Annotated in this window: 66 protein-coding genes and 1 pseudogene (1 of these 67 running past the window's edge); 21 read left to right on the top strand and 46 right to left on the bottom strand. The window is 62.4% G+C overall.

The genetic code is table 11. The features are described 5' to 3' along the window. Window positions 1-352 carry the 3' portion of a hypothetical protein gene (locus V6590_RS12450; RefSeq protein ID WP_335423542.1) on the top strand. The gene continues 290 nt to the left of window position 1, outside the view, so 352 of the gene's 642 nt are visible here — the last part of the coding sequence; its start codon lies beyond the left edge, outside the window; it ends in the stop codon at window positions 350-352. A gap of 67 nt (window positions 353-419) precedes the next feature. Here V6590_RS12450 and iolG read toward each other — a convergent pair whose 3' ends face one another. The 7 genes from iolG to V6590_RS12415 all read right to left on the bottom strand — a co-directional run bounded on the left by iolG (window position 420) and on the right by V6590_RS12415 (window position 8,986). Continuing rightward, window positions 420-1,421, bottom strand: coding sequence for an inositol 2-dehydrogenase (iolG, locus tag V6590_RS12445; protein ID WP_335423540.1), 1,002 nt, complete (start codon window positions 1,419-1,421; stop codon window positions 420-422). Between the two features lie 77 nt (window positions 1,422-1,498). Next, a complete protein-coding gene (locus V6590_RS12440) occupies window positions 1,499-2,263 on the bottom strand; it encodes an ATP-binding cassette domain-containing protein (RefSeq protein WP_434063256.1) in 765 nt (254 codons plus the stop codon). 2 nt (window positions 2,264-2,265) lie between these two features. Further along, window positions 2,266-3,339: an ABC transporter permease gene (locus V6590_RS12435; protein ID WP_335423538.1), complete on the bottom strand. Its 1,074-nt coding sequence runs from the start codon at window positions 3,337-3,339 to the stop codon at window positions 2,266-2,268. A gap of 120 nt (window positions 3,340-3,459) precedes the next feature. Beyond that, window positions 3,460-4,401 carry a substrate-binding domain-containing protein gene (locus V6590_RS12430; protein WP_335423536.1) on the bottom strand — a complete coding sequence of 314 codons (942 nt, stop codon included), beginning with the start codon at window positions 4,399-4,401 and terminating at the stop codon, window positions 3,460-3,462. Window positions 4,402-4,595: 194 nt separating this feature from the next. After that, window positions 4,596-5,399: a TIM barrel protein gene (locus tag V6590_RS12425; RefSeq protein ID WP_335423534.1), complete on the bottom strand. Its 804-nt coding sequence runs from the start codon at window positions 5,397-5,399 to the stop codon at window positions 4,596-4,598. Window positions 5,400-5,810: 411 nt separating this feature from the next. After that, complete coding sequence (locus V6590_RS12420) at window positions 5,811-8,318, bottom strand: ABC transporter permease (protein ID WP_335423531.1); 2,508 nt, start codon at window positions 8,316-8,318, stop codon at window positions 5,811-5,813. Further along, the gene (locus V6590_RS12415) at window positions 8,315-8,986 is read right to left on the bottom strand and encodes an ABC transporter ATP-binding protein (RefSeq protein ID WP_335423530.1); all 672 of its coding nucleotides are present in this window, start codon (window positions 8,984-8,986) and stop codon (window positions 8,315-8,317) included. The genes V6590_RS12420 and V6590_RS12415 overlap by 4 nt, the downstream gene beginning before the upstream one ends. On the opposite strand from V6590_RS12415, the gene V6590_RS12410 reads away from it, so the two are divergent. After that, window positions 8,985-9,671, top strand: coding sequence for an arylesterase (locus tag V6590_RS12410; RefSeq protein WP_335423528.1), 687 nt, complete (start codon window positions 8,985-8,987; stop codon window positions 9,669-9,671). The genes V6590_RS12415 and V6590_RS12410 overlap by 2 nt on opposite strands. Before the next feature lie 21 nt (window positions 9,672-9,692). On the opposite strand, the gene V6590_RS12405 is transcribed toward V6590_RS12410, so the two are convergent. Continuing rightward, a complete protein-coding gene (locus V6590_RS12405; RefSeq protein ID WP_335423525.1) occupies window positions 9,693-10,688 on the bottom strand; it encodes an NAD(P)H-quinone oxidoreductase in 996 nt (331 codons plus the stop codon). After that, a complete protein-coding gene (locus V6590_RS12400) occupies window positions 10,685-11,368 on the bottom strand; it encodes a COQ9 family protein (RefSeq protein WP_335423523.1) in 684 nt (227 codons plus the stop codon). The genes V6590_RS12405 and V6590_RS12400 overlap by 4 nt, the downstream gene beginning before the upstream one ends. 106 nt (window positions 11,369-11,474) lie before the next feature. Between V6590_RS12400 and rpsU the strand changes: the two genes are divergently transcribed. Beyond that, window positions 11,475-11,681: a 30S ribosomal protein S21 gene (gene rpsU, locus V6590_RS12395; RefSeq protein ID WP_023666753.1), complete on the top strand. Its 207-nt coding sequence runs from the start codon at window positions 11,475-11,477 to the stop codon at window positions 11,679-11,681. Window positions 11,682-11,770: 89 nt separating this feature from the next. Here rpsU and V6590_RS12390 read toward each other — a convergent pair whose 3' ends face one another. Together V6590_RS12390 and V6590_RS12385 are read right to left on the bottom strand one after the other, a co-directional pair. Then, the gene (locus tag V6590_RS12390) at window positions 11,771-12,877 is read right to left on the bottom strand and encodes a calcium-binding protein (RefSeq protein ID WP_335423516.1); all 1,107 of its coding nucleotides are present in this window, start codon (window positions 12,875-12,877) and stop codon (window positions 11,771-11,773) included. Between the two features lie 81 nt (window positions 12,878-12,958). Further along, window positions 12,959-13,417, bottom strand: a complete 459-nt coding sequence (locus V6590_RS12385; RefSeq protein WP_335423514.1) for an Lrp/AsnC family transcriptional regulator — start codon at window positions 13,415-13,417, stop codon at window positions 12,959-12,961. Between the two features lie 160 nt (window positions 13,418-13,577). Between V6590_RS12385 and ald the strand changes: the two genes are divergently transcribed. Further along, complete coding sequence (gene ald / locus V6590_RS12380) at window positions 13,578-14,696, top strand: alanine dehydrogenase (protein ID WP_335423512.1); 1,119 nt, start codon at window positions 13,578-13,580, stop codon at window positions 14,694-14,696. 63 nt (window positions 14,697-14,759) lie between these two features. Further along, entirely contained in the window at window positions 14,760-15,365 is a 606-nt protein-coding gene (locus V6590_RS12375; RefSeq protein ID WP_335423511.1) for a protein-methionine-sulfoxide reductase heme-binding subunit MsrQ, read from the top strand. Between the two features lie 61 nt (window positions 15,366-15,426). On the opposite strand, the gene mscL is transcribed toward V6590_RS12375, so the two are convergent. Next, window positions 15,427-15,795, bottom strand: a complete 369-nt coding sequence (gene mscL, locus V6590_RS12370; RefSeq protein ID WP_335423508.1) for a large-conductance mechanosensitive channel protein MscL — start codon at window positions 15,793-15,795, stop codon at window positions 15,427-15,429. Window positions 15,796-16,006: 211 nt separating this feature from the next. On the opposite strand from mscL, the gene ttcA reads away from it, so the two are divergent. The 14 genes and pseudogenes from ttcA to V6590_RS12300 all read left to right on the top strand — a co-directional run bounded on the left by ttcA (window position 16,007) and on the right by V6590_RS12300 (window position 31,208). Further along, window positions 16,007-16,918, top strand: coding sequence for a tRNA 2-thiocytidine(32) synthetase TtcA (gene ttcA / locus V6590_RS12365; RefSeq protein WP_335423505.1), 912 nt, complete (start codon window positions 16,007-16,009; stop codon window positions 16,916-16,918). Between the two features lie 78 nt (window positions 16,919-16,996). Continuing rightward, a complete protein-coding gene (locus V6590_RS12360) occupies window positions 16,997-18,541 on the top strand; it encodes a putative bifunctional diguanylate cyclase/phosphodiesterase (protein WP_335423502.1) in 1,545 nt (514 codons plus the stop codon). 144 nt (window positions 18,542-18,685) lie between these two features. Further along, window positions 18,686-20,504: pseudogene (yidC, locus tag V6590_RS12355) on the top strand (membrane protein insertase YidC). Then, window positions 20,488-21,234 carry an MOSC domain-containing protein gene (locus V6590_RS12350; RefSeq protein ID WP_335423500.1) on the top strand — a complete coding sequence of 249 codons (747 nt, stop codon included), beginning with the start codon at window positions 20,488-20,490 and terminating at the stop codon, window positions 21,232-21,234. The pseudogene yidC and the gene V6590_RS12350 overlap by 17 nt, the downstream one beginning before the upstream one ends. Beyond that, complete coding sequence (gene yihA, locus V6590_RS12345; protein ID WP_335423498.1) at window positions 21,231-21,884, top strand: ribosome biogenesis GTP-binding protein YihA/YsxC; 654 nt, start codon at window positions 21,231-21,233, stop codon at window positions 21,882-21,884. The genes V6590_RS12350 and yihA overlap by 4 nt, the downstream gene beginning before the upstream one ends. Then, window positions 21,881-22,240: a fluoride efflux transporter CrcB gene (gene crcB / locus V6590_RS12340; protein WP_335423496.1), complete on the top strand. Its 360-nt coding sequence runs from the start codon at window positions 21,881-21,883 to the stop codon at window positions 22,238-22,240. Before yihA ends, crcB begins: the two co-directional genes overlap by 4 nt. Further along, entirely contained in the window at window positions 22,237-23,274 is a 1,038-nt protein-coding gene (locus V6590_RS12335) for an RluA family pseudouridine synthase (protein ID WP_335423494.1), read from the top strand. Before crcB ends, V6590_RS12335 begins: the two co-directional genes overlap by 4 nt. Continuing rightward, window positions 23,274-23,981, top strand: coding sequence for an ATP12 family chaperone protein (locus V6590_RS12330; protein ID WP_335423492.1), 708 nt, complete (start codon window positions 23,274-23,276; stop codon window positions 23,979-23,981). The genes V6590_RS12335 and V6590_RS12330 overlap by 1 nt, the downstream gene beginning before the upstream one ends. Window positions 23,982-24,211: 230 nt before the next feature. Continuing rightward, the gene (locus V6590_RS12325) at window positions 24,212-25,228 is read left to right on the top strand and encodes an amino acid ABC transporter substrate-binding protein (protein ID WP_335423490.1); all 1,017 of its coding nucleotides are present in this window, start codon (window positions 24,212-24,214) and stop codon (window positions 25,226-25,228) included. A 125-nt stretch (window positions 25,229-25,353) separates the two neighbouring features. Next, a complete protein-coding gene (locus tag V6590_RS12320; protein WP_335423487.1) occupies window positions 25,354-26,631 on the top strand; it encodes an amino acid ABC transporter permease in 1,278 nt (425 codons plus the stop codon). Between the two features lies 1 nt (window position 26,632). Continuing rightward, complete coding sequence (locus tag V6590_RS12315; protein WP_335423485.1) at window positions 26,633-27,940, top strand: amino acid ABC transporter permease; 1,308 nt, start codon at window positions 26,633-26,635, stop codon at window positions 27,938-27,940. A 12-nt stretch (window positions 27,941-27,952) separates the two neighbouring features. Continuing rightward, complete coding sequence (locus V6590_RS12310; RefSeq protein ID WP_335423482.1) at window positions 27,953-28,732, top strand: amino acid ABC transporter ATP-binding protein; 780 nt, start codon at window positions 27,953-27,955, stop codon at window positions 28,730-28,732. A 157-nt stretch (window positions 28,733-28,889) separates the two neighbouring features. Next, window positions 28,890-30,089, top strand: coding sequence for a DUF898 family protein (locus V6590_RS12305; protein ID WP_335423480.1), 1,200 nt, complete (start codon window positions 28,890-28,892; stop codon window positions 30,087-30,089). A gap of 3 nt (window positions 30,090-30,092) precedes the next feature. Then, window positions 30,093-31,208 carry a M48 family metallopeptidase gene (locus V6590_RS12300; RefSeq protein ID WP_335423478.1) on the top strand — a complete coding sequence of 372 codons (1,116 nt, stop codon included), beginning with the start codon at window positions 30,093-30,095 and terminating at the stop codon, window positions 31,206-31,208. A gap of 3 nt (window positions 31,209-31,211) precedes the next feature. Here V6590_RS12300 and V6590_RS12295 read toward each other — a convergent pair whose 3' ends face one another. The 5 genes from V6590_RS12295 to argB all read right to left on the bottom strand — a co-directional run bounded on the left by V6590_RS12295 (window position 31,212) and on the right by argB (window position 34,155). Beyond that, the gene (locus V6590_RS12295; protein WP_335423476.1) at window positions 31,212-31,718 is read right to left on the bottom strand and encodes a SixA phosphatase family protein; all 507 of its coding nucleotides are present in this window, start codon (window positions 31,716-31,718) and stop codon (window positions 31,212-31,214) included. After that, window positions 31,715-32,365 (bottom strand): ferredoxin, encoded by a 651-nt coding sequence (locus V6590_RS12290; protein WP_335423474.1) that lies wholly within the window; start codon window positions 32,363-32,365, stop codon window positions 31,715-31,717. The genes V6590_RS12295 and V6590_RS12290 overlap by 4 nt, the downstream gene beginning before the upstream one ends. A gap of 42 nt (window positions 32,366-32,407) precedes the next feature. Further along, the gene (locus V6590_RS12285) at window positions 32,408-32,920 is read right to left on the bottom strand and encodes a sterol desaturase family protein (protein WP_335423473.1); all 513 of its coding nucleotides are present in this window, start codon (window positions 32,918-32,920) and stop codon (window positions 32,408-32,410) included. Continuing rightward, entirely contained in the window at window positions 32,881-33,192 is a 312-nt protein-coding gene (locus V6590_RS12280) for a hypothetical protein (RefSeq protein WP_335423471.1), read from the bottom strand. The genes V6590_RS12285 and V6590_RS12280 overlap by 40 nt, the downstream gene beginning before the upstream one ends. A gap of 63 nt (window positions 33,193-33,255) precedes the next feature. Then, the gene (gene argB, locus V6590_RS12275; RefSeq protein WP_335423469.1) at window positions 33,256-34,155 is read right to left on the bottom strand and encodes an acetylglutamate kinase; all 900 of its coding nucleotides are present in this window, start codon (window positions 34,153-34,155) and stop codon (window positions 33,256-33,258) included. 104 nt (window positions 34,156-34,259) lie between these two features. Between argB and V6590_RS12270 the strand changes: the two genes are divergently transcribed. Then, the gene (locus tag V6590_RS12270; RefSeq protein WP_335423467.1) at window positions 34,260-34,991 is read left to right on the top strand and encodes an SDR family NAD(P)-dependent oxidoreductase; all 732 of its coding nucleotides are present in this window, start codon (window positions 34,260-34,262) and stop codon (window positions 34,989-34,991) included. 225 nt (window positions 34,992-35,216) lie between these two features. Here V6590_RS12270 and V6590_RS12265 read toward each other — a convergent pair whose 3' ends face one another. The 20 genes from V6590_RS12265 to rpmC all read right to left on the bottom strand — a co-directional run bounded on the left by V6590_RS12265 (window position 35,217) and on the right by rpmC (window position 47,807). Next, a complete protein-coding gene (locus tag V6590_RS12265) occupies window positions 35,217-36,521 on the bottom strand; it encodes a replication-associated recombination protein A (protein ID WP_335423465.1) in 1,305 nt (434 codons plus the stop codon). A 38-nt stretch (window positions 36,522-36,559) separates the two neighbouring features. Next, window positions 36,560-37,948, bottom strand: coding sequence for a Do family serine endopeptidase (locus tag V6590_RS12260; RefSeq protein ID WP_335423463.1), 1,389 nt, complete (start codon window positions 37,946-37,948; stop codon window positions 36,560-36,562). A 128-nt stretch (window positions 37,949-38,076) separates the two neighbouring features. Beyond that, entirely contained in the window at window positions 38,077-38,496 is a 420-nt protein-coding gene (gene rplQ / locus V6590_RS12255) for a 50S ribosomal protein L17 (protein WP_335423461.1), read from the bottom strand. 126 nt (window positions 38,497-38,622) lie between these two features. Continuing rightward, window positions 38,623-39,639 (bottom strand): DNA-directed RNA polymerase subunit alpha, encoded by a 1,017-nt coding sequence (locus V6590_RS12250; RefSeq protein WP_335423459.1) that lies wholly within the window; start codon window positions 39,637-39,639, stop codon window positions 38,623-38,625. Window positions 39,640-39,754: 115 nt separating this feature from the next. Next, a complete protein-coding gene (gene rpsK / locus V6590_RS12245) occupies window positions 39,755-40,150 on the bottom strand; it encodes a 30S ribosomal protein S11 (RefSeq protein WP_335423458.1) in 396 nt (131 codons plus the stop codon). Between the two features lie 15 nt (window positions 40,151-40,165). Continuing rightward, complete coding sequence (gene rpsM / locus V6590_RS12240; RefSeq protein WP_335423456.1) at window positions 40,166-40,534, bottom strand: 30S ribosomal protein S13; 369 nt, start codon at window positions 40,532-40,534, stop codon at window positions 40,166-40,168. Window positions 40,535-40,735: 201 nt separating this feature from the next. Next, a complete protein-coding gene (locus V6590_RS12235; RefSeq protein ID WP_335423453.1) occupies window positions 40,736-41,320 on the bottom strand; it encodes an adenylate kinase in 585 nt (194 codons plus the stop codon). A 21-nt stretch (window positions 41,321-41,341) separates the two neighbouring features. Continuing rightward, complete coding sequence (secY, locus tag V6590_RS12230; RefSeq protein ID WP_335423451.1) at window positions 41,342-42,694, bottom strand: preprotein translocase subunit SecY; 1,353 nt, start codon at window positions 42,692-42,694, stop codon at window positions 41,342-41,344. A 101-nt stretch (window positions 42,695-42,795) separates the two neighbouring features. Then, window positions 42,796-43,272, bottom strand: a complete 477-nt coding sequence (gene rplO / locus V6590_RS12225) for a 50S ribosomal protein L15 (protein ID WP_335423449.1) — start codon at window positions 43,270-43,272, stop codon at window positions 42,796-42,798. A gap of 224 nt (window positions 43,273-43,496) precedes the next feature. Further along, a complete protein-coding gene (rpmD, locus tag V6590_RS12220; RefSeq protein ID WP_335423447.1) occupies window positions 43,497-43,688 on the bottom strand; it encodes a 50S ribosomal protein L30 in 192 nt (63 codons plus the stop codon). A 2-nt stretch (window positions 43,689-43,690) separates the two neighbouring features. Then, complete coding sequence (gene rpsE / locus V6590_RS12215) at window positions 43,691-44,272, bottom strand: 30S ribosomal protein S5 (protein WP_335423445.1); 582 nt, start codon at window positions 44,270-44,272, stop codon at window positions 43,691-43,693. 117 nt (window positions 44,273-44,389) lie between these two features. Next, the gene (gene rplR / locus V6590_RS12210) at window positions 44,390-44,749 is read right to left on the bottom strand and encodes a 50S ribosomal protein L18 (RefSeq protein ID WP_335423443.1); all 360 of its coding nucleotides are present in this window, start codon (window positions 44,747-44,749) and stop codon (window positions 44,390-44,392) included. A gap of 11 nt (window positions 44,750-44,760) precedes the next feature. Beyond that, on the bottom strand, window positions 44,761-45,294 hold the full coding sequence (gene rplF / locus V6590_RS12205) for a 50S ribosomal protein L6 (protein WP_335423441.1): 534 nt from the start codon (window positions 45,292-45,294) through the stop codon (window positions 44,761-44,763). A gap of 10 nt (window positions 45,295-45,304) precedes the next feature. Beyond that, entirely contained in the window at window positions 45,305-45,703 is a 399-nt protein-coding gene (rpsH, locus tag V6590_RS12200) for a 30S ribosomal protein S8 (protein WP_335423440.1), read from the bottom strand. A 12-nt stretch (window positions 45,704-45,715) separates the two neighbouring features. Then, window positions 45,716-46,021 (bottom strand): 30S ribosomal protein S14, encoded by a 306-nt coding sequence (gene rpsN, locus V6590_RS12195; protein WP_335423438.1) that lies wholly within the window; start codon window positions 46,019-46,021, stop codon window positions 45,716-45,718. A gap of 19 nt (window positions 46,022-46,040) precedes the next feature. After that, window positions 46,041-46,601, bottom strand: a complete 561-nt coding sequence (gene rplE / locus V6590_RS12190) for a 50S ribosomal protein L5 (RefSeq protein ID WP_335423436.1) — start codon at window positions 46,599-46,601, stop codon at window positions 46,041-46,043. Then, window positions 46,601-46,906 carry a 50S ribosomal protein L24 gene (gene rplX, locus V6590_RS12185; RefSeq protein ID WP_335423434.1) on the bottom strand — a complete coding sequence of 102 codons (306 nt, stop codon included), beginning with the start codon at window positions 46,904-46,906 and terminating at the stop codon, window positions 46,601-46,603. The genes rplE and rplX overlap by 1 nt, the downstream gene beginning before the upstream one ends. A 1-nt stretch (window position 46,907) precedes the next feature. Continuing rightward, entirely contained in the window at window positions 46,908-47,276 is a 369-nt protein-coding gene (rplN, locus tag V6590_RS12180) for a 50S ribosomal protein L14 (RefSeq protein ID WP_023666245.1), read from the bottom strand. 85 nt (window positions 47,277-47,361) lie between these two features. Beyond that, window positions 47,362-47,595: a 30S ribosomal protein S17 gene (gene rpsQ, locus V6590_RS12175; protein ID WP_137110191.1), complete on the bottom strand. Its 234-nt coding sequence runs from the start codon at window positions 47,593-47,595 to the stop codon at window positions 47,362-47,364. An 11-nt stretch (window positions 47,596-47,606) separates the two neighbouring features. Continuing rightward, window positions 47,607-47,807, bottom strand: coding sequence for a 50S ribosomal protein L29 (gene rpmC / locus V6590_RS12170; RefSeq protein WP_335423415.1), 201 nt, complete (start codon window positions 47,805-47,807; stop codon window positions 47,607-47,609). Between the two features lie 256 nt (window positions 47,808-48,063). Between rpmC and V6590_RS12165 the strand changes: the two genes are divergently transcribed. After that, window positions 48,064-48,516 carry a hypothetical protein gene (locus tag V6590_RS12165; protein WP_335423414.1) on the top strand — a complete coding sequence of 151 codons (453 nt, stop codon included), beginning with the start codon at window positions 48,064-48,066 and terminating at the stop codon, window positions 48,514-48,516. Window positions 48,517-48,581: 65 nt separating this feature from the next. Here the strand turns inward: V6590_RS12165 and rplP are convergent, their stop codons facing one another. The 9 genes from rplP to rpsJ all read right to left on the bottom strand — a co-directional run bounded on the left by rplP (window position 48,582) and on the right by rpsJ (window position 53,355). Continuing rightward, a complete protein-coding gene (gene rplP / locus V6590_RS12160) occupies window positions 48,582-48,995 on the bottom strand; it encodes a 50S ribosomal protein L16 (RefSeq protein ID WP_335423411.1) in 414 nt (137 codons plus the stop codon). 11 nt (window positions 48,996-49,006) lie between these two features. Further along, entirely contained in the window at window positions 49,007-49,717 is a 711-nt protein-coding gene (gene rpsC / locus V6590_RS12155) for a 30S ribosomal protein S3 (RefSeq protein ID WP_335423408.1), read from the bottom strand. After that, a complete protein-coding gene (gene rplV, locus V6590_RS12150) occupies window positions 49,717-50,097 on the bottom strand; it encodes a 50S ribosomal protein L22 (protein WP_335423406.1) in 381 nt (126 codons plus the stop codon). The genes rpsC and rplV overlap by 1 nt, the downstream gene beginning before the upstream one ends. 3 nt (window positions 50,098-50,100) lie before the next feature. Continuing rightward, window positions 50,101-50,379: a 30S ribosomal protein S19 gene (gene rpsS / locus V6590_RS12145; RefSeq protein WP_335423403.1), complete on the bottom strand. Its 279-nt coding sequence runs from the start codon at window positions 50,377-50,379 to the stop codon at window positions 50,101-50,103. Window positions 50,380-50,382: 3 nt separating this feature from the next. Beyond that, window positions 50,383-51,222 carry a 50S ribosomal protein L2 gene (gene rplB / locus V6590_RS12140; protein WP_335423401.1) on the bottom strand — a complete coding sequence of 280 codons (840 nt, stop codon included), beginning with the start codon at window positions 51,220-51,222 and terminating at the stop codon, window positions 50,383-50,385. A gap of 182 nt (window positions 51,223-51,404) precedes the next feature. Then, window positions 51,405-51,704, bottom strand: coding sequence for a 50S ribosomal protein L23 (locus V6590_RS12135; RefSeq protein ID WP_335423400.1), 300 nt, complete (start codon window positions 51,702-51,704; stop codon window positions 51,405-51,407). Beyond that, window positions 51,701-52,321 (bottom strand): 50S ribosomal protein L4, encoded by a 621-nt coding sequence (gene rplD / locus V6590_RS12130; RefSeq protein WP_335423398.1) that lies wholly within the window; start codon window positions 52,319-52,321, stop codon window positions 51,701-51,703. The genes V6590_RS12135 and rplD overlap by 4 nt, the downstream gene beginning before the upstream one ends. After that, complete coding sequence (rplC, locus tag V6590_RS12125) at window positions 52,318-53,034, bottom strand: 50S ribosomal protein L3 (protein WP_119133417.1); 717 nt, start codon at window positions 53,032-53,034, stop codon at window positions 52,318-52,320. The genes rplD and rplC overlap by 4 nt, the downstream gene beginning before the upstream one ends. 15 nt (window positions 53,035-53,049) lie before the next feature. Next, window positions 53,050-53,355: a 30S ribosomal protein S10 gene (gene rpsJ, locus V6590_RS12120; protein ID WP_054301625.1), complete on the bottom strand. Its 306-nt coding sequence runs from the start codon at window positions 53,353-53,355 to the stop codon at window positions 53,050-53,052. Window positions 53,356-53,672: the final 317 nt, after the last annotated feature.

Below are 53,672 nucleotides of genomic sequence, written 5' to 3'. Positions count from 1 at the left end.
GGAGGCGGATGAAACGCTGGGCATCCTGCTGGCGGGGCTGGACGGCACACTGTCGGTGCTGCCGCAGGCCAGCGTGACAGCCAGTGCCGCCGCACTCGCCCCCGGAGAGAGCCATCACTACAAGCTGGCGCTGGAAGGCGGGTCACCACGGGGGATCGGCGTGTTGGGGGATGGCGACAGCGCCCTGTTCCTGCGTATCAGCGGCGCGGATGATGATGCCCTGATGTGCCAGACAGCGGCACTTGATGGATTGCTGGCCTGCGAAATTGCCCTGCCCGAAAGCGGTTTCGTGCAGGTGCATCTGGAAAACCAGGGGCCGGGGATCAACAATTACATGCTGCTGACAGATTGACTGGGGCCCTGCCCGCCCCCAGCCCCGCTGAATGCCCCCCGCGCAGCAGCGGGGGGGCATTCAAGGATCACAGCAGTTCAGACACCAGAACGGTGCGCTTTTCCGCCACCGATTTCACTGCGGCATCCGCCAGGGCCAGCGCGATCAGCCCATCTTCACCCGAAGGTGATGCAGTACCCTTGCCTGCCAGCGCCGCGATGAAGGTGGCAATTTCGGCGGCATAGGCTTCGGTATAGCGGGTCATGAAGAAATCATGCAGCGGCGGGCGGGTATAGCCGGCAGCCGTGGCGACTTCGATCGACACGGGGCGCTGGTTTTCGGCACTGGCCGCCCCTTTCGATCCATGCACCTCGATCCGCTGATCATAGCCATAGGTGGCCCGGCGCGAATTGGAGATCATCGCCTGTTTGCCACTGGCAGTTTTCAGCAACACCTGCACGCTGTCGAAATCGCCCGCCGTGCCAATCGCCGGGTCCACCAGCACGGCGGCGGTTGCCGCGACTTCGGTGATGTCTTCGCCCAGCAGGAACCGCGCCATATCGAAATCATGGATCGTCATGTCGCGGAAAATGCCACCCGAACGGCCGATGTACTCTAGCGGAGGTGCACCCGGATCGCGCGAGGTGATCACCACCATTTCCACGTCACCGATGCTGCCCTTGTCGATTTCGGCGCGGACGGCACGGAAATGCGGATCGAAGCGGCGGTTGAACCCGACCATCAGCGTGCCCTTATGGGCGCGCACCACCTCAAGGCACTGCTTCACGCGCGCCAGCGACAGATCGATGGGCTTTTCGCAGAACACTGCCTTGCCCGCCTTCACGAAGCGTTCGATCAGATCGGCATGGGTATCGGTGGGTGTGCAGATCACCACGGCGTCGATGTCCTTCGCCGCCTCGATTTCGTCGATGGAGCGGACCTGACAGCCATATTGATCGGCAATCGCCTGCGCCGCTGCCGGGAAGGCATCGGCCACCGCCACCAGTTTGGCATTGGCATCGCCCGTCACGGCCTTTGCATGCACCTTGCCAATGCGGCCCGCACCCAGAAGGCCAAATTTCACAGTCATCTCGTCCTCTTGCGGTTTCGGCGGGGCGGACCCGCCGCGTGTCAGAAGTCTATGCGGCTTGACCGCCGGGCGGAAGGTCAGGCAGCGCTGGCTTCGCCACCCTTCACGCCGGTGATGTAGGACACGATGTCATTGCCATCGGTTTCGTCCTTGTTCAGGCTGGCGACGATCCGGCCGCGGCGGAACACCACAATCCGGTCCACCAGATCAAACACCTGCCGCAGGTTATGCGAAATCAGGATCATCGGGATGCCACGTTCCTTCAGGCCCCGGATGATGTTTTCGACCTGCGCGGTTTCCTGCACGCCAAGCGCTGCGGTGGGCTCATCCATGATCACCAGCTTGGAGGCAAAGGCCGCCGTGCGGGCGATGGACACGCATTGCCGCTGCCCGCCCGACATGTTGCGGATCGGGTTATCGACATTGGGGATTTTCACCGCCGTGGTTTTCAGCGCCTCCAGCGTGCGGTCGCGCATCGCCTTGCGGTCAAGGATCGAGAAAGGGCCAAGGCGGAGCTTGTACAACTCGCGCCCCAGAAACAGGTTCGAAGGCACATCCAGATCATCGGCCAACGCCAGCGTCTGGAACACGGTTTCGATCCCGGCCTGACGGGCCTCCAGCGGGCCAGAGAAATTCACCTCCTGCCCGTCAAAGAACACCTGACCTGCGGATTTCTGTTCCACCGCCGTGACCTGCCGCACGAAGGTGGATTTGCCCGCGCCATTATCGCCCACCACGGCGACATGCTCGCCCTTGCGGAGGATGAAATTCGCGTCTTCCAGCGCATGCACACCGCCATAGCGTTTGGTCAGGCCGCGCGTTTCCAGAATGATGTCGGTCATGATTACCCCCGTGCCCGGCCTTTTTGGCGCCATTGGTCCAGAACCACTGCCGCCACGATGATCACGCCCTTCACCATTTCCTGATAATAGGCGTCCAGCTTCAGGAAGGTGAACCCCGAGATGATGACGCCGAAGATCAGCGCCCCCAGAACCGTGCCGATGATGGACCCGCGCCCGCCTTGCAGGCTGACGCCGCCGATCACTGCCATGGCAATGGCGTCCAGTTCATACATCACCCCCATGCCGGCCTGCGCGGTCAGGTTCTTGGAGGACAGCACGATGGCCGCCAGCGCCGACAAAAGCCCGGCAATCAGGTAGATCAGCACCTTCATCTTTTCGACATTGATGCCCGACATGCGCATGGCCTGTTCGTTCGAACCAATGCCATAGCAATGCTTGCCATAGCGGGTATAAGTCAGGATCAGGTGGAACAGGATCGCCAGGCCAACAAAGATCAGCACCGGCATCATGCCCTTGCCAATGGCGGCATAGCTGTCGGTCGGGAAGGAAATCGGGTTGCCCTTGGACCACCATTTCGCAATGCCGCGTGCCGTGACCATCATGCCCAGCGTGGCGATGAAGGGGGGAATGCGGGTATAGGCCACCAGCGCCCCATTGACGATGCCAGCCACTGCGCCGCAAGTCATGCCCACCAGAACCGGCACGATGACCGGCAGATCCATCCAGCCCAGATCACCGAAGATCGCCTTGGGGTTGGGATTGCCATTCACCGTAGCCACCTGCGCAAAGCTCATGGCAATCATGGCCGTGGCACCCACGACCGACCCCGAGCTGAGGTCGATCCCGCCGGAAATGATAACCTGGGTTACCCCCAATGCGATGATCCCGGTGATCGACACCTGCAGGATGATGATCTGCAGCCGCTGCTGGTTGAACAGCGTATCCACATTGTCGCGCGTATTGAACAGGAAGCTGTCCCCCATGAACAGCCGCCCGACGCTTTCAAAGATCACGATGATCGCCACCAGCGCGATGAAGACATTCCATTCGGGCGCGCGTGCCTTTCGTGACGGATCATATTTCAGACCGCCCAGACCATGCGTTGACGATGCCATGGTACGCTCTCCCTCCCCCCAATGATTTCGGTAATCCCGGTCCCGACCCCACAACCGTGGCGATGTCGGGTGACATGAGGGGCGGCACATCCATGCCGCCCCCTGGCCTGTTAAGGCCGATCAGTTCTTGGTCAGATAGTCGGCGACATTGGCCGGGGTCACCAGTTCGAACGGCACGAAGACCTTCTGTTCCACCGCTTCGCCCTTGGCCAGTTTCACCGCCGCATCCAGCGCGCCACCACCTTGTGCTGCCGCATTCTGGAACACGGTGATGTCCAGCTCGCCCGCCTGCATCGAGGCCAGCGCGTCCTGGGTCGCATCCACGCCCGAGACGATGACCGAACCCATGTCGATGCCTGCGGCCTTGATCGCCTGAATTGCGCCCAGGGCCATTTCGTCATTATTGGCCAGAACGCCATCAAACGCCGCGCCGGTCGAAAGCCAGTTGGTCATCAGGCTTTGCGCCTGGTCGCGGCTCCAGTTGGCGGTCTGCTGGTCGATGATGTTGACCTTAACCGCGCATTTGCCCGCTTCCATCACGTCATAATAGTTCTGCGTGCGCTGGACAGCTGCCTGGTTCGACAGTTCGCCCTGCATGACATAGACGCTGACTTCGTCCTTGCCTGCGGCTTTCCACTGGTTGCACTGTTCGATGAAGCCCTGGCTGGAGGAATCCACCTCGTTTGACGCGACAAAGGCCTGATTGTCGGGCAGGCTGTCCACGTTGATCGGCTGGCGGTTCACATAAACCAGCGGAACGCCCGCAGCGGCGGCAGCATCCGACATGGCCTGGGTGGCGCTCGTGTCAACCGGGTTCACGATGATCGCATCCACACCGCTGGCGATGAAGTTGTTGATCTGGTCCAGTTGCTTGGCTACGTCATTCTGGGCGTCTTCGATCTGCACCGTCAGACCATCAGCATCGGCCTTGGCCTGCAGACCGTTGCGCAGCACGGTCAGGAAGTTGTCGTCAAACAGCGCCATCGACACGCCGATCCCGTCGGCCATCGCCGTGGTGCCGAGCAGCGATGCAAAGCCCGCCGCGATCAAGGTCTTTTTCATGGTTCACTCCTCCCAGTGAATTCCCGGCATGGGACCGCCGGGTCCAGTTGACTTCATTTTCCGCAGCATCCGAAGAATTGGGTGCGAGGTGGTGTGACCACCCGTTGCGGCAGGCTGAAGAAGTTCCTGCAGGTCGTCAACCGATTTTTGCAACCGGTTGCAAAAGAAGATGGGGGTATGCGGTGGCGCATGGATCACCCACAGGCCGCGCGGATATGGGCCATGCTGGCGGCAAGCGCGGCAAAAGGGGTGTCCAACGCATGCACGGATGGCGCGAAAGGTTCAAAGCTGATCGGCCCGACATAGCCTCCGGCCTGCAACGTGCGGATCTGCGCCACATTCCCCAGAACGTCATCGGCATCGACCAACACCCGATGCGGATCGCGCATATCGTCCAGATAGATCATATCCGTCACACCGGAAACATGAACGATTCCGGTAAGTTCCGGGTAGATCGGGCCAAAGCCTGCCAGCGCGTGATGAAAGGTATCATGCACCATGAAAAAGGTGCCATCGCCCCCCACGGCCTCGATTGCCTTGGCCAGCACATCCTTGTAACGCAGTGAACAGACTGCAAACCCCAGCGGCTCGACCATGGCCTTCAGGCCGTGGCCACGCAGCATTGGCAGAATTTCCCGCAGCGCATGGGTGGTGACCCGCAGACTTTCGTCGCGCTCAGTTGCAACGCCGTCATTGCGCGGGATCAGGCTGATCGCTTCGGCCCCGGCTGCGACCGCGATCTTCATCAGGGCCTCGGCCTCGGCCGCCTTTGCGTCCGACCAGTCGTTGAACATCTTCACCTCGGCCAGCGCCAGAAAGCGCAGGCCACGGGCGCGCAGCGCAGCCCCGACTGTGGCCGGATCATCACCACCAAACAGCACGCCCGGCAGATCGTTGCGACATTCCACGCCGACACAACCAAGCCCGGCCGCAAGATCGGCAAATGCCTGCCAGCCAAGCCGCGGAGCGGTCATGTGGTTCAGGGCAAAGGACAACATATGTGATTCCTCCCGCCGCCCCCAGGCAGCGTATGGAATTGATATTCCATTTATGGATCATTTCAACCGAAAAATTCCAATTTCAGTGCAATCATTCCATTTGTGGCTACAGCGACTCGGCCACATGGATATCCGGCGGCAGGGATTTCTGGCCCGGCACAGCTTGTCCACCGGGGTATCGATCGCCATGGTCGCCACACCCTTGGCCAGCGCCGCCCGGGGCAGCGTGCGGCCAGCCCTTGCGCTGTTTCATGCGCCGGAAGGCAGGTTTCACGCCACTTCAGGCCTTGCACGCACAAGGCTGTGCATCTGTGCGACGGGTTGGTGATGGGCCATCTGATCCAATGTCCCAAGCACATTGGTCAGTTCGACGAACGCATCGGCCATGCCCGGCGTCGCCCGAAAGACCGGTCAATCCTGCGCGCGCAGCACCCGCGCAGGGCGCACGGCCAAAGGCCGCAGCGCAAAGGCAAGCCCGGCCAGAAGCGTCGCCAGAACACCGCCGACAACGATGGCCAGCGCCGAGACGGGTTCGAAGACATAATCTCCTTCCATCACGAAGACCATGACGGCCCAACCCGCGATCCCTCCGGCAAGGATCGCCACTAGCCCCGCCGCCGCCCCCATCAGGCCCGCGCGCAAGGCAAAGCTGGTCAGTATCCGGGCGCGGGTTGCGCCCATGACCTTCAGGATCGCGGCCTCGTAGCTGCGGGCCTGTTCGCCCGCTGCCGCCGCACCGATCAGCACGACAAAGCCGGTTACCAGAACTGCAAGCGCCGCCCAGGCAGTTGCGGTGGCGATGGCATCCAGCGCCTCGGTCACCCGGGCGATGGCATCCCGTACGCGGACCGCCGTGATATTGGGCCATTCGCCGGCCAGATCGCGCAGGATGCGGGCTTCCTGATCTTCAGGCGCGTAGATGGTGGCGATATGGGTATGGGGTGCGCCCTGCAACGCGCCGGGGTTCAGCGTCATCACGAAGCCCATCCCGGCGGTGGAAAAATCCACCTCGCGCAAGCTGGTGATGGTGGCGGTGATGTCGCGCCCCAGCACGTTGATCGTGACGCTGTCGCCCAGTTTCAGCCCCATCTCCTCCGCCTCGGTCGCGGCAAAGCTGACCTGCGGCGGCCCGGCATAATCTGCGGGCCACCAATCCCCGGCCACCACCTTGGTATTGGCAGGCGGGGTGGCGGCATAGGTGATCCCGCGATCGCCGCGCACCACCCAATGTTCGCCCGCCACTTCGCGCGCCGGGCGGCCATTGATCTGCGTCAATACAGCACGCAACATCGGCGCGCTTTCCACCCGCGAAATCGCCGGGTCTGCTTTCACTTTTGCAAGAAACGGCGCGATCTGGTCGGGTTGGATATCCACAAAGAAATAGCTGGGCGCCAAGGTCGGCAGATCCCGGTCGATGGCTGAACGCAGGTTGGAATCAATCTGGCCAACCGCTGCCAGAACCGACAGGCCAAGCCCGAGCGAGAGGATAACCGACACCGCCTCGCCCCGCGGGGCGGCAATGGCACCAAGGGCGGCACGCAGTGCAACCCAACCGCGGGCCCGCCGCGCCGCGCCCCGCGCCAAGCGCCGCAATCCCAATGCGGCAAGCGTCAGGATCGCCAGCGCAGCCAGCACGCCCCCGGCAACACCAAGCGCAAGCGCCCACATGCCCGACAACCAGACTGCACCGCCGACCAGCGCAAACGCGGTGATCACGATGGCCAACATCACACCAGCACGCGGACGCCCGCCGCCCCCTGCCCCGCGATACAGCGCGGCGGCCTTTACCCCTTCGACCCGCGCCAGTGGCCAGAGCGTGAACAACAGCGCCGTCAGCGCGCCATAGCCTGCCGCCTCGATCAACGGGCGGGGATACAGTCCAAAGGCCACCGGAAAGGGCAGTTGCGCCGCGATGACCGGCCCCGCCAGCAAAGGCAAAGCCGCGCCGATCACCAAACCGATGGCGATGCCAATTCCCGCGAGAACGCCGATCTGCAGCAGGTAGATGCGGAAGATCAGCCGGCCTTCGGCCCCCAGCGTGCGCAGGGTGGCGATCACCGGCACCTTGCCCTCCAGATAGGCGCGCACCGCCGCAGAAACCCCGACACCGCCCACAGCCAACCCGGCCAGACCGACCAGCACAAGGAAAGCCCCGATCCGTTCGACAAAGCGTTCCACACCCGGCGCGGCGCGGCGCTTGTCAGACCAGCGCAGGCCGGTCTGGGTGAATTTCGCTTCGGCCTCGGCCTGCAGCGCGGCAAGGTCTGCAGTTTCGGGCAGATCAAGCCGATATTCGGTTTCGTAAAGTGACCCCGGAACAATCAGGCCCGATTGCACCAGATCGGTTGTTTTTACGATGGTGGCGGGCGCAAGGCCAAACCCCCCGTTCGAGCTGTCAGGCTGACGGATCAGGGCGGCGCTGACGTGAAATTCTTGCGTGCCAAGACGCATGACAGCACCCGGGGCAAGCCCCATGCGATCCATCAGCACCCGATCCACCACGGCACCGGGCAGCCCGTCGTGTGGGGCCAACGCCTCGGCCATGCCCAGTGCTGGCTCCAGTTGCACCGCGCCTTCCAGAGGATACAGGTCATCCACCGCCGTGACCTGCGTCAGCGCACGCTCATCACCCACAGCCAGCATGGAGCGAAACTCCACCACCTCGGACACACGGGTGGCGATCCTGTCCATGAAGGCGCGTTCGGCTGGTTCGGCAAAGCGATAGGTGAATTCCATCTGCGCATCGCCGCCCAGCAACACGGCACCCTGATCGCGCAGGCCGCCTTCTATCGCGGCGCGCACCATACCAACGGCGGCAATCGCCGCCACCCCAAGCGCCAGACAGATCAGAAAGATGCGGAAACCCTGCAGACCGCCGCGCAATTCGCGCCGGGCCAGACGCCATGCAAGGCCGGTCATGCTGCCACCCGACCATCGACCAGACGCACGACCCGGTCACAGCGGGCGGCAAGGTCCGGTGCATGGGTCACCAGAACCAGCGTCGCGCCATGCCGGTCGCGCAGGGCGAACAGCATGTCCATGATCGCGGCCCCGTTGGTCGCATCCAGATTGCCGGTCGGCTCGTCCGCCAGCAGGATGGCCGGGCGCGGCGCGGCGGCGCGTGCCAGCGCAACACGCTGCTGTTCCCCGCCCGACATCTGCGCCGGATAGTGATCCAGGCGATGACCCAGGCCGACAGCGCGCAGTTCCGCCTCGGCCCTGTCAAAGGCATCGCGATGGCCAGCCAGTTCCAGCGGCACCGCCACGTTTTCCAGCGCGGTCATCGCGGGGATCAGGTGGAAGCTCTGGAACACCACCCCCATGTTGCCCCTACGGAACCGGGCCAGCGCATCTTCGTCCATCGCGCCCAGGTCCTGCCCCAATGCCGCGACGCGCCCCCCCGTTGCCCGTTCCAGCCCGCCCATCAGCATCAGCAGCGAAGATTTGCCCGACCCGGATGGCCCGACCAGCCCGACAGTCTGGCCGCGATCAACTGTCAGCGAAATACCCTTGAGTATCTCGACCGCCCCGGCATTTCCGGCCAATGTCAGCCGCGCATCTTCCAATGCCAGAATCGGATCGCCCATGGTCTCTGCCCTTCGCCTTGCCTGTTGTCTGTCATATGGGGCGCGCCGCGCGCTTGGCAAAGCCCTGATCCCGCTGCTTTTCGCCATTTCCGGCGCTGCCGCCGCGGAAACCACCGAAATCGTGGCCTTGGGCGACAGCCTGACCGCGGGCTATGGCCTGGCCGAGGGCGAGGGGTTTGTGCCGCAACTGCAGGGCTGGCTGGTGGCCAACGGTCTGGACGTGCGTGTGGTGAATGCGGGGGTTTCGGGGGATACGACGGCAGGCGGCCTGTCGCGGCTGGACTGGTCGCTGACACCGGAAACCGATGTGCTGATTGTGGCGCTTGGCGGGAATGATCTGCTGCGCGGGCTCGACCCGGGCATGAGCCGGTCAAATCTGGATGCCATCCTGACCACGGCCACCGCGCGGGGCCTGAAAGTGTTGCTGGTGGGGCTGCCCGGCCCTGCGAATTACGGCCCCGACTGGAAGGCAGAATTCGATGCGATCTTTCCCGATCTGGCGGCCAAACATGGCGTGGCAATGGAGCCGAATTTCATGGCCGGTCTGGCCGAGGCCGCCGGGGGCACCGACCCTGCCACGATCCGCCCGCTGATGCAGGCTGACGGCATCCACCCAAATTCCGAAGGGGTGAAAGCGATCGTGGGCTATCTGGGGCCGAAGCTGCGTGATCTGCTGGCCAACTGACCGCAGATCACGCGCGGCCGTTCAGGCCACCTTCAGCACGATCTTGCCGATATGGCCCGAGCTTTCCATCCGCGCATGGGCGGCGGGGGCCTCGGTCAGCGGGAATTCGCTGTCCATCACCGGGCGCAGCGCGCCCTTCGCAATCAATGGCCAGACCTGTTCGGCCAGATCGCGGGCATAGCGCGCCTTGGCCAGATCGCTCTGCGGCCGCAGGGTCGAACCGGTGATGGTCAGACGGCGGGTCATCACCTCGGCGAAGTTCAGTTCCACCTTGGGGCCTTGCAGAAAGGCGATCTGCACCAGCCGCCCGTCATCGGCCAGCGCCTTCACATTGCGCGGCAAATAGCTGCCGCCCACCATGTCAAGGATCAGGTTCGCGCCGCCTTCGGCCTTCATCAGCGCCACGAAATCTTCGGACCGGTAGTTGATCGCGCGCTCTGCCCCCAGATCAAGGCAGGCCTTGCATTTGTCATCAGATCCGGCAGTGGCAAAAACCCGGGCGCCCAGAGCGCGGGCCAACTGGATCGCCGTCGTGCCAATGCCTGACGATCCGCCATGAACCAGAAACCGTTCGCCCGCTTTCAGCCCGCCGCGCAGCACCACGTTCGACCAGACGGTGAAACAGGTTTCCGGCAGGCAGGCGGCTTCGCGCAGCGCCATGCCTTCGGGCACTGGCAGGGCGTGGTCTTCCGGGCAGATCGCATATTCCGCATAGCCGCCACCGGGGAGCAGCGCGCAAACAGCATCACCCACCTGCCAGCGCGTCACACCCGGCCCGACGGCGGCCACATGGCCCGCAGCCTCCAGCCCCGGCAAGGGCGAGGCAGTGGGGGGCGGGGCGTAAAGACCGGCACGCTGCAGGGCATCGGGGCGGTTTACCCCGGCATAGGCGACCCGGATCAGGATCTGGCCGTGGCCCGGCACCGGCACCGTGACCTGTACGGGTTTCAGCACCTCGGGCCCACCGGGGGCCGAGATTTCCATGGCTTGCATCACATGCGGAGGAGGAAGCGTCATAGCGGGTCTTTCATGGTTCCGGGAAGATCATCGGGCCTGTGCGGTGCGCGGATGCCAGACAGCAGTTTCATCGGCCCGGCCAGCAGCGCGCGCGTCAGCGGATTGGCCTGCAGCCCGGCCTTGAGCTTTTCGAACTGCATCACGTTTTCGATGCGGCGATCCAGAAATTCGCGGGTGTTCTGCTGGCCGGGGCTGTCATCGCCCAGCCAGAACAGCACAGTGGCAGAATAGACCGCAGACAGGGTGGCCCGCTTGGAATACCAGTTCAGATCGTCGGATGTATCGCCCAGGGCCGTCCAGATCGCATCGGCAGTGCCCCAGATCGCCTTGCCCCCTTCTGCTGCATTGTGCGGCAGCGCAAAGAAGGTGGTGCCCCGCCGGACCAGTTCCTTGTCCTCGACCAGATCCAGCCGGGCCATCACAGCCGCCGCAATCCGGTCGCGAAAGCGCAGGCTTCCCAGATCCATATCGGCCAGCCGGGCCACCATGCACGCATCGCCCTTACGGTGATAGGCCAGCGCCAGATCCAGCGGCCCGCGCGGGAACAGCGCCGCCCCCAAGGCCGGGTCAATTCCCGAATCGGTCAGCGCCGCCTTCAGTGTGGCATCGGACCAGCCATCAAAGGGCACATGTGGCAAAGCCGCCTCAAGCACACGCATTGCCGGGGATTGTTCGGTCATCGGCCTCTCCTTTGCCGTGATGCTAGACAAGTCGGCCGGGCTTTGCTATGGCCCGCCTGCCTGCACATATAGTGCAACTCTAGCTTAGGAAGGTGGTGACAACCACATGCAGGTCAGCGTTCGTGACAATAACGTCGAACAGGCGCTCCGCGCCCTGAAGAAGAAACTTCAGCGCGAAGGCGTGTTCCGCGAAATGAAGCTCAAGCAGCATTTCGAAAAGCCTTCCGTCAAGAAGGCCCGTGAGCAAGCCGAAGCCGTCCGCCGTGCACGCAAACTCGCACGGAAGAAGGCACAGCGCGAAGGCGCTCTCTGAGAGACGTGTCTGAGCACTGGGCGGGGTAACCCGCCAGTCAAGGGAACCCCCGTCCTTCGGCCGGGGGTTTTTCTTTGGGCTGTTTCTGCCTAGCTCAGAACCAGATCGCCCCGATCAAGTTCGGGTAAACCCTGCAATTGCGCCAGAAGCTGTGCCGCCGCCGCACCATTGCCATCGCGGTCGAACCACAGGCGCCCGGTGTCACGGTCATAGATCAGGTGCTGGTCGGCGGTTTCGGCAGCCGCGCCGACATGGAATTCTGCAGCAGAGATGGCTTTGCCCAAGACGAGGAAGGGCCGCCCGTCCAGAACCAGTCGGTCCGTCGCCCCGAAATCGCCGATGCGGTCGCCTTCCGCCGCGCGCAGGATGAAGCTGTCGGCACCGGCCCCGCCTGTCAGATCATCGCGCCCCGCTCCGCCATCCAGCCTGTCGGAACCAGCCCCACCTGACAGCGTGTCGCGGCCCTGCCCGCCGGACAGAATGTCATTGGCCTTTCCCCCGTCCAGCTGGTCATTGCCCGCCCCGGCATTGATCCGGTCGCGCCCCGCCCCTCCGAACAGAAGGTCATCCCCCCGCAGCCCGTTCAGCGTATCGTGGCCGCCCAGCGCCAGCAGATGATCGGCGAAATCAGTGCCGGACATGGCATTGCTGCTGGCCGTTCCCAACTGGCGGGCCGGATTGGCGTCAGGCGTATCGCTGAACCAGACATGCATGATGGTGCGCCCATTGGCCAGCCGGTCGATTCCGACGCCGATGGCAGTCCAGCTGAAATCGGCCCAGACGCCTGTGTTGCGGATCACCGCGTCATGGCCGGGTGAGCCTTTCCATGAGGCCAGCGCCGCCGACGGAGTGGTGACCCCGCCGAGTTCGGTGGAAATTTCAAAACCGAACCCTTCAAAACCTGTGCCCAGGCGTTCGGGCGCGTGCCACATGATCTCGGGCTGGCGATGGTCGGAAAAGTAAGGGGCGTCAGACCAGCTGTGCAGATTGGCCCCATCGGGCAGGTCGAGCCGAGGTTGCCAGATATTGGCGACCGTATCCGTTGCATGGCGTCCGGCCGTTATGGTCAGGGCATCGGACAGCGGAATGGCCGCCAAACCGTTTTCGGCACGATAATCCATGATCAGCCGATACAGCGTCATTTCCTCGGCTGACAGGGTGTCATTGGCGGTGGGCGCGTAGATATCAACGGTCATGGCACGCTCCGGCAAGCTTTCGGCCCGTAGTCCAGCACGAAGATATTCAAAAATCAACTTTGCCCGGCTTCACAGACCATATCACACTACAAACGCGGTGGTCTTCAGCACCGTGCGCAGCGCGAAAGAGCTTTGCATCTGCGCAACCCCCGGCAGGCGCGACAGGTATTGCCGATGGATGCGGGCGAAATCTTCGGTATCCTGCACCACGATTTTCAACAGATAATCCGCACTGCCCGCCATCAGGTGACATTCCAGAATGTCGGGGATACGCGCCACTTCGCGTTCAAACGCATCCAGCAGTTCATCCGCCTGTCCCTGCAGAGTGATTTCCACAAAGACCGTGGTCGGGCGGCCCAGCCGACGCGCATCAAGCAGGGCAACATAGCCTGCGATGTATCCCTCCTCTTCAAGCCGCTGCACCCGCCGGTGACAGGCAGAGGCAGACAGGTTCACCTGTTCGGACAATTCGGCATTGGTGATCCGTCCGTTCTTCTGCAACACGGTCAGGATGCGGCGGTCTGTTGCGTCAAGTTCCATGGCTTTGGTGATTTCTTTCCTGAATTGGCGGCATTGTCGAAGTAAATTACCATCAGCCCATCGCGAAGGGCCAGAGAATTCAAACTTCTTGCGCCGATTCTGGCTCAGGCTGATGGCACAGGCCCGCGCGGGGAGGTGCGGGCGATCAGGGAGAAACGCAATGAAGATCGGTTGCCCGAAAGAAATCAAACCGCAGGAATTTCGCGTGGGCATGACGCCCGATGCCGTCCGCGAGGCGGTGGGTCATGGTCACGCGGTGGTGATGGAAACCAAGGCCGGGATGGGCGCGGGGTTCACGGATGAGGATTACATCGCAGCAGGCGCGACGATCCTTGGCACGGCAGAAGAGCTCTTTGCCCAGGCCGACATGATCGTGAAGGTGAAGGAGCCGCAGGCGGTGGAGCGCAAGCGGCTGCGCGAGGGGCAGGTGCTATTCACCTATCTGCATCTGGCCCCGGACCCGGAGCAAACCCGCGATCTGCTGGACAGCGGCGTGACCGCGATTGCCTATGAAACCGTGACCGATGATCGTGGCGGCTTGCCGCTCTTGGCACCGATGTCCGAAGTGGCCGGGCGGCTTGCGCCGCAGGTGGGCGCCTGGACTCTGCAAAAGGCCAATGGCGGGCGCGGCGTGCTGCTGGGCGGCGTGCCGGGCGTGCTGCCTGCCAAGGTGCTGGTGATCGGCGGCGGGGTGGTGGGCACCCATGCGGCCAAGGTCGCCGCCGGTATGGGCGCCGATGTGACGGTGATCGACCGTTCGGTGAACCGGCTGCGCTATCTGGATGATGTCTTCGGGCGCGAGTTCAAGAATGCCTATGCCAGCGCAGGCAATACCATTGCGTTGGCGCGCGAAGCCGATCTGATCATCGGCGCGGTGCTGATCCCGGGTGCGGCGGCGCCCAAGCTGATCTCCCGTGCGCAGCTCAAGGAACTGAAACCCGGCGCGGCACTGGTGGATGTGGCGATCGACCAGGGTGGCTGTTTCGAGACCAGCCGCGCCACCACCCACCAGGACCCGATCTATGAGGTGGACGGCATCATGCATTACTGCGTGGCCAATATGCCGGGCGCGGTGGCGCGCACCTCGACCCAGGCGCTTGGCAATGCCACCATGCCCTTCATGCTGGCCTTGGCCGACAAGGGCTGGAAACGCGCCTGCGCCGAAGACAAGCACCTGCTGAACGGGCTGAATGTTCATGCCGGCAAGTTGACCTATGAGGCAGTGGGCGTGGCGCTGAACCTGCCGACGATCGCGGCGGCAGACGCGCTGACGATCTGATCCGCCGAGCGACGGAACTTGGCCGCTGACGCGTATCATGGGGCACCCGATCACAGGTGCCCCATGTTTCCTTCAAGATATCGACCTTCGACCCTGATCCTCTGGATCGTTCTTGCCCTGCCGTCACTGGGCATGATTGGCCCGCTGTTTGGCGATGACCCGCGCGCCTTTCATCGGCTGCTGCACCCAACCGGCGAATTTGCCGCGCGTTTCATGATCATCGGCATGATGGCCTCGGGGCTGATGCTGCTGTTTCGCAGGGCAGGCTGGACCCGATGGCTGCTGCATCATCGGCGCGACATCGAAGTCGCGGCCTTTGCCTATGCCGCATTGCATACCGTGATCTATGTGATCGACCGGGGCACGCTGGACCGCGTTCTGGAAGCCCTGCCCCGCCCGGATATCTGGACAGGCTGGGCCGCCATGCTGATCTTTCTGCCGCTCGCGGCCACCTCGAACACCTTGTCGCAGCGCTGGCTGCGTTCGGGATGGAAAAGCTTGCAACGCTTGGCCTGGCCTGCGGCGGTGCTGGTGCTGATCCACTGGGCAGCCTTGCATGACTGGGGTGGCTGGCCCCCGGCCGCCGTGCATTTCGGGCCGCTGCTGGCACTTTGGGCCTATCGGCTCTGGTACTGGTATCTGCGTCCGCGCCGCCCCGCCGTTGCCTGACGGAACATGGAAAACGGCCCGCAGGCTAGGCTGCGGGCCGTGTATTCAGGCCGGTCTGGCCTTACTTCTTCAATGCGACAAGAATTTCCTTCAGCAGGTCCACCTCGGTCGGGCCAGCGGGCGCAGCCGGGGCTTCTTCCTTTTTCGGCATCAGCTTGTTCACGGTGCGCACGATCAGGAACACCACCCAGGCAATGATCAGGAACTTGATCACGGCATTGATGAAGTTACCGACATTGAAGCGCGCATCGCCGATCGAGAAGCCGACCGACGAAAAATCGATGCCACCGATGATCATCCCGATCAGCGGATTGACCAGATCGTCCACCAGCGAGGTAACGATGGCGGTAAAGGCCGCACCGATGATCACCCCGACCGCGAGATCAAGCACGTTCCCGCGCGAGATGAATGCCTTGAATTCGTTCAACATGTATAGGCCCCTTTGTCCTTCGTCCGTCGGGGTGCCTCCAGCACGGGCCCCCGGTTGTTTTTGACGCGCATTTGCGCGACATCACTATGACACACAGACTCCTGTCCTGTGATGGGGAATTCTGCGTGTCGGGCATCAGAAGCGGCGTGTATTTGCAGCCTGTTGCGCTTTCTGGCATAGGGCGGCAAGCCCGAACCCGGCGGAGGCACCCATGGCTGACGATCTCCATACGCGCGAAGATGACCACGGCCACGACGACGGCCTTGATGGTGATATTCATCCGCTGTTCCACGGCGCCCCGGCCTCGACCGAATTTCGCAAACTGCGCAAGCGTCTGGTGCGCGAAGTTCGCGCGGCAATCGATCATTACGGCATGATCGAACGCGGTGCGCGGTGGCTGGTGTGCCTGTCAGGGGGCAAGGACAGCTATACCCTGCTGGCTGTGCTGCACGAATTGCAATGGCGTGGCCTGCTGCCGGTAGATTTGTTGGCCTGCAATCTGGATCAGGGGCAGCCCAATTTTCCCGCCACGGTCCTGCCCGAATTTCTGGCCCGCATGGGCGTGCCCCATCGTATCGAATATCAGGACACCTATTCGGTCGTGATGGACAAGATCGGGCCGGGCAAGACCATGTGTTCGCTCTGTTCCCGCCTGCGGCGCGGCAATTTGTATCGCATCGCCCGCGAGGAAGGCTGTTCGGCGGTGGTGCTGGGCCATCATCGCGACGACATCCTGGAAACCTTCTTCATGAACCTGTTCCATGGCGGGCGGCTGGCCACGATGCCACCAAAGCTCTTGAACGAAGAGGGCGACCTGTTCGTCTATCGCCCGCTGGCCTTCGTGGCCGAGGCAGATTGCGAAAAATTCGCCAAGGCCATGAATTACCCGATTATTCCCTGCGATCTTTGCGGCAGTCAGGAAGGATTGCAGCGCCAGCAGGTCAAGCAGTTGCTGGATGGCTGGGAAAGCCGCAGCCCAGGGCGGCGGCAGGTGATGTTCCGCGCCTTGATGAATGCCCGGCCCTCGCATCTGCTCGACCCGGGGGTGTTTGATTTTGCCGGCTTGCAACGTGTGACTGGATCAGTTGAAGAAAATCCTCCGCAATTGAAGGGCTTCGATTAACGAAACCGTGAAGGTGATTCCCCTACCCTGAGCGCGACCAGGGCATGGGCGCCCCGGCAGACGGAGACGGGGTTCGGCATGCAAAGAAGGCTGGGGCAGCGCGGCTGGGACAAGATCAGGTTCGGCCTTGGCGTTTTGCGGCGACCGGAATTCCTGATCTTCCTGCCGGCCTTGACCCTTGCCGCTTTCTGGATTGGTGGCGAACGTGCGCTGCTGGTTGTGGCGCTGATTGCCCCGCTGATCTTTCTGCTGGGCAGCGCCATCCGCCCGGAGGACACCGCCCCCCCCGCCCCCGAAACGCTGGATGGTCTGGGCTTGCGTCCGCAGATGGTCCAGACGCTGGACCGGGTGCTGCAGGAAGCCCCGGTTACCGGGCGTAACACAGCCTGCATCGTTCTGATGTTTGATGATGCTGACAGCCTGCTGGATCGGCATGGCAGGGCAGCCCAGGGCGAGGTGCTTGCCCGCAGTGCTGAACGCTTGTCGGCTGCGCTGCGTCAGGGCGACATGCTGGTCCGACTGGAAGGTGGCGGTTTTGCCATCGCCCTTGCTCCGCAGCGTCGGCTGGAACTGGAAACTCTGGTGCAGCTTTCCGCGCGCCTGCAATCTGCCGTCGCCCCCCCCATCAGCGTGAATGGGATCAGGATTTATGTCAGCTGCTCGGTCGGGTTCTGCCTTGGGGCACAGCTGGCCACCCCCTCGGGCAAAGCCCTGCTGGATGCCGCACAGGTTGCTGCGGCAGAGGCCCTGCGCAACGGACCCGGCGCAATTCGCGGCTATGCCCATGACATGCCGCGTCGGCGCGCAGACCGGGATGCGCTGCGTGCAACGCTGGAAACGGCGCTGGACGAAGGTCAGATCCGCCCCTGGTTCCAACCACAGGTATCCACCGATTCGGGAACCATCACCGGGTTCGAGGCCCTGGCCCGCTGGCACCACCCTGAACGCGGAGTGGTTCCTCCGGCCGAATTCCTCAGCGCCATTGAAGAGGCGGGGCTGATCGAACGTCTGGGCGAGGTCATGCTCTATCATGCTCTGGCGGCGCTGGTCCGCTGGGACAAGGCCGGGCTGCATATCCCGCGTATCGGAGTGAACTTCTCGGGTCCGGAACTGCGCAATCCGCGCCTGGTGGAACGCCTTCAGTGGGAGTTGGAACGGTTTGATCTGTCGCCAGACCGGCTGGCGGTCGAGGTTCTGGAGACTGTGGTGGCAACCACCGAAAATGACATCATCGTGCAGAATATCGATGCTCTGGCACGGCTGGGCTGCTGCATTGATCTGGATGATTTCGGCACCGGCCATGCCGCCATCGGCAATATCCGCCGCTTTGCCGTGACACGGCTGAAAATTGACCGCAGCTTCGTCAAGAAGGTGGATGAAGACCGCGACCAGCAGAAAATGGTGGCTGCCATCCTGTCGCTGGCGGAACAGCTGGGTCTGGAAACCCTGGCCGAAGGCGTGGAGACCCCCGGAGAACACGCCATGCTGGCGCAACTGGGCTGCGGCCATGTTCAGGGATTCGGCATCGGGCGTCCCATGCCCTTCGACCAGACGATGGACTGGATCACCAGCTTCCGGGCACGCCAACCCAACCCGCCACGCATCGGATCGCGCGCGGGGTAACCCCCGCGCTCTGTCAATTGGCCCCGATTTCCTGCCGGATGGGGTAAACCCGCCCGCAAAACCGCTTGACCTTTCGCCCCCCCTTCTGTTGAACCACGCTGACCCTGACAGGGCCAACCTGACAAAGGACGGTGGGGATCGCAAATGGACGATCAGAACAAGAATCTCATTCTGGCAACTGCACTCAGCTTCCTTGTGATCCTGGTGTGGTTCGTGCTGTTCCCGCCGGAAGAGCCGGTCGCCGACGCGAATGCCCCGGCAGTGATCACCCAACAGGCCGAAACGACACCGGCGGCTGACACCGTGCCTGCACAGGGCGAAATCGCCGCCGTGCCGGAAGCCCAGCGCCTGCCGATTGATACGCCGCGGCTGCAGGGCTCGATCTCGCTGGATGGTGCCCGGATCGACGACCTGTCGCTGAAAGCCTATCGCGCCACGCTTGATCCCGATGCGCCGATTGTGCGGCTGCTGTCGCCGGTCGGCCAGCCCCACGCTTATTATGCGGTCTATGGCTGGACCCCGGGCGGCGCGCTTGATTTCGCAGATGTGCCCGGGGCCACAACCCAATGGCAACTGGCCGAGGGCGATACGTTGGCGCCCGGCAAGCCTGTCAAACTGCAATGGCAGAACGCCAAAGGCCTGGTCTTCACCCGCAGTATCGCGATTGACGACGATTATCTGTTTACCGTCACCGATTCCGTGCAGAACACCGGGGCCGAGGCCCAGACCCTGCAGCCCTATGGTGTGATCGCGCGCCACGGCAAACCGGGGGATCTGCAGAATTTCTTCGTGCTGCACGAAGGAGTGGTGGGACGGACCGACGGCAAGCTGGCCGAGGTGGATTACGATGATGTCGCCGCCCTGCCGGTTGTCGCACGCGAAGGCGCTCAGGCCGAGGTGATCGACGCCACAACCGATGGCTGGATTGGCTTTACCGACAAATACTGGATGGCCGTGCTGGTGCCCGAACAGGGCAAGCCCTTCACCGCCGTCACCAAATACAATGCACAGGCCGATATCTATCAGACCGAAACCCGGCTGCCCGCCCTCACCGTGGCTCCGGGGGCTGCGGTCGAGGTCAGTTCACAGCTCTTTGCCGGGGCCAAGGAATGGGAAACCATCCGCGCCTACGAAAAATCCGGTATCGCGGGTTTCCTCGATTCGATCGACTGGGGCTGGTTCTTCTTCCTGACCAAACCGATCTTTGCCCTTCTGCACTGGCTCAACCTGCAGATCGGGAACATGGGCTGGGCCATCATCGCCCTGACCTTCGTTCTGAAGCTGCTGGTGCTGCCGTTGGCCTATAAATCCTATGTCAGCATGGCACGGATGAAGGAACTGCAGCCCGAGGTGGAGGCGCTGAAGGAGCGCTGCGGCGAAGACAAGGCCCGCATGCAGAAGGAAATGATGCAGCTCTACAAGGACAAGAAGGTCAATCCTGCGGCGGGCTGTCTGCCCATCCTGATCCAGATCCCGATCTTCTTTGCCCTGTACAAGGTGATCTTCGTCACGCTGGAACTGCGTCACGCGCCGTTCTTCGGCTGGCTGACCGACCTGTCGGCACCGGATTCCTCGTCGCTGTTCAACCTGTTCGGCCTGATGCCCTGGGCAGCACCGGAACAGGGCAGCATGCTGGCGCTGATCTTCATTGGTATCCTGCCGATCCTGCTGGGCATTTCCATGTGGCTGCAGCAAAAGCTGAACCCGGCACCCGCCGATCCGGCCCAAGCGATGATCTTTGCCTGGATGCCCTGGGTCTTCATGTTCATGCTGGGCAGCTTCGCCAGCGGGCTTGTGGTGTACTGGATCACCAACAACATGATTACCTTCACACAGCAGTATGCGATCATGCGCAGCCATGGGCACAAGCCCGACATCTTCGGCAATATCCGGGCCAGCTTTGCACGAAAGCCCGCTCCGGCTGCACCCCCGGCGAAAGGCAAGAAATGACGGCGCGGCTTGACCGGATCATCCGCCACCCGATCAAAAGCCACGGACGCGAAGACCTCGCGTCCGTTCGGCTTTTGGCGGGGGCGGCACTGCCCTGGGATCGGCATTGGGCTGTCGCCCATGAGGCGGCGCGGCTGGTGCCGGGCTGGAACCCCTGCGTGAACTTTGCGCGGGGCGCCAAGGCCCCCGCGCTGATGGCCATTGCGGCTCAGCTGGATGAAGGTTCGGGCACGCTGACCCTGACCCACCCGGACCGCCCTGCCCTGACCTTCCGCCCCGATGATCCCGCAGATCAGCCGGGCTTTCTGGACTGGGTACGACCGCTGAATCCGGAAAACCGGGCGCAACCGACACAGATCCTGCAGGCTGGGGTCGCGATGACCGATACCGATTATCCTTCGGTGTCGATCCTGAATCTGGCGTCAAATCATGCGCTCGGCGCGCATATGGGGATGGAGCTTTCGCCCCATCGCTGGCGCGGAAATCTCTGGGTCGATGGCTGGGCGCCGTGGCAGGAATTCGATCTGATCGGACGGCGGCTTCGCATTGGTGCGGCGCTGCTTGAGGTGCGCGAACCGATCACCCGCTGTAACGCCACCCGCGCCAATCCCGATACGGGCCGGATCGAAGGCGACACCCTGGCCGCCTTGCAAACCCATTGTGATCATCAGGATTTCGGCGTTTATGCCGTGGTTCTGGAACCCGGGCAGATCGCCACGGGGGACGAGGTGACCCTGACATGACTGCCCTGCCATTCCCGTTGGCCCCCGAACCCGATGATTTCGCGCGCGAGCGCGGACGGCTGATGTTTGCGGGCCCTGTCGATTTCGTCAAAGGCGTCGTCGCCATGTCCGGCCTGCCCCCGGCAGATCGGGTCGAGGTCTGCTTTGCTGGGCGCTCAAACGTCGGGAAATCCAGCCTGATCAACGCCTTGACCGGGCGCAAGAACCTGGCGCGCGCCTCCAACACGCCGGGCCGCACGCAAGAGATCAACTTCTTCTCGCTGGGCGAGGCCCGCTATGTGGTGGACCTTCCGGGCTATGGCTTTGCCGAGGCCCCGGTGGCCACGGTGCGCAAATGGCAGGAACTGCTGAAGCAATATCTGCAAGGCCGCCAGACCCTGCGCCGGGCCTTCGTGCTGATCGATTCGCGCCATGGCGTGAAGTCGGTGGATGAGGAGATCATGACCCTTCTCGACAAATCCGCCGTCACCTTTCAGGTGGTGATGACCAAGATGGACAAGCTCGCCCGCCCCGAGCGCGAGAAGAACCTTGACCAAACGCGCGCTGCTCTGGCCAAACACCCCGCCGCCTACCCTGAGATCGTGATGACGAGTTCGGAAAAGGGCGACGGGATCGAAACGCTGCGCGCCATCATCGCGGGGCTGGAATGAGCCTTGCACAGGTGGCCATTGGCGGTGCGCTTGGGGCTTCGCTGCGCTATGGGGTGGGTCTTGCCCTGCCGCGCGGTGGCTTTCCCTGGCATACGCTGACGGTCAATGTGCTGGGCTCGGCCCTGATGGGCTTTCTGATGGTGTGGCTGGCGCATCGCGGTCACCAGAATCTTGGGCCCTTTCTGATGACCGGCCTTCTGGGTGGCTTCACCACCTTTTCGGCCTTTTCCATGGATACAATGGCGCTGATCCAGCGCGGGCAGGTGCTTTCCGCCTGTCTTTATGTGGCGGGCTCGGTCCTGCTGTCCCTTGCGGCCTTTGCCTTGGCCGCCCAGTTGACCCGGAGCCTTGCATGAGCGGCGTGACATATGAAACCGTATCGGCAGATGAGGGCGAACAGCGGCTGGACCGTTGGTTCAAGCGCCGCTTCCCGCAGGTGACCCAGGGCAATATCGAAAAGATGTGCCGCACCGGGCAGGTGCGCGTCGATGGCGGCCGCGCCAAGGCCTCGGACCGCGTGGCGCCGGGCATGGTGATCCGCGTGCCGCCCCTGCCCGAGGCCGAGGCCCCGGTCTATGCCAAACCCGAAGGCATCAGCGCCGCTGACGCCAAGATGATTCAGGCCTGCGTCCTCTACAAGGACGAGCATATGATCGTGCTGAACAAGCCCGCAGGCCTGCCCTCGCAGGGCGGCTCGGGCCAGGGCGATCGCCATGTCGATGGTCTGACCGATGCGCTGAAATTCGGCTACAAGGATCGCCCGAAACTGGTCCACCGGCTAGATAAGGATACTTCGGGTGTCTTGATGCTGGCCCGCACCGACCGCGTGGCCCGCGCGCTGTCGGAATCGCTGCGCCATCGCCAGACCCGCAAGATTTACTGGGCTTTGGTCGCGGGTGTGCCGCATCCCCGGCAGGGCAGCATCAAATACGGGCTGATGAAAAGCGGCGGGCGCGGCGACAACGAAAAGATGGTCTGCATCCATCCTGCCAAGATGAGCGATTACCCGGATGCCAAGCGGTCGCATACCGATTACTTCACCCTCTGGTTCCTCGGCACCCGCATGTCCTGGATGGCGCTGGAGCCGATCACCGGCCGCACCCACCAGCTGCGCGCGCATATGGCGGAACTTGGCCATCCCATTCTGGGTGATGGCAAATATGGCGGTTCCTCAACCGAGAACCTGGGCGATGGATGGGGCGCGGGCGCGGGCGGCGATCTGTCGCGCAAGCTGCATCTGCATGCCCGCCGCCTGACGGTGGAACACCCGATCCTGAAAACCGAGATGACCTTCACCGCCCCCCTGCCCGAGCATATGGCCCGCACCTGGAAGCTGCTCGACTGGAACGAGGGCGACGTGCCGGAAGACCCGTTCGAAAAGCTGCACTGATGTCTGCCTGGAAGCAAAAACGATTCTGGAAAACCGCCACCCCTGTGGCTGTCGAGGGTGGCTTTACCGTCACGCTCGATGGGCGTAGCGTGAAAACCCCTGCCAAGACGCTGGTGGTGGTGCCGTCAATGGCGTTGGCGGAACTGATCGCCGCCGAATGGGATGCGCAACAGGGCGTCGTGCGCCCTGAAACCATGCCCACCACGCGGATGGCGAACTCGGCGCTGGACAAGGTGGCCCCCCAGCACGCCGCAGTTGCCGACATGCTGGCCGACTATGCCGGTTCCGATCTGCTGTGTTACCGCGCACCCGGACCACAGGCCCTGATCGACCGGCAGGCCCGGGCCTGGGATCCGCTGCTGGACTGGGCAGCCCTCCGGTTCGGCGCGCGGCTGACCACCGCATCGGGCGTGATGCATGTCGCGCAAGACCCCGCCGCGCTTGCCTCTCTGCGTTTGGCCATCCACCGGCAGACCATCTTTCAACTGGCAGCCCTGCATGACCTGATCGCCATCACCGGATCGGCAGTGCTGGGTCTTGCGATTGCCGAACGCCATGTGACGGCGGATGAGGCCTTTCAGATCAGCCGAATCGATGAACACTGGCAGGCCGAACAATGGGGCCGCGACGATGAGGCCGAGGCGATCGAAACCGGAAAACGTATCGCGCTGATTGAAGCCGCCCGATTCCACGGATTGTGCCCGTAACAATCTTGCACGTTTGCCTGCCTCAATGCGTGCATCTTGCGCAGCAAGGCAGCAAACCCGGGCCGATCCCCCCTGTTAGCGCCAACGCAGACCTTTCACTTGACGGCTCAAAGCGCTTTGCAGAAAACTGTTCGGCACTGAGAGGGGAACCCCTCCATCAGTTTTCGCCCCGGTCACAGGGGCTTCATAACAGCCGCCCGCAAACGGGCGGCACTCAGGAAGAGGTACGCATGAAAAAATCGGTTTTCCTTGGCACCCTGTCGGCTGCCGCTGTGGTTGCTGGCATTGCCGGCGCAGGCACGCTTGACGACGTGAAAGCCCGCGGCGAGCTGATCTGCGGGTCCAATACCGGCCTGACCGGTTTCGGCGCCCCGGATGCCAACGGCCAGTATCAGGGCTTTGACGCCGCACTGTGCAAGGCGCTTGCTGCAGCTGTTCTGGGCGATGCGTCCAAGGTCAAGTTCGTGCCGACCACCGGCGAAACCCGCTTCACCGCGCTGGCTTCGGGCGAAGTGGACGTGCTGATCCGCAACTCCACCTGGACCTTCTCGCGCGATGTGGACCTCAAGTTCGATTTCGTCGCCGTGAACTACTATGACGGCCAGGGCTTCATGGTGAAGAAGGATCTGGGCGTGTCGTCGGCGAAGGAACTGGATGGCGCGACCATCTGCATCCAGACCGGCACCACGACCGAGCTGAACCTGGCCGACTTCTTCAAAGCCAACAACATCAGCTACACCCCGGTGAACATCGCGGACGATTCGGAAGGCCAGCGCCAGTATCTGGCCGGGGCTTGCGACGCCTACACCACCGACGCATCGGGCTTGGCCGCTTCGCGCGCCACCATGCCGGACGCTGAAAACCACATCATCCTGCCGGAAATCATCTCGAAAGAGCCGCTGGGTCCGGTCGTGCGCCATGGCGACAACCAGTGGGGCGATATCGTCCGCTGGACCTATTTCGCGCTGGTTGCTGCCGAAGAATATGGTGTGAACAAGGCCAATCTGGAAGAAGTTGCAGCCACCACCACCAACCCGGAAATCAAGCGTCTGCTGGGCACCGAAGGTGATCTGGGCGCGATGCTGGGTCTGGACAAGGAATTCGCCAAGCGCGCGATCGCCGCGAATGGCAACTATGGTGAAATCTTCGAAGCCAATATCGGTTCGGGCACCCCGATCGGTCTGGCCCGTGGCCTGAACGCGCTGTGGACCCAGGGCGGCCTGCAATACGCTCCGCCCTTCCGCTGATCGGAACGGGCATCAAGCCGGGCGGGGGGTTCCCCGCCCGGTTTCATTGAACGCGCGGCCTGCACCGTCCGACCAAGCGCACCGGCCAAAGCCGGGCACGGGCAGGCCTCAGGGGGTACATCACAATGGCATTCGTCCAGGACACGCCGAAAGCAGACTTTCGGCTGAGTATGCTTATCTATGACACGCGGTATCGGTCGCTCACCATCCAGGTGGTGGTTCTGGGCCTTTTCCTGCTGTTTCTGTCCTGGCTGGTGAACAACACCATCCAGAACCTTGCCGCCAAGGACCGGACGTTCGAGTTCGGCTTTCTCTGGGCGCGCGCCGGCTATGACATCAACCAGACGCTGATCAGCTATACCAACGACAGTCCGCACTATCGGGCCGCCATGGTGGGGCTGCTGAACACCCTGCTGGCAGCGGTGATCGGCTGCGGACTTGCCACGGTGATCGGTGTCATTGTTGGCGTGCTGCGCCTGTCGAAAAACTGGCTCGTGGGCCGGATGATGACGGTCTATGTCGAAATGTTCCGCAACGTACCGGTTTTGTTGTGGATTCTGTTGGCCTTCACCATCCTGTCCGAGGCCACGCCCGAACCTTCGGCCTATCGCGTCACAGATGCCATGATCGCCGCAGGCGAGGCGCCCAAGGCGTCAATGCTGCTGAATGACAGTCTGGCAATCACCACCCGCAGCACCAATATTCCCGCCCCGATGGTGGATAATGGCCTGCCCCGGCTTGAATTTCTGGGCCTGTCGCTGAATTCCAACGTCCTGGCCTTCCTGATCGTCTTCGGGGGCAGCCTTTATGCAAACAGCCTGCTGCGGGCCCATGCCAAGCGTGTGCAGGAAGAAACAGGTGTCCGCCCGACGACCTGGTGGAAATCGCTGGCTGTTCTGGTGCTGCCCACGGCAGCGCTCTTGTGGTGGCTGGGCTTCCATCTGGATTACCCGACCCTGACGCGTTTCAACTTCAAGGGCGGGATCGAAGTCGGACACAGCTTCACCGCGCTGACCATCGCGCTTGCGCTTTATACAGCGGCCTTCATCGCCGAAATCGTGCGCGCCGGGATCATGGCAATTTCGCGCGGTCAATCGGAAGCCGCCGCCGCCCTTGGCCTGCGCCCGGGCCGCACCATGAGCCTGGTGATCCTGCCGCAGGCGTTGCGGGTCATCATCCCGCCGCTGATTTCGCAATACCTCAACCTGACCAAGAACACCTCTCTGGCAATTGCCGTGTCCTACATGGACCTGCGCGGCACGCTGGGGGGCATCACGCTGAACCAGACCGGCAAGGAACTGGAATGCATGCTGTTGATGATGGCCATCTATCTGACCATCAGCCTCATCATCTCGTCGCTGATGAACATGTTCAACCGGGCCGTGCGCCTGAAGGAGCGCTGAGATGTCGAACAACATGACATATGTGCGCACCGAAATGCTGCCCGCCCTGCCCCCGCCTGCGGGCCAGGGGGGCGTGGTCAAATGGCTGCGCGAAAACCTGTTTTCCGGCCCGCTGAATACAGTGCTGACAATTCTGGGCGGCGTGGCGCTGCTCTGGATAGCCAGCCATGTGATCCCTTGGCTGCTGCATTCGGTCTGGAACGCCAATTCGCTGAGCGAATGCCGCGAGATCATCACCGCAACTTGGGGCCCTGACGCGACGGGCGCCTGTTGGGCGATGGTGCGCGAACGCTGGCACCAATACATGTTCGGCTTCTACCCGCAGGACCTGTACTGGCGACCGACCTTGGCCTTTGTGCTGATGTTCGTGGCATTGGCCCCGGTGCTGTTCACCCATCTGCCGCGCAAGATGCTTTGGTTTACCGGGCTTTACCCGGCCATCGCCTTCTGGCTGCTGTGGGGTGGGTCGATCTGGGCTCCGGTCGTGGCGATGCTGGGCTTTGCGGTCATGGCCATTGTGTTCCGTATCGGCTCGCCGCGTCTGGGTGTACCGGTTTCGGCCGGGCTTGGTGTGCTGGCAGCGGCTTTCTGGTGGCTGTTTCTGCAATCAGAGCTGTCGGGTAACCTGCAATCTGCCATACCACTCAGCATTGAATCCGTGGACAGCGATCAATTCGGTGGGTTCCTCCTGTCAGTGGTGATCGGCGTTACAGCAATTTCGGCATCGCTGCCCATGGGCATCCTGCTGGCACTGGGACGTCAGTCCGACATGCTGCTGGTCCATTCGCTTTCGGTCGGGTTCATCGAATTCATCCGGGGGGTGCCGCTGATCACGCTGCTGTTTACCGCGTCGTTGCTGCTACAATACTTCCTGCCGCCCGGATCGAATTTCGACATCATCCTGCGCGTCATCATCCTGGTGACCCTGTTCGCGGCGGCCTATATCGCCGAGGTGATCCGGGGCGGCCTCGCGGCCCTGCCGCGCGGGCAATACGAGGCGGCGGATGCGCTCGGGCTTGATTACTGGCAGGCACAGCGGCTCATCGTCATGCCGCAGGCGCTCAAGATCTCTATCCCCGGCATCGTGTCCAGCTTCATCGGGCTGTTCAAGGATACCACGCTGGTGGCCTTTGTCGGTCTGGCTGATCCGCTGAAAGGCATCACCCAGATCGTGCGTTCGGACATCAACTGGAAGGGCATCTACTGGGAGCCCTACATCTTTGCCGGCGCCATCTTCTTCCTCATCTGCTTTGGCATGTCCCGCTACTCCATGTGGCTGGAACAGAAGCTGAAGACCGATCACCGTTAAGGGGGCCTTACCATGGCTGAACAAGCAATCGACCGCAGCAAGATGAAGGTCTCGGACGAGGTCGCGGTCCAGATCACCAACATGAACAAGTGGTATGGCCAGTTCCACGTCCTGCGCGATGTGAACATGACCGTGCAGAAGGGCGAACGCATCGTGATCTGCGGACCGTCAGGTTCGGGCAAATCGACGCTGATCCGCTGCATCAACCGGCTGGAGGAACACCAGTCGGGGCAGATCATCGTCGATGGGACTGAACTGACCAACGACCTGAAGAATATCGACAAGGTCCGGTCCGAAGTCGGGATGGTGTTCCAGCATTTCAACCTGTTCCCGCATCTGACCATTCTGGAAAACTGCACGCTGGCGCCGATCTGGGTTCGCAAGACCCCGAAACGCGAAGCCGAAGAAATCGCGATGCATTTCCTGTCCAAGGTGAAGATCCCCGATCAGGCCCACAAATATCCGGGTCAGTTGTCGGGCGGTCAGCAGCAGCGCGTGGCGATTGCCCGCTCGCTCTGCATGAAGCCCCGGATCATGCTGTTTGACGAACCGACCTCGGCGCTGGACCCCGAGATGATCAAGGAGGTGCTCGATACCATGATCAGCCTCGCCGAGGAAGGCATGACCATGCTCTGCGTGACCCATGAAATGGGCTTTGCGCAGGCCGTGGCCAATCGCGTCATCTTCATGGACAAGGGCCAGATCGTCGAACAGAACGAGCCGCGCGAATTCTTCAACAATCCGCAATCGGACCGGACCAAACTGTTCCTGTCGCAGATTCTGGGCCACTGACCCATCGTTTCAAACGGCGGAAAGGGCGGGCTTCGGCCCGCCCTTTTGCGTAGCCGTGCCGCAACATCCTTTGGGCGAAACAGACCACGCCTTTGCACCGCCTTGCCTGGCTGATCGCGCCGTGCAACCAAGGGCTGAAATTCTGCAGGAGTATCCGGTGACAGACCTAAACCCGCCCAGTTACACCGCCGTCAGCTATACCGGCACGAAGACCGAAATCTTCCGGCTGGCGCTGGTCACCGGGCTTCTCAGCATCGTGACGCTGGGCATCTATCGCTTCTGGGCCAAGACCCGGATGCGCCAGCACATCTGGGGCGCCACCCGGGTCGGGCAGGATGGGTTCGAATATACCGGGACGGGGCTGGAAAAGCTGATCGGCTTCCTGATCGCGCTGGTTGTTCTGGCCGTCTATCTTGCCGTGGTCAACCTGGGCTTCTTCGCGCTTGGCCTGCGGTTCGTCAGCCGCCCGACAAACGACGCCGAAGTCGTCGCGCAACTTGGATTCATTTATGCCAACCTTTTCGCATTGCTGCCACTGATCTACTTTGCGCAATATAGGGCGATGCGCTATCGGCTGGCCCGGACCCGGTTCCGTGGCATCCGCTTCGGAATGGAAAGCGCCGCAGCGGGCTATGTCTGGCGGGCGCTGCTGCTGACATTGATCACAGCCCTGTCACTTGGCCTGCTCTATCCACTGATGAGCTTCCGTCTGGACAAGTACATGACTGACCGGGCCTGGTATGGCGATGCGCGCTTTGAACAATCCGGGCGCTGGACCGCGCTTTATCGCTACATGATCCCGTTTGCCGCAGGAGTTGTCGTGATGTTCGGTGGCATTGCACTTGGGGCAATAACCAAAGGCGGAACCCTTGTCACAGTGTTGATCTTCACAGGGGTTGCGACCTTCTATTTCGGCCTGATCTACTATCCCATACGCGCTGCGGCCTATCTGACCTCACATCGGGTACTGGGTGGGCAGATCAGGTTCACCGCAAATCCTTCGGTGTGGCGGATTATCGGCATTCTGATCGGCGGTGGCATTGCCATCACTGTAATTGCCTTGATTACCTTTGGTTTGCCGGCCTGGCTGTTCGGCCAGACGCTGCGCACCGGGGGAATCTCCCAACTGAGCGGCCCGCTGGGTTTTGGTGTCGCGCTTGGGATTTATCTGGTGGGGCTGGTATTCTTTTCCGCATTGGCACTGGCATGGATCACCCAGCCGCTCTTGTGTCATGTGCTGGGCACCATAACCGTCCTGAACATCGAAGCCACAGACCACATCCATCAACGCGCGGCTGACAAGGGGGCCGATGCCGAAGGCTTTGCCGATGCGCTGGATGTTGGCGCGGCGTTCTAGATCATGGAACCGGTCGAAGGCAGCTATTTCGATGGGCAGACGGCCCGCCGCCATCCGGCCCTGGCCGAGCCATCGCCAGATGGCACGGCGCTCCGTCTGACACTGGTAGAAACCGGTGACCGGTTCGATCTGCCATTGGCCAGCCTGCGGCGAGGTGGCGAACAGGTTGCAGGTTCGGGCCAGATCAGCCTTGCCTTTCATGCCCCGGGCGAAGATGAACAACAGCGCGATCCCGCACGGCTGGTTCTGCCGCTTGGCGAATTGACCGATTGGATCACAGCCCATGCCCCTGCCTTGCATCGCCGCGACGTCCCGCGCCGAACCTGGATACGTCTGGCCAAGGCCGGGGCCTTTGCCACCGTCGCCCTGTGCGCGTTGATCTTTGTCATCATCCCCGGGCTTTCCCGAATTCTGGCCGATATGGTAACACCCGAACAAGAGGCCGATATCGGCCGCCGTGTTCTGGGCCAGATCGAATATGTTCTGGCACATGGCACTGACAAGGATCTGACCTGCCGCTCCAAGGCGGGGCAGAAGGCGCTTGAACATCTGCGCGACCGGCTGGCAGAAAGCGGCATGGTCACAACCCCCATCGAATTGCGGGTCTGGGATCACAGCATGATCAACGCCTTTGCCGCCCCCGGCGGGCAGGTCGTCCTGCTGCGCGGCTTTCTTGAGGCCGCCGATAGCCCGGACGAGGTCGCCGCTGTTCTTGCCCATGAAATCGGCCATGTCGAGGCGGGCGATCCGCTGCGCGAGGCGTTCCGCACCGCCGGATCGGCCGGTATCCTGTCGCTGGTATTTGGCGATCTGACAGGCGGCGCTGCCGCTGCACTGGTGGCCGATTCCGTCCTGTCCAGCACCTATTCCCGATCTGCCGAAGAACAGGCCGATGTCTTTGCCCTTGCAATGCTGCGCGCTGCGGCCATCAGCCCCAAGGGATTTGCCGAATTCTTCGAGCGGGTTTCCCGGCTCGAAGGGGCTGGCCTGCCGGAATTCATGTCCAGCCACCCCGAAACCGCCACACGGCGGGCCCGCGCGACAGAGGCGCAACCCTATGATGCGAACCCGGCACTGGATGCCGGGGATTGGGCGGCGCTGCGGGCAATCTGCGGCTAGGGATCAGATCGCAAGTTCACGCGGGACGATGAAATCATCCACCGCGCCCATGCCCCAGCCCAGATCGGCCCAACTGTCCGCCGCGAAATCGCAAACCAGTGTCGCGCCCGTCGGATAGCGGTGAAACTCGGCGCTGACAGGTGCGCGGGCCACGATACGTGCGGCGAATTCGGCAATGCCCGGGTTGTGGCCAATCATCATCACCGTATCGCCCGTAGCATGGCGCAGCACCGCCAGCATGACATCCGGCCCCGCGTGATAAAGCGCTGGCTTCAGATCGAGGATCGGCGTGCCCGGCAAGGCAGGCGCAATGCCTGACCATGTCTTGCGCGTGCGCAGCGCATCGGAACACAGCACCTGATCGGGCACATAGCCGCGTGACGCAAGCCATTCCCCCAGATCGGCCGCCGCCGCCTTGCCGCGTTCATTCAGCGGGCGGTCATGATCAGTCATCAGCGGGTCATCCCAGCTGGACTTGGCGTGGCGCGTCAGGATCAGGCGCTTGGTCATTTGTGGAACTGCCCCATGTGATAGGCCGATTGTTCTGGCAGTCTTGCATAGAGTTGCGAGACCGGGCAAGCGCGACGCACAAGACAACCGCCGGTCAGACAATCACCCCCTGCCCCACCGTCCAGATGGCTGTGGCACCGGGGCACATCATAGCCCGCAAGCGTCAGCGCCCCGGCTGGGCAGGCCGTCACACAGGGCTGGTTGCAACCGTCACAGGGGCGCGGTACCGGGGCGGGCAGATCAACCCTGTGTTTCAACGCAAGCGCCCCACGCGCCGAAAAGAACAGGCCCTGCGAAACATGCACCAGCAGATGCACAGGGCTGGCCCATGCCCGCCCCGTGCGCAGCGCCCATTGATAGAAGGGGTGATAAGGCGGCCCGCCAAAAGGGAACAGAGCCTTGGCTCCCAGATCGCAGGCGAACCGCCCGATCACCCGGCGCGACCAGCGATCAATCGGATCGGGTCGACCATCCTGCCATTCCGGCGTGGCGTCAAGATGGGCCCAGAAACCCGGCTCTGCCGGACCCAGCAGCAGCAAGGTTTGCGTGCCGTTCGGCAGGTTTGGGTCATCTTCGGCATGAAACCCACCCAGGATCTCCAGTCGCTCGGCCGCCAGCCGCGCTGCGAGGTCTGTGCTGTCGATCATGGTCCTACTCCTTTGCCACTGCGCGCGTGGGACCGCCGCCTGTCAGCGCCGGAAAGGTAACCACAGGCTCCAGCCCAGTTGCGCCGGGCGGCGATCCTGCCATTCAAGCCCCACCGTCATCGCGTCATGCCCACCCGCAGGCTGCGCCAGATAGGTGCCGAAAATCCTGTCCCAGACCGACAATCCAAAGCCGAAATTGCGGTCATGTTCCTCGCGCCGCTGCGAATGGTGCACGCGGTGCATGTCAGGTGTCACCAGAACCAGCCGGACAATGCGGTCCAGCCCACGCGGCAGGCGCAGGTTGGCATGGTTGAACAATGCCGTCGCATTCAGAATGACTTCGAAAGCCAACACGGCCAGCGGCGCAGGGCCCAGCAGATAAACCAGCGCGATCTTCAACCCCATGGAGCCCAGAATCTCTACCGGATGAAAGCGCAGGCCCGTGGTCACGTCCATGTCGCGATCCGCATGGTGAACCCGGTGAAAGCGCCAGAACAGCGGCACATGATGTGTCATCAGATGCTGCACCCAAAGCGCAAGATCAAACAGCAGCACCGCAAGCACCGCCTCCAACCCGACAGGCGAGCCCAGAGGGTTGAACAGCCCCCAGCCTGCGCATCGACGGCAGCCCCGATGGCAAGCGCCGGGATCAGCACAGCGGTCGCGCGCAACATCACCGCATCCAGCAGCGTGATCGCCAGATTTGTGCGCCAACGTGCGGGGCGCGGCAGGTGCAATGGCCTGCGCGGCCACAGCGCCTCAGCCAAGGCAAACAGGGCGAAGAGGCCCAGAAACACCCCCAGCCGCAGACCGATTTCTCCTGCCATGTCACATACCCTCCTACCCGTTTCAGTTCCGGCAGCGGGCCGCAGGGAAATCCAGCGCCGCGTTTATCGCCGGATGCGCGGCTTTACCCGCGGCTCGGTCGAACGGATTTGGCTGCCCGCGCCGTGATCGGTGAACAGTTCCAGCAGGCAGGCATTGGGCAGACGGCCATCCAGAATCGTCACCGCCCGCACGCCCTGATCCAGCGCCATCAGCGCGGTCTCGGTCTTGGGAATCATGCCGCCCGCAATCACCCCATCGGCGGTCATCTGGCGAATCTCCTCGGGCGTGATCTGGGTCATCACCACGCCTTCGGCATTTTTCACCCCCGACACATCGGTCAGCAGCAGCAGGCGATCCGCCTGCAAGGCGCCCGCAATCGCCCCCGCCGCCGTGTCGCCATTCACGTTGAAGGTCTCGTTATCGGCCATGCCGGTCGCCACCGGTGCCACCACCGGGATGATGCCCGCATTGTAGAGGTCGCGCAGCACCTGCACATTCATCTCCACCGGGCGGCCCACAAAGCCCAGTTCCGGGTCATCGGCCTCGCAGACCATCAGGTCATCATCCTTGCCGGAGATGCCCACGGCACGCCCGCCCTGATCGTTGATCGCCTGCACGATGCGCTTGTTGACCAGTCCCGACAGGATCATCTCCACCACTTCCACCGTGGCCTTGTCGGTCACCCGCTTGCCGCGCACGAATTCCGATTTGATGCCCAGCTTGGTCAGCATCTCATTGATCATCGGCCCGCCGCCATGCACCACCACCGGGTTCACGCCCACCTGCCGCATCAGCACGATGTCGCGGGCAAATTCGGCCATGGCCTCATCATCGCCCATCGCATTGCCGCCGAATTTCACGACGACCACGGCGCCGGAATAGCGTTGCAGATAGGGCAGAGCCTCGGAGAGCGTTTTGGCGGTGGCGATGGAATCTTGCATGGTGCGCGTCTGCTGTTTCATGGGGGCCTCGCAGGAATGCGACCGGGATAGCCCCTTTGCTGCGCCCTGCCAAGGTTGCAATTCCCTGTGCCGGGCGTAGGGTGCGGCAAAGCGCGGAGGCAGCGATGAGCGAACAGAAGGTCATGGTTCTGACGGGGGCAAGCCGCGGCATCGGCCATGCCACGGTCAAGCGGTTCAGCGCCGAAGGCTGGCGCGTGCTGACCTGCTCGCGCCAACCCTTTGACCCGCGCTGCCCTTGGCCCGGCGGGGCCGAGAACCACATCCAGATTGATCTCGCCAGCCCCGATGCCACCATTCAGGCCATCGCCACGATCAAGGAGAAGATCGGTGGGCGGCTGCATGCGCTGGTGAACAATGCGGGCATTTCCCCCAAAGGGCCGGGCGGCAAGCGGCTGAACACGCTGGAAACCGATCTGCGCACCTGGGGGCAGGTGTTCCATGTGAACTTCTTCGCCTCTATCGTGCTGGCGCGCGGCTTGCAGGAAGAGCTTTCCGCCGCGCGCGGCTCGGTGGTGAATGTCACCTCCATCGCAGGCGCGCGCGTGCATCCCTTTGCGGGTGCCGCCTATGCCACCTCGAAGGCGGCGCTGGCGGCGCTGACCCGCGAAATGGCCCATGATTTCGGCCCCTTGGGCGTGCGGGTCAACGCCATCGCGCCGGGCGAGATCGAAACCTCGATCCTGTCGCCCGGCACCGACAAGATCGTGGAGAAACTGCCGATGCAGCGTCTGGGCCAACCGCGCGAGGTGGCCGATGTGATCTGGTTCCTGTGCTCCGATCAGTCCAGCTACATCTCCGGCGCCGAGATCGAGGTGAACGGCGCGCAGCATGTGTGAGTGAGCGGCAATTCGGCAAAGGCCATTGCCTTTGCCGCGCGATGCGAGTTCAGCCAGATGCCGGTGGCCCCAAAGGCCGCCGGCCAGCGCCCGCCCCCGCCATGGCGGGCGCTTCGCACCCGCCGGGGCAGGCACTGGCCTCTGTCCGCTCTTGCTGAACCGGGATTGCGGGATCGGGATTGCTGCGGGCGGGGAAACGCGATGCGTTTCCTGATCCGCCCGAACCTATCCCCCCCGCCGCTTCGCCCGCAGCCCTGCGAAAAACTCCACCCGCTTCTTCAACTCGCGCTCAAAGCCCCGCTCGGGCGGCGCGTAGAAGATCGGGCGCTTCATGCCCTCGGGAAAGTAATCCTGCCCCGAAAACCCGTCCTCGGCATCATGGTCATAGGCATAGCCCGCGCCATAGCCGATCTCTTTCATCAGCTTGGTCGGCGCATTGCGGATATGCAGCGGCGGCGGCAGGCTGCCGGTGTCACGCGCCGCCGCCCGCGCCGCCTTATAGGCCACATAGACCCCGTTCGATTTCGGCGCCAAGGCCAGATAAACCACCGCATTGGCCAGCGCCAATTCCCCCTCGGGGCTGCCCAAGCGCTCATAGGTCTGCCAACTGTCCACACAGACCGCCTGCGCCTGCGGATCGGCAAGGCCAATATCCTCCACCGCCATCCGCACCAGACGCCGCGCGAGGAAGCGCGGGTCTTCCCCGCCCTCCAGCATGCGCGCAAACCAATACAGCGCCGCATCCGGGTCTGACCCGCGCACCGATTTGTGCAGGGCCGAGATCAGGTTGTAATGTTCCTCGCCCGATTTGTCATATTTGCTGGCCCGCCGCATCAGCCGCTGGCCCAGCTGCGCCTTGGTCAGCGCCTCGACCTTATGCGCCGCCACCTGCTCGATCAGGTTGAGCAGCGCCCTTCCATCGCCATCGGCCATCTCCAGCAGGCTTTCGCGCGCCTCGGCCTTCAGGGGCAAGGCCCGGCCCAGCTCCTTCTCGGCGCGCTGCGCCAAACGCTCCAGATCGGCAAGGCTCAACCGCTCCAGCACGATCACCTGCGCCCGGCTCAGCACAGCGGCATTGAGTTCAAACGACGGGTTCTCGGTCGTCGCCCCCACCAGAAGGATGGTACCATCCTCCATATAGGGCAGAAACCCATCCTGCTGCGCCTTGTTGAAGCGGTGGATTTCATCCACGAACAACAGCGTCCCCTGCCCGTTCGCCCGACGGATCTTGGCCGCCTCGAACACCTTGCGCAGGTCCGGCACCCCGGTGAAGATCGCCGAAATCTGCACAAAGGCCAGCTGCGTCTGATCGGCCAGCAGCCGCGCGATGGTGGTCTTGCCCACCCCCGGCGGCCCCCAGAAGATCAGCGAGGACAGACTGCCCGCCGCCAGCATCGCGCCCAAGGGCCCCTCCGGGCCCAGCACATGCTCCTGCCCGATCACATCAGACAGCACTTTCGGGCGCAGACGATCGGCCAGCGGACGTGGTGCTTCGGGACGGGCAGGTTGGGGCGTATCGAACAGGTCCATGGCTCCAGCTTACGCCCTTGGCGCTGACCGCGAAAGGGTCAGAGCCGAAAGCGCAGCAAGATCACCCGGCCCTCGCGCTGCACTTCGATCCCCCAGCGGCGGGTGACAGGCTGGGTCAGCGCCTCCAGTTCGGTCGTGCGGGTGACCGGGGTGCCATTGATCGCCAGCAGCACATCACCGGGCCGCAACCCAAACCGGGCAGCCAGACCTTCAGCCCCGGTCACGACAACGCCATCGGGCTGATTCAACGGCAAACCCATCTCGGCAGCCACTGCCGGGTTGATGCGCGCAACCGAAAGCCCATGCAGGACGGAATCGCCGCCCAACGTCACTGCATCGCGCGGCGGGCTGTCGGGTGGGGCGATCAGGGTCAGCGTGGTTTCCTTCTCGGCCCCGTCGCGCAGGTAGCGCAGCGCCACCTCGCGCCCGATGCCAAGCGCGGCCAGACGGAACATCACCTCTTGCGGTGTATCAGTCCGCTCGCCCTCCAGCGCCAGGATCACATCCCCCACCCGCAGCCCTGCGGCCTTGAACGGGCTTTCCGGGTGCAGGTCAGAGATCACGACACCTTCGGGACGGGTCAGGCCCATCGCCTCGGCCATGGCCGCATCCATCCCCTGCCCTTGCACCCCGGCCCAGGGACGCTGAAACCGGGTTTCGCCCGCGCGGGCCTGATCGACGAAATTCTGAACCAGATTGGCCGGAATGGCAAAGCCGATGCCATTCGATCCGCCGCCCTTGGTCAGGATCGCGGAGTTGATCCCGATCAGCCGCCCGGCCATATCGACCAGCGCACCGCCGGAATTGCCGGGATTGATCGCCGCATCGGTCTGGATTAAATAACCCCGCCCCGATCCAAGCGCGAGCGTGGACCGGCCAAGGCCGGAGATGATCCCCGAAGATACGGTCTGTCCCACGCCAAACGGATTGCCGATGGCCAGAACCAGATCACCGACCTGCAATTGATCGGAATTGCGGAGGGGCAAGGCCGGCAGGTTGTCGGCATCTTCCAACTGCAGCACGGCCAGATCGCTGTCTTCATCCGCCAACAGGACATGCGCGCGATATTCGCGCCGATCCGAAGTTTCGACCCGGATTTCGGTCGCGTTGGCGATGACATGATAATTCGACACCACGATCCCGTCTGCCCCGACAATCACCCCGGACCCAAGCGCATTTTCCACCCGGGGCGCCGTCGCACCAAAGCCCTGGAAGAACTGATCAAAGAACGGATCTCCGGCAAAGGGGCTGGCCCGCCGTTCCACCAGCACCGTAGCATAGATATTCACCACGGCTGGCGTGACCTGCCGCACCACAGGCGCAAAGCTCAGGCTGATCTCGGCCTGACTTTGCGGCACGGTTTCAGCGGTGACCGGCTGAAACGTCAGAATTCCTGCGGCGACAACAGGCAAAAGGAAACGCAACATGGAGTGCCCTCGGCTGTAGAACGACGCCCCAGATATGGGGCAGCGCCCCCGGCCATGCAATGCACCGCCCGAAAATGGAAAAGGCCCGCCAAAGGCGGGCCCTTCCGATGCCTGTCGGCACTGGCCGATTACTCGGCCGCAGCCTCTTCGGCAGCCAGACGAGCGCGGTCGGATGCGCCCTTGGCGGCGGGATCACGATCCACGAATTCGATGATCGCCATCGGAGCCATGTCGCCATAGCGGAAACCGGCTTTCAGAATGCGGACATAGCCGCCCTGACGGTTCGCATAGCGCGGGCCGAGAATGGCGAACAGACGCTCCACATGCTTGTCTTCCTTCAGCTGCGCAGCAGCCTGACGGCGGGCATGCAGATCGCCGCGCTTGGCCAGCGTGATGAGCTTTTCGACGATCGGACGCAGTTCCTTCGCCTTGGGAAGGGTGGTCTTGATCTGCTCGTGCTCGATCAGAGCGCCGGACATGTTGGCGAACAGCGCCTTGCGGTGTTCGTGGGTGCGGTTCAGACGGCGATAGCCGCGAGCGTGACGCATGATGATCTCCTAGCGTTTTGCTTTGTCCTGCAGCCCTGCGTTGGGGCTGCTTCTTTGGGGCGGAATTGCCCGGGCTTTCCCCGCAATCGCGGGCATTCGGGGGGGGCGTCGCCGCCCCCCGCAAGATCAGAACTGGTCTTCGAAGCGCTTGGCCAGATCTTCGATATTCTCTGGCGGCCAATCCTCGACATCCATGCCCAGATGCAGCCCCATGCCCGACAGCACTTCCTTGATCTCGTTCAGGGACTTGCGGCCGAAGTTCGGGGTGCGCAGCATCTCGGCTTCGGTTTTCTGGATCAGATCGCCGATATAGACGATGTTGTCATTCTTCAGGCAGTTGGCCGAACGGACCGAAAGTTCCAGCTCATCCACTTTCTTCAGCAACAGCGGATTGAACTCGAGACCCGTATCCATTTCCTGCTTCGAAGCCGATTCCGGCTCGTCGAAGTTCACGAACACAGCCAGCTGATCCTGCAGGATGCGCGCGGCATAAGCCACCGCGTCCTCGGGCGTCAGCGCGCCGTTGGTTTCGATCTTCAGGGTCAGCTTGTCATAGTCCAGCACCTGGCCTTCACGGGTCGGCTGCACTTCGTAGCTGACTTTCTTGACCGGCGAGAAGATCGCGTCGATCGCGATCAGACCGATCGGCGCATCTTCCGGCTTGTTCTTGTCAGCCGAAACATAGCCCTTGCCGGTATTCACCGTGAGTTCCATGAACACATCGGCGCCGTCATCCAGATGGCAGATCACGTGATCCTTGTTCAGGATCTCGATGCCGTTGGATTCCGAAATGTCACCGGCGGTCACAACGCCCGGACCCTTGGCCGAAATCGACAGGCGCTTGGGGCCTTCGACTTCCATCTTCAGGCTGACGCCCTTGAGGTTCAGAACGATGTCGGTGACGTCTTCGCGGACACCGGCAACGCTGGAAAATTCATGCAGAACATTGTCGATCTGCACCGAGGTGATGGCCCCGCCCTGCAGCGACGACATCAGCACGCGGCGCAGCGCGTTGCCCAGCGTCAGACCGAAGCCGCGCTCCAGCGGTTCGGCGATCACGGTCGCAACACGCGACGGATCAGCGCCCGGTTTGACGACCAACTGGGTCGGCTTGATAAGTTCTGCCCAATTCTTGTGGATCATGCTTTCGCCTCCATACCTGTCTTCTGCCCATGTCCCTAAGCGGAAGACGCCCGAGGTTCAGAAATGCGTGAACGGGCCGCGCATCTTTCAGCGCGGCCCGGTCGGATGTCTTGCGTCAGACGCGGCGACGCTTCGGCGGACGGCAGCCGTTATGGGCCAGCGGCGTCACGTCGCGGATCGAGGTGATGGTCAGGCCAACTGCGGCCAGAGCGCGCAGCGCCGATTCACGGCCCGAACCCGGACCCTGAACTTCGACCTCGACGGTCTTCATGCCATGTTCCTGCGCCTTGCGGGCAGCATCCTCGGCAGCCATCTGGGCGGCATAGGGGGTCGATTTGCGCGAACCCTTGAAGCCCATGGTCCCCGAAGACGACCAGGAAATCGCATTGCCCTGAACGTCAGAGATCAGGACCTTGGTGTTGTTGAACGAGGAATTCACGTGAACAACGCCAGCGGCGATGTTCTTGCGTTCCTTGCGCTTCATGCGCGCATTTTTGGTGTCGCGTGCCATATCTCAGCGCTCCCCTTACTTCTTCTTGCCGGCGATCGGCTTGGCCGGGCCCTTGCGGGTGCGGGCGTTGGTATGGGTGCGCTGACCGCGGACCGGCAGGTTGCGACGGTGGCGCAGGCCACGGTAGCAGCCCAGATCCATCAGGCGCTTGATGTTCATCGACACTTCGCGGCGCAAATCGCCTTCGACGGTGAAGTTGGCGTCGATATATTCGCGGATCGCCAGCACTTCGGCATCCGAAAGCTGGTTCACGCGACGAGCGCGATCGATATTGAGCGATTCACAGATCTGCTCGGCGAAATGAGCGCCGATGCCATGGATATACTGGAGCGCGATCGGAACCCGTTTCGCGGTCGGGATGTTGACGCCAGCAATACGTGCCACGCGTGTCTTCCTTCATGTTGCGGTTCCGTAATGCCAGAACCTTTTTTCACAACCCCGGCACGGCATGGTGAGTGCATTAACTGCCGCCCGGAACTCTGGCCCATCGCATTGCCAGAAAAGACAAGGCCACGGACGATTCCCATACGGGACGCCGTGGCTTAGGGTGTTTTCGGCCACCCGTCAAGGGCAGCAAGGGCATTTTCAGGCCTTGTCAAGAACTTTCGCGATGGCAGCGCCGACGTCGGCCATGGGGGCCATGCCATCCACCTGCTTCAACTCGCCCTTGGCATAGTAATAGCCCAGAAGCGGCGCGGTCTTCTTGTAGTATTCGCGCAAACGCCCCGCAAAAACCTCGGGGTTGTCGTCGGCACGAACCGGTTGGCCAGCGGCAGCGGCATCTTCCGCGCGCCGCACGATGCGCGCGACAAGCGCCTCGTCATCCACCACCAGTTCAATCACCGCATCAAGGGTCTGCCCAGTCCGCGCCAGCAGGGCGCCAAGGGCATCTGCCTGGGCAAGGGTGCGCGGGAAGCCATCAAAGATGAAGCCCCCGCCTGCCGGACCAGCCATCTTTTCCTCGATCAGCCCGATCACGATTTCATCGGTGACAAGCTGGCCCTTGTCCATCACCTCGGCGACTTTGCGGCCCATTTCGGTGCCCGATGTCTTGGCTTCGCGCAACATGTCGCCCGTAGAGAGCTGCACCATGTTGCGTTCATCCACCAGCCGTTTGGCCTGGGTACCTTTGCCGGCACCTGGGGGGCCGAGGAGAATGATGTTGACCATGATGCAGCGTTCCTCCGGGATTTAGCGACGGGTCGGGGCCCTGGTGCTGCGCTTCTTGCGCAGCTGCGATTTCTCGATCAGGCCCTCATACTGATGTGCCAGCAGATGCGACTGGATCTGGTTGATCGTGTCCATCGTCACCGACACGACGATCAGTACAGAGGTCCCCCCCAGATAGAACGGGATCGCCAGCTGGGCGCGGATGATTTCGGGCAGAAGGCAGACAAAGGCCAGATAGGCGGCACCGATCACCAGGATACGGTTGACCACATATTCCAGATACTCCTCGGTCTTCTTTCCCGGGCGCAGACCGGGAATGAACCCGTTCTGGTTCTTCAGGTTCTCAGCCACGTCCTCCACCTTGAACGACACGTTGAAGGTGTAGAAATAGGTGAAGAACACGATCATGCCGGTGAAGAACAGCAGATAGAGCGGCTGGCCGGGGCCGAAATAGGCCAGAACCCACGACATGATCGGCCCTGTCCCCTGCCCCGAAAAGGCAGCCAGAGTCGTCGGCAGCAGCAGCAAGGACGAAGCAAAGATTGCCGGGATCACGTTGGCCGGGTTCACCTTGATCGGCAGATGCGACGATCCACCGTCATAGACCTTCATGCCGACCTGACGGCGCGGATACTGGATATGGATCTTGCGCAGCGCGCGTTCCATGAACACCACGAAGGCAATCACGGCCACCAGCATCACAATCACGCCAATGATGACGGCGGGCGACAGCGCGCCCGACCGGCCCTGGCTGAAGAACTGCGCCAATGCGGCGGGAATCTCGGCCACGATCCCGACAAAGATGATGAGGGATGTGCCGTTGCCGATCCCGCGGGCGGTGATCTGTTCGCCCAGCCACATCAGGAACATTGTGCCGCCCACCAGCGTGATGACCACGGCGGCCTTGAAGAACAGGCCTGGCTCATGCGCCAGATTGCCGGCCTCAAGGCTGACCGCGATCCCCCAGGCCTGGAACAGCGCAAGCGCCACCGTGCCATAGCGGGTGTACTGGTTCAGCTTCTTGCGGCCCTGTTCGCCTTCTTTCTTCAGCTGTTCCAGCGGCGCCCACATGGCCGACAGCAGCTGAACGATGATTGAGGCGCTGATATAGGGCATGATCCCAAGCGCGAAAATGCCCATGCGGCTGATTGCGCCGCCCGTGAACATGTTCAGCATCCCGCCCAGACCGGCCGAAACATCCGCCATGAATTCGCGCAGCGAGGCACCGTCGATGCCCGGCACGGGGATATATGTGCCGATCCGGTAAACGATCAGAAGGCCGATGGTGAAGAAGATGCGTTGGCGAAGGTCGGTCGCCTTGCCAAGGGCGCCCCAGCTCAGGTTCGCCGCCATTTGCTCTGCAGCAGATGCCATGCCCGGTTTCTTTCATGAGAGCGCCGCCGAACCGGGTTTTCCGGTCGGCGGCGCGGGAAAACTTGACTTGATGTAAGCGGTCTTTCGACCGCTCACAACCTTTATTCCGCCGCAGCCTGCGCCGCTTCCGCCACCGTGAGCGAGCCGCCAGCCTTGGCCACCGCGTCGATCGCAGCCGCCGAAGCGCCGGTCACGGTGATGGTCAGCTTCGACTTCACTTCGCCCTTGGCCAGAACGCGCACGCCATCACGCTTGTACTTGGTGACACCGGCGGCGATCAGCGAATCTTCGGTGATCGCATTGGCGTCCAGCTTGCCTGCAGCCACGAATTTCTCGATCAGGCCCAGGTTGATGACCGCGTATTCCTTGGCGTTGGGCTTGTTGAAGCCCCGCTTCGGCAGGCGGCGATACAGCGGCATCTGGCCGCCTTCATAGCCACCAATGGCCACACCCGAACGCGACTTCTGGCCCTTGATACCACGGCCGGCAGTCTTGCCCTTGCCCGAACCCGGACCACGGGCCACGCGCTTCTGCTTGCGGGCTGCGCCAGGATTGTCGTGCAGTTCATTCAGTTTCATGTCGCTTCTCCTTTGGCCGGAAATGCCCCCACAAGCGACAGAGGGGCACACGCGGCGTTTCTTGATTCTTGTGGCGTCAACCGCCACCGGGGGTCGTTATCCCAAGCCTTGCATCTTGGCAAGCCATCAGGGGGTGTTCGGCCAAGACCCGAGCCAAAACGATAGACTAGAAACACAAGCGCCCCGCAGTCCGCGGGGCGCAAATGTCAGAAGGCAGAGACGTTTCAGCCGCGCTCTTCGATGATCTTCACAAGATGCGAGATCTTGTTGACCATACCGCGAACCGAAGGGGTATCTTCCAGTTCACGGGTGCGGTGCATCTTGTTCAGGCCAAGACCTTTCAGGGTCGCGGTCTGGATGGCGGGACGGCGGGCGGCCGAAGCCACCTGCTGAACGACGATGGTCTTTTTCGACATGATCAGGCCTCCACTGCTTCAGCTTCGGGCTTCTTCAGGATGTCGGCGACCTTCTTGCCGCGACGCTGCGCGACCGAACGGGGCGAGGCTTCCTGCTTCAGGCCATCGATGGTGGCGCGGATCATGTTGTAGGGGTTCTGCGACCCGATCGACTTTGCCACGACGTCCTGAACGCCCAGCATTTCGAACACGGCGCGCATCGGACCACCGGCGATGATCCCGGTACCGGCCACGGCCGAACGCATCACGACCTTGCCAGCGCCATGACGGCCTTCCATGTCGTGGTGCAGAGTGCGGCTGTCTTTCAGCGGCACACGGATCATCTGACGCTTGGCCTGCTCGGTGGCCTTGCGGATGGCCTCCGGCACTTCCTTGGCCTTGCCCTTGCCGAAGCCGACGCGACCACGCTGGTCACCGACAACAACCAAGGCTGCAAAGCCGAAGCGCTTGCCACCCTTGACGGTTTTCGACACACGGTTGATCGCGACCAGACGGTCAGCGAATTCCGGGGTTTCCTCGGCGCGGTCGCGACGGTCGCCGCCACGCTGGCCGCGGTCATCCCGACGGTTTTCACGTTCTGCCATAAGGCATTCCTCACAAAAGGTGGCGCGCAAAGCGCCATGATTTGAACCAATCCTGGTGCAGACGGCACAGGGTCGCTGCCCGGATCATCGGGGGGGCGCGAACGCCCCCCGCAGGGATCAGAACTTCAGGCCGCCTTCGCGGGCAGCATCGGCAAGCGCCTTGATCTTGCCGTGGAACAGGAAACCGCCACGGTCGAAGTAGCAGACTTCGACACCGGCAGCCTTGGCGCGTTCGGCAATCGTGGCGCCGACCTTGGCGGCCGCCTCCACGTTGTTCTTGCCGACGAAGCCCAGTTCCTTTTCCAGCGTCGAAGCCGAGGCCAGCGTCACGCCGCGCACGTCGTCGATCAGCTGGACGCTGATGTTCTTGCTCGAGCGATGGACCGACAGGCGCAGGCGCCCGGCGGAAGTCGCCTTGATCTTGTTCCGGACGCGCAGGCGGCGCTTGAGGAACAGCTCTCTCTTGGTGTTCGCCATCTTCGCTATCCTTACTTCTTCTTGCCTTCCTTGCGGAAGACGAACTCATCCTTGTACCGGATGCCCTTGCCCTTGTAGGGCTCGGGGCGCTTCCAGTCACGGATGTTCGCAGCCACCTGACCAACAAGCTGCTGGTCGATGCCTTCCACAACGATTTCCGTCGGCTTCGGCGACGCGACCGTCACACCGGCCGGGACTTCGAAGTTGACTTCGTGGCTATAGCCAAGCGACAGCTTCAGAACATTGCCGGCCATGGCGGCGCGGTAACCCACGCCCTGGATTTCCAGCTCTTTCTTGAAGCCCGTGGTCACGCCCACGACCAGGTTTTCGACCTGGCTGCGGACCATGCCCCACTGCTGACGTGCCCGCTTGGAAGTGCCGCGCGGAGTTACCTTCACGCTGCCTTCTTCCATCGCGATGGTCACATCGTCGGTGGCGGTGAAGGAACGGGTGCCTTTCGGCCCCTTCACTTCGACGGTCTGACCCTTGACCTCGGCGGAAACGCCTTTGGGCAGGGCGACGGGTTTTTTGCCGATACGAGACATCTACCCCTCCTCAGAACACGGTGCAGAGCACTTCGCCACCAACATTGGCGGCGCGGGCTGCTGCATCGGACATGACGCCTTTCGGCGTGGAGACGATGGAAACACCCAGGCCATTGCGGACCGACGGGATTTCCTTGACGCCCATATAAACGCGACGGCCAGGCTTGGACACGCGCTTCAGTTCACGGATGACGGGCTCGCCTTCGAAGTATTTCAGCGAGATCACCAGTTCGCCCTGACCGTTGTCGGTCGAGGCGCGCTCGTAGCCGCGGATATAGCCTTCGTCAGCCAGCACATCCAGAACCCAGGCACGCAGCTTGGAAGCAGGCGTTGCCACGGTGGATTTGCCGCGCATCTGCGCATTGCGGATGCGGGTCAGCATATCGCCGAGAGGATCGTTCATTGACATGGTCGTTCCTCCTTACCAGCTCGACTTGACCATGCCCGGGATCTGACCGAACGAGGCCAGTTCACGCAGCATGATCCGCGAAAGTTTCAGCTTACGATAGTAAGCATGGGGACGGCCCGTCAGCTGGCAGCGGTTGTGCAGCCGGGTGGCGGACGAGTTGCGGGGCAGTTGTGCCAGCTTTTGCGAGGCAACGAAGCGCTCGGCGACCGGCAGGTCCTGGTTGGCAATGATCTCTTTGAGAGCAGCGCGCTTGGCGGCGTAGACGTCCACCAGATGCTGACGCTTCTTCTCGCGTTCGATCATGGATTTTTTGGCCATAATGTCTTTCCTCGCGCGATCAGCTGGAGAACGGCATGTTGAAGTGCTTCAGCAGCGACTTCGCCTCTTTGTCGGTCTTGGCAGTAGTGCAGATGATGATGTCCATGCCCAGAACGTCGTCGATCTTGTCGAAGTCGATCTCGGGGAACACGATCTGCTCTTTCAGACCCATGGCGTAGTTGCCGCGTCCGTCGAAGGAATTGCCCTTCACGCCCCGGAAGTCGCGGACGCGCGGCAGAGCAATATTGATCAGACGGTCGAGGAATTCATACATCCGGTCGCCACGCAGGGTGACCTTGCAGCCCAGCGGCATTTCCTCACGGACACGGAAGCCCGCGATGGACTTCTTGGCCATGGTGATGACCGCCTTCTGACCCGCGATGGCCGTCATCTGCTCTGCAGCAGCCTTGACCTTCTTGGTGTCCTTCACGGCTTCGCCAACGCCCATGTTGATCACGATCTTGTCCAGACGCGGGATCTGCATGTCGTTCTTGTAGCCGAACTCTTCTTTCAGGGCGGCACGAATCTTCGCCTTGAATTCCGCCTTGAGGCGCGGGGTGTATTGTGCAGCGTCAAGCATCAGATCACGTCCCCCGTGGTCTTGGCGTAACGAACCTTCTTGTCGCCTTCCATGCGGAAGCCAACGCGGGTCGGTTTGCCGTTCTTGTCAACGATCGCGAGGTTCGACAGATCGATCGGCATCGCCTTCGCGATCCGGCCCCCCTGCGACGATTGCGACTGCTTGGTGTGACGGATGGCGATGTTCAGGCCATCGACAATCGCCTTGTTGGCCGACGGGTTCACGGACGAGATTTCGCCCTGCTTGCCCTTGTCCTTGCCGGTCAGCACGACAACCTTGTCGCCTTTTTTCAGCTTCGCAGCCATATCACAGCACCTCCGGCGCCAGCGAGATGATCTTCATGAAGTTCTTCGCACGCAGCTCGCGCACGACCGGCCCGAAGATACGGGTGCCGACCGGTTCGCCCTGGTTGTTCAGGATGACGGCGGCGTTACGGTCGAAGCGGATCGAGGTGCCATCTTCACGACGGACTTCCTTGGCGGTGCGAACGACAACGGCCTTGCGGACGTCACCCTTCTTCACGCGACCCTTCGGAATCGCCTCCTTGACCGACACCACGATGATGTCGCCCACGGATGCGTAGCGGCGGTGCGAACCACCCAGAACCTTGATGCACTGAACCCGGCGAGCGCCAGAGTTATCAGCAACATCCAGATTGGTCTGCATCTGGATCATTTGGTTTCTCCCGACCTTTGGAACGGCTGATCAGCACCGCCCCAGGGTTTCGTTCAGATATCTGAACGATGGGATCGAGACCTTCTCAGGCCTCGACCACCACCGTCCAGCGCTTGGTTTTCGAGATCGGCGCACATTCTTCAATGCGCACGGTATCGCCGACCTTGAACTTGTTCTCCGCGTCATGAGCGCGGTATTTCTTCGACTTCCGCACGGTCTTTTGCAGCAGCGGGTGCTTGAAGCGACGCTCGACGAGAACGGTGATGGTCTGCTCGTTCTTGTCCGAGGTGACGACACCCTGAAGGATACGCTTGGGCATGTTGTCTCTCCTCAGTTCGCGGCTTCAGCGGCGTGCTGGTTCAGAACCGTCTTGATGCGGGCAACTTCCTTGCGGACAGCGCGCAAGCGTGCGGTGTTTTCAAGCTGGCCGGTGGCTTGCTGGAAGCGCAGGTTGAACGCTTCCTTTTTCAGTGCCACCAGCTGCTCGCGCAGCTCGGCCGGCGACTTGGCCTTCAGTTCCTTGGCGGTCATGCGCCTTTTCCTTTTGACAATCGCCAGACGGCCCCGATGTTCAGGGTGACCGTTGACCTGGCGGATCAATGACAAACCGGCGAATCCGAGTCACCTCGGAGCCGCAGATGCGCCCGTCTATGCCTTGGGGGGGGCAAATGCAAGCAGAACTTTCCCCCTGCTCAGACGCACGGAACCCGTGTCGCTTTCGCGATGGCAAGCGTGGCAGCGTTCACCATAAGGTTTCGCCATTTCGTCAACCCCGAGGAGATCGACTTTGAAACCTATGCTGACTGTCGCCCTGATGGCCATGGCCGCCATGGCGCAGGCCGAAGACTGGACAATGCCCTGGCAGAAAGACGCCAGCTTCGCGGCCTATAGCACCACTGCCGAAAGCATCACCGGCGATATTTCGATCCGCGGCACCGATTCCGAAAAGGTGCTGACCACCGGCACCGGAACCGAAATCGCGCTGACCTTTGTCGAAGATCGCAGTTCTGGCTGGAATCTGAATGACAACGAAGTCTGGCCGGGTGGTGTCTTTGCCATCACTCAGGACCCCGGCAAATTGGTCAACGACAATACGCTGTGCGGCGCCGACCCGGCGACCTATCTGGTCTTCACCCCACTGGATGATGCCCTGCTGCAAATGGCCGTCTTTTCGGGCGCTGCCCCGGAGAACATTGAAAGCCCCGGCCTCTGTGGCACCTACAATTATTCGATCGAATGAAAGCAAAGGGCCCCCGCCATCTCTGGCAGGGGCCCCGATGTCTGAAAGGGTTGCCCCTTTCAGACTTACCAGTCTTCGCGAACCACAACGCGGGTGGTGACCGGCAGCTTCATCGCGCCAAGACGCAGCGCTTCACGGGCGATTTCCTCGCCCACGCCGTCGATCTCGAACATGATGCGGCCCGGCTTCACCTTGGCCACCCAGCGATCCACCGAACCCTTGCCCGAGCCCATGCGGACTTCGGTCGGCTTCGCGGTCACCGGCAGATCCGGGAAAATCCGGATCCAGACGCGGCCCTGGCGCTTCATGTGGCGGGTGATCGCGCGGCGGGCCGCTTCGATCTGCCGCGCAGTGACGCGCTCGGGTTCGGTTGCCTTCAGGGCGAAGGACCCGAAGTTCAGGGTCGAACCACCCTTGGCTTCGCCGTGGATCCGGCCCTTGTGCTGTTTGCGGAACTTCGTCCGTTTCGGTTGCAGCATTTTCTACTCCCTTAGGCGCGTTCGCGATCGCGACGCGGTGCCCGCGGAGACGGAGTCTCTTCGGACAGGCGACGGTCATGCGCTTGCGGATCATGCTCAAGGATCTCGCCCTTGAAGATCCAGACCTTCACACCGATGATCCCGTAAGGGGTCTTGGCTTCCGACAGCGCATAGTCGATGTCGGCGCGCAGGGTGTGCAGCGGCACACGGCCTTCGCGATACCATTCGGTGCGGGCGATTTCCGCGCCGCCCAGACGGCCCGAAACGTTGACCCGGATACCCAAGGCGCCCAGACGCATCGCGTTCTGCACGCCGCGCTTCATGGCGCGACGGAAGGACACGCGACGTTCCATCTGCTGGGCGATCGACTCGGCCACCAGCTGGGCGTCAAGCTCGGGCTTGCGCACTTCGACGATGTTGAGGTGCAGTTCCGACTTGGTGAACACGGTCAGCTTCTTGCGCAGACCTTCGATGTCTGCACCTTTCTTGCCGATGATCACGCCCGGACGGGCAGTGTGAATGGTCACACGGCACTTCTTGTGGGGGCGCTCGATGATCACGCGGCTGACGCCGGCCTGCTTGCATTCTTCGTGAATGAATTCACGCATGCGCAGGTCTTCCAGCAGCAGGTTGCCGTAATCTTTCGAATCGGCGAACCAGCGGCTGTCCCAGGTGCGGTTCACCTGGAGGCGCATCCCGATGGGGTTTACCTTCTGACCCATTACGCAGTCTCCCCTTTCTGACGCACCTTGATGGTGATTTCCGAGAACGGCTTCATGATCTTGCCGAACCGGCCACGCGCACGCGGACGCCCGCGCTTCATCACCAGGTTCTTGCCGCACCAGGCTTCGGCAACCACCAGCTCGTCAACGTCGAGCCCATGGTTGTTTTCCGCATTGGCGATGGCCGATTGCAGGCACTTCAGAACGTCTTGAGCGATCCGCTTTTTCGAGAAGGTCAGATCGGCAATCGCCTTGTCCACCTTCTTGCCGCGGATCAGACCGGCGACGAGGTTCAGTTTCTGCGGCGAGGTGCGAAGCATGCGGGCTTTCGCCATTGCTTCGTTTTCCGCCACGCGGCGCGGATTCTTTTCCTTACCCATGGCTTACTTCCTCTTGGCTTTCTTGTCGGCGGCGTGGCCGTAATAGGTCCGCGTCGGCGAATATTCCCCGAACTTCTGACCGATCATCTCTTCGGTCACCGCAACCGGGATATGCTTCTTGCCGTTGTAGACGGCGAAGGTCAGCCCCACGAAATGCGGCAGGATGGTGGAACGGCGCGACCAGATCTTGATCACTTCGTTTTTGCCCGACTCGCGCGCCTTGTCTGCCTTCTTCAGCAGATAAGCGTCGACAAAGGGGCCTTTCCAGATAGAACGTGCCATGGATCAGCGCCCCTTCTTCTTGGCATGCCGCGACCGGACAATGTACTTGTCGGTCTGCTTGTTCGAACGGGTCTTGTTCCCCTTGGTGCCTTTGCCCCACGGGGTAACCGGGTGACGGCCACCCGAGGTACGACCCTCACCACCACCATGCGGGTGATCGATCGGGTTCATCGCGACGCCGCGAACGGTCGGACGCACGCCCTTGTGGCGCATACGACCGGCTTTACCGAAGTTCTGGTTCGAGTTGTCGGGGTTCGACACGGCACCCACGGTGGCCATGCATTCCTGACGCACCATGCGCAGTTCGCCCGAGGAAAGGCGGATCTGGGCATAGCCACCGTCACGACCGACGAACTGGGCATAGGTCCCTGCAGCGCGGGCCAGCTGGCCACCCTTGCCGGGCTTCAGTTCGACGTTGTGGACGATGGTACCGATCGGCATGCCCGAGAACGGCATGGCGTTGCCCGGCTTCACGTCGGTCTTGGCGCCGGCGATGACCGAGTCACCCACGGCAAGGCGCTGCGGCGCGAGGATATAGGCCAGTTCGCCATCCTCGTATTTCACCAGCGCGATGAAGGCGGTCCGGTTCGGATCGTATTCGATCCGCTCGACGACTGCCGACATGTCGAATTTGCGGCGTTTGAAGTCCACAACGCGGTACAGGCGCTTTGCGCCACCGCCCTTGTGCCACATCGTGACGCGTCCGGTATTGTTCCGGCCACCTGTCTTGGTCATACCCTCGGTGAGGGCTTTGACCGGACGGCCTTTCCAAAGCTCCGAACGGTCGATCAGAACCAGCCCACGCTGGCCAGGCGTCGTCGGTTTATACGACTTGAGTGCCATGCTTTCTGTCTTCCGTTAGCTTGCGCATAACGCCCCCCTACCCTTGCGGATGTCGGGTCGTCGTCGCGCGGTTGAAGGGCTCCGAAGATCCCCGGTGATATTGCGGCCTGTTCAGAACAGTGATTCCGCAAAAAACCCACGGCCCCGGTTTTCCCGGGGCCGCGCGATTCGGCTGGCTTCTATCAGAGGCCAGTGGCCACGTCGATAGTGTTCCCCTCTTCGAGGATCACATAGGCCTTCTTCTTGTCGCTCCGCTCGCCGATCCGGCCACGGAAACGCTTGACCTTGCCCTTCGCGATGACGGTGTTCACGGCCTTCACCTTCACACCAAAGATCGCCTCGACGGCTTCCTTGATCTGGGGCTTGGTCGCGTCCATCGACACGAGGAAGGTCGCCGCATTCGAGGTTTCGGCCGCAAGGGTCGATTTCTCGGTGATGATCGGCTTCTTGATCAGGTCGTAATGTTCGGGCTTCGCGTTCATTTCAGACGGGCCTCCAGAGCTTCGATCCCGGCCTTGGTGATGACCAGTTGGTCACGACGCAGGATGTCATAGACGTTGGCACCCATCGACGGCAGCACATCGATGGTCTCGATGTTGCGGGCGGCCTTGGCGAAGTTCTCATTCACTTCGGCACCGTCGATGATCAGGACGCGCTTCCAGCCCAGTTCCTTCGCGACCTTGGCCAGCTGTGCGGTCTTGGCTTCGGTCATGGTGGCCGCTTCCAGAACGATCAGCTCACCCGCCTTGGCTTTCGCCGACAGCGCATGACGCAGGCCCAGAGCCCGGAACTTCTTCGGCAGATCATGGGCGTGCGACCGCGGGGTCGGGCCCTTGTAGACGCCACCGTGACGGAAGATCGGCGCCTTCTTGGAACCGTGACGTGCGCCACCGGTGCCTTTCTGGCGATAGATCTTCTTGGTCGAGTAGGAGACGTCCGACTTGCCCAGAACCGAGTGCGTGCCGGCCTGTGCTTTCGCACGCTGCCAGCGCACCACACGGTGCAGGATGTCAGCGCGCGGCTCGAGGCCGAACAGCGCTTCGTCAAGGTCGATGGAACCGGCTTTGCCGCCGTCCAGCTTGATCACATCAAGTTTCATGCTTCACCCCCTTCGACGGCGGCTTCAGCAGCCGGAGCAGCCGAACGAATGGCAGCCGGCAGCGGCAGACCGGCCGGAGCCGCTTTCTTGACCGCATCCTTGATGGTGACCCAGCCACCCTTGGAACCGGGCACTGCGCCCTTCACCAGGATCAGGCCACGGTCGGCATCGGTTTTCACGACTTGCAGGTTCTGCGTGGTGACACGCACGGCACCCAGATGGCCAGCCATCTTCTTGCCCTTGAACACCTTGCCCGGGTCCTGGCACTGGCCGGTCGAACCGTGCGAACGGTGCGAGATCGACACACCGTGCGAGGCGCGCAGACCACCGAAGTTGTGACGCTTCATCGCACCGGCAAAGCCTTTACCGATCGAGGTGCCAGCGATGTCAACGAACTGACCTGCCAGATAGTGGTCAGCGGTGATTTCCGCGCCCACTTCGATCAGGTTGTCAGCCGACACGCGGAACTCGGCCACTTTGCGCTTCGGGGCCACATTCGCTTTCGCGAAGTGACCACGCTGTGCAGCGGTCGTGTTCTTGGCCTTGGCGGAACCGGCACCCAGTTGAACGGCGGTGTATCCGTCACGGTCGGCGGTGCGCTGAGCAACCACCTGCAGGGCGTCGAGTTGAAGAACGGTTACAGGAACCTGCTTGCCGTCTTCGAGGAACAGCCGGGTCATGCCCAGCTTCTTGGCGATAACACCAGAACGCATCTGTTTCGCCTCCCCTTACACTTTGATCTCGACATCCACGCCAGCGGCGAGGTCGAGCTTCATCAGCGCGTCCACGGTCTGGGGGGTCGGATCAACGATGTCGAGAAGACGCTTGTGCGTGCGGATTTCCCACTGGTCGCGCGACTTCTTGTCGATGTGCGGACCACGGAGAACCGTGAATTTCTCGATCTTGTTCGGCAGCGGGATCGGGCCGCGCACTTGCGCGCCGGTCCGCTTGGCCGTGTTCACGATTTCCTGCGTGCTGGCATCCAGAACGCGGTAATCGAAGGCTTTCAGCCTGATACGGATGGTCTGTGACATATGTGCCCCTTGGGCTCGGCGGGAAGCTTCGGGCCGGCGCACCGCCCCCAAACCCCTCTTCCGTAGGTTTCTTGCATAGGGATGAAAGAAACGAGTCGGCCCCGAGGGACCGACCCGTTTACATCGCTTGGGGCCTTTAGACCGGGCGCGCCAACAAAGCAAGGGTGGAATCGCGGGAATGGTGAATTTCCACCGCGTCGTGACAGCCGAAGCCCCTCAGAAATGCAAAAGGCCGCCCGAAGGGGCGGCCTTTCTGTCCGATGACCCGAGGGTCACCAGAACATCATCACTCGATGATTTTCGACACGACGCCTGCG

This window comes from Gemmobacter denitrificans (assembly GCF_036964905.1).
GTDB classification, from domain to species: Bacteria; Pseudomonadota; Alphaproteobacteria; order Rhodobacterales; family Rhodobacteraceae; genus Gemmobacter; species Gemmobacter denitrificans.
This window is presented reverse-complemented; position numbering and strand designations above follow the sequence as displayed.

Bases quoted from the DNA above. Each gene is read 5' to 3' on its own strand.
- iolG (WP_335423540.1), bottom strand. From the start codon at position 1,421: ATGACTGTGAAATTTGGCCTTCTGGGTGCGGGCCGCATTGGCAAGGTG.
- V6590_RS12440 (WP_434063256.1), bottom strand. From the start codon at position 2,263: ATGACCGACATCATTCTGGAAACGCGCGGCCTGACCAAACGCTATGGC.
- V6590_RS12435 (WP_335423538.1), bottom strand. From the start codon at position 3,339: ATGGCATCGTCAACGCATGGTCTGGGCGGTCTGAAATATGATCCGTCA.
- V6590_RS12430 (WP_335423536.1), bottom strand. From the start codon at position 4,401: ATGAAAAAGACCTTGATCGCGGCGGGCTTTGCATCGCTGCTCGGCACC.
- V6590_RS12425 (WP_335423534.1), bottom strand. From the start codon at position 5,399: ATGTTGTCCTTTGCCCTGAACCACATGACCGCTCCGCGGCTTGGCTGG.
- V6590_RS12420 (WP_335423531.1), bottom strand. From the start codon at position 8,318: ATGACCGGCCTTGCATGGCGTCTGGCCCGGCGCGAATTGCGCGGCGGT.
- V6590_RS12410 (WP_335423528.1), top strand. From the start codon at position 8,985: ATGGTCTCTGCCCTTCGCCTTGCCTGTTGTCTGTCATATGGGGCGCGC.
- V6590_RS12415 (WP_335423530.1), bottom strand. From the start codon at position 8,986: ATGGGCGATCCGATTCTGGCATTGGAAGATGCGCGGCTGACATTGGCC.
- V6590_RS12405 (WP_335423525.1), bottom strand. From the start codon at position 10,688: ATGACGCTTCCTCCTCCGCATGTGATGCAAGCCATGGAAATCTCGGCC.
- V6590_RS12400 (WP_335423523.1), bottom strand. From the start codon at position 11,368: ATGACCGAACAATCCCCGGCAATGCGTGTGCTTGAGGCGGCTTTGCCA.
- rpsU (WP_023666753.1), top strand. From the start codon at position 11,475: ATGCAGGTCAGCGTTCGTGACAATAACGTCGAACAGGCGCTCCGCGCC.
- V6590_RS12390 (WP_335423516.1), bottom strand. From the start codon at position 12,877: ATGACCGTTGATATCTACGCGCCCACCGCCAATGACACCCTGTCAGCC.
- V6590_RS12385 (WP_335423514.1), bottom strand. From the start codon at position 13,417: ATGGAACTTGACGCAACAGACCGCCGCATCCTGACCGTGTTGCAGAAG.
- ald (WP_335423512.1), top strand. From the start codon at position 13,578: ATGAAGATCGGTTGCCCGAAAGAAATCAAACCGCAGGAATTTCGCGTG.
- V6590_RS12375 (WP_335423511.1), top strand. From the start codon at position 14,760: ATGTTTCCTTCAAGATATCGACCTTCGACCCTGATCCTCTGGATCGTT.
- mscL (WP_335423508.1), bottom strand. From the start codon at position 15,795: ATGTTGAACGAATTCAAGGCATTCATCTCGCGCGGGAACGTGCTTGAT.
- ttcA (WP_335423505.1), top strand. From the start codon at position 16,007: ATGGCTGACGATCTCCATACGCGCGAAGATGACCACGGCCACGACGAC.
- V6590_RS12360 (WP_335423502.1), top strand. From the start codon at position 16,997: ATGCAAAGAAGGCTGGGGCAGCGCGGCTGGGACAAGATCAGGTTCGGC.
- V6590_RS12350 (WP_335423500.1), top strand. From the start codon at position 20,488: ATGACGGCGCGGCTTGACCGGATCATCCGCCACCCGATCAAAAGCCAC.
- yihA (WP_335423498.1), top strand. From the start codon at position 21,231: ATGACTGCCCTGCCATTCCCGTTGGCCCCCGAACCCGATGATTTCGCG.
- crcB (WP_335423496.1), top strand. From the start codon at position 21,881: ATGAGCCTTGCACAGGTGGCCATTGGCGGTGCGCTTGGGGCTTCGCTG.
- V6590_RS12335 (WP_335423494.1), top strand. From the start codon at position 22,237: ATGAGCGGCGTGACATATGAAACCGTATCGGCAGATGAGGGCGAACAG.
- V6590_RS12330 (WP_335423492.1), top strand. From the start codon at position 23,274: ATGTCTGCCTGGAAGCAAAAACGATTCTGGAAAACCGCCACCCCTGTG.
- V6590_RS12325 (WP_335423490.1), top strand. From the start codon at position 24,212: ATGAAAAAATCGGTTTTCCTTGGCACCCTGTCGGCTGCCGCTGTGGTT.
- V6590_RS12320 (WP_335423487.1), top strand. From the start codon at position 25,354: ATGGCATTCGTCCAGGACACGCCGAAAGCAGACTTTCGGCTGAGTATG.
- V6590_RS12315 (WP_335423485.1), top strand. From the start codon at position 26,633: ATGTCGAACAACATGACATATGTGCGCACCGAAATGCTGCCCGCCCTG.
- V6590_RS12310 (WP_335423482.1), top strand. From the start codon at position 27,953: ATGGCTGAACAAGCAATCGACCGCAGCAAGATGAAGGTCTCGGACGAG.
- V6590_RS12300 (WP_335423478.1), top strand. From the start codon at position 30,093: ATGGAACCGGTCGAAGGCAGCTATTTCGATGGGCAGACGGCCCGCCGC.
- V6590_RS12295 (WP_335423476.1), bottom strand. From the start codon at position 31,718: ATGACCAAGCGCCTGATCCTGACGCGCCACGCCAAGTCCAGCTGGGAT.
- V6590_RS12290 (WP_335423474.1), bottom strand. From the start codon at position 32,365: ATGATCGACAGCACAGACCTCGCAGCGCGGCTGGCGGCCGAGCGACTG.
- V6590_RS12280 (WP_335423471.1), bottom strand. From the start codon at position 33,192: ATGGCAGGAGAAATCGGTCTGCGGCTGGGGGTGTTTCTGGGCCTCTTC.
- argB (WP_335423469.1), bottom strand. From the start codon at position 34,155: ATGAAACAGCAGACGCGCACCATGCAAGATTCCATCGCCACCGCCAAA.
- V6590_RS12270 (WP_335423467.1), top strand. From the start codon at position 34,260: ATGAGCGAACAGAAGGTCATGGTTCTGACGGGGGCAAGCCGCGGCATC.
- V6590_RS12265 (WP_335423465.1), bottom strand. From the start codon at position 36,521: ATGGACCTGTTCGATACGCCCCAACCTGCCCGTCCCGAAGCACCACGT.
- V6590_RS12260 (WP_335423463.1), bottom strand. From the start codon at position 37,948: ATGTTGCGTTTCCTTTTGCCTGTTGTCGCCGCAGGAATTCTGACGTTT.
- rplQ (WP_335423461.1), bottom strand. From the start codon at position 38,496: ATGCGTCACGCTCGCGGCTATCGCCGTCTGAACCGCACCCACGAACAC.
- V6590_RS12250 (WP_335423459.1), bottom strand. From the start codon at position 39,639: ATGATCCACAAGAATTGGGCAGAACTTATCAAGCCGACCCAGTTGGTC.
- rpsK (WP_335423458.1), bottom strand. From the start codon at position 40,150: ATGGCACGCGACACCAAAAATGCGCGCATGAAGCGCAAGGAACGCAAG.
- V6590_RS12235 (WP_335423453.1), bottom strand. From the start codon at position 41,320: ATGGTCAACATCATTCTCCTCGGCCCCCCAGGTGCCGGCAAAGGTACC.
- secY (WP_335423451.1), bottom strand. From the start codon at position 42,694: ATGGCATCTGCTGCAGAGCAAATGGCGGCGAACCTGAGCTGGGGCGCC.
- rplO (WP_335423449.1), bottom strand. From the start codon at position 43,272: ATGAAACTGAATGAACTGCACGACAATCCTGGCGCAGCCCGCAAGCAG.
- rpmD (WP_335423447.1), bottom strand. From the start codon at position 43,688: ATGTCGAAAAAGACCATCGTCGTTCAGCAGGTGGCTTCGGCCGCCCGC.
- rpsE (WP_335423445.1), bottom strand. From the start codon at position 44,272: ATGGCAGAACGTGAAAACCGTCGGGATGACCGCGGCCAGCGTGGCGGC.
- rplR (WP_335423443.1), bottom strand. From the start codon at position 44,749: ATGGCGAACACCAAGAGAGAGCTGTTCCTCAAGCGCCGCCTGCGCGTC.
- rplF (WP_335423441.1), bottom strand. From the start codon at position 45,294: ATGTCTCGTATCGGCAAAAAACCCGTCGCCCTGCCCAAAGGCGTTTCC.
- rpsH (WP_335423440.1), bottom strand. From the start codon at position 45,703: ATGTCAATGAACGATCCTCTCGGCGATATGCTGACCCGCATCCGCAAT.
- rpsN (WP_335423438.1), bottom strand. From the start codon at position 46,021: ATGGCCAAAAAATCCATGATCGAACGCGAGAAGAAGCGTCAGCATCTG.
- rplE (WP_335423436.1), bottom strand. From the start codon at position 46,601: ATGCTTGACGCTGCACAATACACCCCGCGCCTCAAGGCGGAATTCAAG.
- rplX (WP_335423434.1), bottom strand. From the start codon at position 46,906: ATGGCTGCGAAGCTGAAAAAAGGCGACAAGGTTGTCGTGCTGACCGGC.
- rplN (WP_023666245.1), bottom strand. From the start codon at position 47,276: ATGATCCAGATGCAGACCAATCTGGATGTTGCTGATAACTCTGGCGCT.
- rpsQ (WP_137110191.1), bottom strand. From the start codon at position 47,595: ATGCCCAAGCGTATCCTTCAGGGTGTCGTCACCTCGGACAAGAACGAG.
- rpmC (WP_335423415.1), bottom strand. From the start codon at position 47,807: ATGACCGCCAAGGAACTGAAGGCCAAGTCGCCGGCCGAGCTGCGCGAG.
- rplP (WP_335423411.1), bottom strand. From the start codon at position 48,995: ATGCTGCAACCGAAACGGACGAAGTTCCGCAAACAGCACAAGGGCCGG.
- rpsC (WP_335423408.1), bottom strand. From the start codon at position 49,717: ATGGGTCAGAAGGTAAACCCCATCGGGATGCGCCTCCAGGTGAACCGC.
- rplV (WP_335423406.1), bottom strand. From the start codon at position 50,097: ATGGGTAAGGAAAAGAATCCGCGCCGCGTGGCGGAAAACGAAGCAATG.
- rpsS (WP_335423403.1), bottom strand. From the start codon at position 50,379: ATGGCACGTTCTATCTGGAAAGGCCCCTTTGTCGACGCTTATCTGCTG.
- rplB (WP_335423401.1), bottom strand. From the start codon at position 51,222: ATGGCACTCAAGTCGTATAAACCGACGACGCCTGGCCAGCGTGGGCTG.
- V6590_RS12135 (WP_335423400.1), bottom strand. From the start codon at position 51,704: ATGAACGCGAAGCCCGAACATTACGACCTGATCAAGAAGCCGATCATC.
- rplD (WP_335423398.1), bottom strand. From the start codon at position 52,321: ATGAAACTTGATGTGATCAAGCTGGACGGCGGCAAAGCCGGTTCCATC.
- rplC (WP_119133417.1), bottom strand. From the start codon at position 53,034: ATGCGTTCTGGTGTTATCGCCAAGAAGCTGGGCATGACCCGGCTGTTC.
- rpsJ (WP_054301625.1), bottom strand. From the start codon at position 53,355: ATGTCACAGACCATCCGTATCAGGCTGAAAGCCTTCGATTACCGCGTT.